Source organism: Crenobacter sp. CS_VA4 (assembly GCF_055597485.1).
In genome coordinates, this window is the sequence record NZ_JBVMAE010000006.1 from 165670 (window position 1) to 223340 (window position 57671).

Here is a 57671-nt window from a genome sequence, read left to right on the forward strand (position 1 = left end):
GCGCCGGGCCCCGCTACTCCCCCCAAGGCCGAGGTGCCGCCGCCGCCGACCGTCACCGACGACGGCACGGGTCCGGAGCCGGAAGTGCGCATCATCCAGAAGGGCAATGAGAAGTTCGAGGAATACCGCTTGAACGGCCAGCTCTACATGGTCAAGGTGACCCCGGCGGTGGGCCCGGCCTATTACCTGATCGATGAGGAAGGCAACGGCCAACTGAAACAGGTCAATCCCAACCGACGGATCATCACCCCGAAGTGGGTATTGAAGCGTTTCTGAGCGGAGTAGGCATGTCGGTTTACACCTCCGTTTCCGAGTCGGCGCTGGCCGACTGGCTGACCCACTATTCGCTCGGCGAGCTGGTCGAGCTCAAGGGCATCGCCGCCGGGGTCACCAATACCAACTACTTCGTCACCACCACGCACGGCCGTTACGTGCTGACGCTGTTCGAAGTGCTCGAGCTCAAGGAGCTGCCGTTCTACCTCGAGCTGATGAGCCACCTGGCGCGGCACGGCGTCGCCTGCCCGGCGCCGGTGGCCGACCATACCGACGCGTTCGCCTCGCTACTGGAAGGCAAGCCGGCCTGTCTGGTGTCGTGCCTGTCAGGTAGCGATGTCGCCGAGCCGACCCCGGCGCAGTGCCACGCGCTCGGCGAGATGCTGGCGCAGATGCATCTGGCTGGCGCCACCTACCGCCACAAGATGGACAACCCGCGCGGCCCGATCTGGTGGAGCAAGACCGCCGCGGCGCTGTACGACAAGATGCCGGCCAGTGATGCGGCGATGCTGCGCGAGGAAGTGCACTACCAGGACAGCCACCGCTACACCCACCTGCCGAGCGGTGTGATCCACGCGGATCTGTTCAAGGACAACGTGCTGATGGACGGCGACAAGATCGCCGGCTTCATCGACTTCTACTACGCCTGCAACGACTTCCTGCTCTACGACGTGGCGATCGCGCTGAACGACTGGGCGCGCGGCGCCGACGACGACATCGATCCGGTCCGCGCCCGCGCACTGCTCTCCGGCTATCAGTCGGTGCGCCCGTTCAACGCCGACGAGCGCAAGGCCTGGCCGGTGATGCTGCGCGCCGGCGCCTTGCGCTTCTGGGTGTCGCGGCTGCTGGACTTCCACCACCCGGCCGACGGCGAGCTGACCTTCCTCAAGGACCCGACGGTGTTCCAGCGGCTGATCGCCCACCACCGCGCGCGTCAGGACTTCTGGCTGTAAGCTCACCCGGTTCCAGCCCGCCTGCTTCGGCCAAGCTGCCCACCGGCAAGCTTGGCCGAAAAGCCGTTTTAGAGCCGCTAACAAAACTCGGCAGCGCCTCGTTTTGTTAGCGGCTCTTAGGGCGGCGGGCTCGCCCGGCCCGCCTCGCCCTCGTCGAGGAAGGCCGCCAGGCCGCGCGTCACCGCCTTCTCGCGGTGCATCACTCGGTACAACGAGCGCAGCAGCGGCGGCAACGGCGCGTCGACCTCGGTGAGCGTGCCCGCGGCCAGCAGGTCGGCCACCACCACCCGCGACAGACAGCTCACCCCCATCCCGGCCGCGACCAGGTGCTTGATCGCCTCGGAATGGCCGATCTCCAGCGCCACCGGCAAGGCACCCAGGTGCGGCAGCAGCAGCCGTTCCACCTCCTCACGGGTGCCCGAACCCGCCTCGCGCAGGATCCACGGCGCCGTCGCCAGTTCGGCCAGGCTCACCGGCCGGCCGGCCAGCGGATGGCCGGCACCGACGAACACCGTCAGCGTGTCGTCCCGCCATGGCGTCACCAACAGCTCGGGATGGCGGCACGGCCCCTCGATGAAGCCGACGTCGACGGCGAAGCTGGCCACCGCGTCGACGATGTCGCGGGTGTTCGCCACCTCCAGCTCGACCCGGGCGTCCGGGTGCGCGGCGCGAAACCGCGCCAGCCGCGCCGGCAACAGATAGTTGGCGACGGTGGTACTGGCGCCGAGCCTGAGCGACGCCGCCGCGCCGTCGAACAGCTGCTCGATGCCGTGCGCCGCGTCGAGCAGCGCGCGCGCGCGCGACAACAGCAAGCGGCCGTGTTCGTTCAGCTGCAGCCTTCGGCCGACCCGGTCGAACAGCGTCACGCCGAGACCGCTTTCCAGCGCCGCCAGCGCCTGGCTCGCCGCCGACTGGGTCAGCGCCAGCGTCTCGGCGGCTCGCGTCACCGTGCCGGCGTCGGCGACCGCGGTGAACACCGCCAGTTCGCGCAAGGTCAGCCTGATCGTCATGCCCTCTCCTCCTGCCGACCGAAAGCCGCACGCCGCAGCCGGCCCTCGATCGGCGCAATAAATCAGTTTTGCTAATTATATCTATGGATTTTATCCGTTTTTCTACTCAACAAGGAGCGCGTATCGTTCGGCCATCGCCTCAATAGATTTTTTCAGAATATGTTTATGAATACGATACACGAACGATTGCCGGGATTGGCGCTGGTGCTGGCGCTGGCCACCGCCGCGCTGTACGCCGCCGACCAGCCGCTGATGCAGCGCCTCGGCCTGTCGGCGCTGACGCTCGCCATCGTCGGCGGCATGCTGATCGGCAACACCGTCTACCCGCGCATCGCCGTCCCCAGCCACCACGGCGTGGCGTTCTCCAAGCAGACGCTGCTGCGCCTCGGCATCATCCTGTTCGGCTTCAAGCTGACCTTCCAGGACATCGCCGCGGTCGGCGTCGCCGGCATCGTGATCGACGCGCTGGTGCTGTGCAGCACCTTCGGGCTCGCCTACTGGCTCGGCCGCAAGGTATTCGGCCTGGACGAGCAGAGCGTGATCCTGATCGGCGCCGGCAGTTCGATCTGCGGCGCGGCGGCGATCCTCGCCACCGAGCCGGTGCTGAAGGCACACGCCGAGCGAGTGGCGGTGGCGGTCGCGACGGTGGTGGTGTTCGGCACGCTGGCGATGTTCGTCTACCCGCTGTTGTTCGACGCGGCGCGCCAGCTCGGCCTGATCGGCGCCAACGCCTTCGCCTTCGGCATCTTCACCGGCTCGACGGTGCACGAGGTGGCGCAGGTGGTCGCCGCCGGTCGCGCGGTCGGCGAAGAAGCCGCCACCAGCGCGGTGATCACCAAGATGATCCGGGTGATGATGCTGGCGCCGTTCCTGGTGATGCTGTCGGCATGGCTGGCGAAGAAGGACGACGCAGTACAGGGCCAGGCGCGCCGCATCACCATCCCGTGGTTCGCGCTCGGTTTCCTGGCGGTGGCAGGGATCAATTCGCTGAACCTGCTGCCGAAGCCCTTGGTTGGCACGCTGGTGAAGGCCGACAACCTGCTGCTGGCGATGGCGATGGGCGCGCTCGGCCTGACCACGCACGTGTCGGCGATCCGCCAGGCCGGCATCAAACCGTTGGCGCTGGCGGCGATCCTGTTCGTCTACCTGGTGGTCGGCGGGGCGGCGATCAACCTGGGCGTGAGCGCGTTGCTGCGCTGAACGGACGATCGATAGCCCTGCGACTTTGCTCAAGTCGCGTCACGCTTCTACGCTGGAGAATGGGCCGGCGCAGGCATGCCGGCCGGAGGAGCGCACCATGTTGCTAACTATCCGTTTCGACAATTTCCTTGGCCTCGACAGCCACCTGGGCACCGTGCTGCAACTCACCGGCAATGGCCTGACCGGCCACTGGCGCCGGCTGGAAGACGGCAGTACCCATTTCCCGCCGAGCGGCGACTACACTGGCGACGAGGCCGGTCTGTCGCTGTCCGACGCCGCCGGCATGCGCATCGGCGAGATCACCGGCCTCACGGCCGACGAGGTCGAGCAGGGCGACCACGGCGAGGCGATCTTCAACTACCCGAACTTGCCCGGCAGCGCCGACTGGCATATCGAGGGCGCCGAAAGCTGAATGTCCGTTCTGGTGCTACAGGATCGGCGCGAACAAGCGCGCCAGGCTCATCGCCACCCGCCGCCACAGCGGCAGCCGCGCGTAGCGCGACGCGTCGACCGGGTCGGCGAGCGCAAAATCCTGTTCCAGCATCGCCGCCACCTCGGCGGCGAAGCCGCGGTCGACGGTGGCGACCATCAGCTCGAAGTTGAGCCGGAACGAGCGGTTGTCGAGGTTGGCGCTGCCGACGATGGCGATCTCGTCGTCGATCAGCACCACCTTCTGGTGCAGGAAGCCGGGCCGGTAGGTGTACATCCGCACCCCGGCGCGCGCCGCCTCGTACGCGTACAGCCGCGAGGCGAGGAACACCATGCGGTGGTCCTGCCGGCTCGGGATCAGGATGCGCACCTCGACGCCGCGCAACAGCGCCAGCCGCAGCGCCGCCGACACCGCCTCGTCCGGCACGAAGTACGGGCTGGTGATCCACAGCCGGTGCTGCGCGGCGTTGATCGCCTCGACGAATAGCAGCGAGCCGGTCTCCAGCCGGTCGGCCGGGCCGCTCGGCACCACCTGGCAGAGCATAGCTCCGCCGTCGGCGCGGCGCGGCCGGCTCAGCAGCGGCAGCTTGCCGGTGGCGGAGTACCAGTCCTCGGCGAAGCTCAGCTGCAGGATCGCCGCCACCGGGCCGGCCAGCTCGATATGCGTGTCGCGCCACGGCGAGAGCGGCGGCGTCAGGCCCAGGTACTCGTTGCCGACGTTGTGGCCGCCGACGAAGGCGGTCTCGCCGTCGATCACCACCAGCTTGCGGTGGTTGCGGAAATTGACCTGGAAGCGGTTGACGAAGCGGCGCGTCACCGCGAACGGCTGCACCTCGACCCCGCCCTGCTGCAGCCGCTCGAGATACGGCCTGGGCAGCGCGTGGCAACCGATGCTGTCGTAGAGGAAATACACATGCAGCCCGGTGGCGGCGCGTTCGAGCAGCGCCTGCTGCAGCGCCTGGCCGAGCGTGTCGTCGTGGACGATGAAGAACTGCACGATCACGCTGTGGCGGGCACTGCCGATCGCGGCGAGGATCGCGGCAAACGTCGCCTCGCCGTTGATCAGCAGCCGCACCCGGTTGTGGCCGGTGGTCGGCGAACGCCCCAGCCGCGACAGCGTGCGGATGCACGGCTGCGGCGCCTCCACCGCCAGCTCGGCGGTCACCGCCTCGAGCGACGGCCAGCCGTTTCGGCCGACCTGGCGATACATCTGTTCGATCACGTAGCGGCGCGCCGTCACGTAGTCGGCGAAGCGGCGCCGGCCGAGGAACAGATACGGCAGCAGCGTGAAATACGGCATCGTCACCAGCACGACCACCCAGGCGACCGCGCCCTGCGAGGTACGCACGGTCAGCGTGGCGTGGATCGCCGCCACCACACCGGTCAGGTGCAGCAACAGCAGGATCAGGCTGTAGTCGAGCAGGCCGAGATGCATGGCACTCCATTGACGGTGAGCGGACGAACCGCGTGCTTCGATTGTATGCACAGCCGCGCGTCCAAAACAAAACCGCCCGGGCTAGCCGGGCGGTTTGCATCGCTTCAAAGGTTGGCCGAAGCGCCTAGCACGGGCAGCGGCCGTTGCCCTTGCCGAAGCGCGCTTCCTGGCAGGCGCGGAAGAACTCCTCGCGCGTCATCACCGGCGCGTCCGGGTTGAAGCGGCGGCGCCGCGCCACGTAGGCGTCGTAGTCCTTCACCCCGACCATCAGCCGGGCGGTCGCGACCGCCTGACGGATCAGCTTAAGCACGGCCACCCTCCTCGCGGTACACCGCCGGCACTTCCTTGACGGTCGGCCAGCGCACCGCCAGCGCTTGGCGCGCGACGCGCAGCGCGAACAGCGCCATCGCGATCACCACCGCCATGAACAGCGTGATCAGCACCGCGTCGACGTAGTCGTTGAAGACGATGCGCTGCATCTCGACCAGGGACTTGGCCGGGGCCAGCAGCTCGCCGTTGGCGAGCGCCGCCGAGAACTTGTGTGCGTGCGCAAGGAAGCTGATCTTCGGACTGGCTGAGAACAGCTTCTGCCAGCCGGCGGTCAGCGTCACCACCAGGATGCCCAGCGCCGGCACCAGCGTCACCCAGACGTAGCGCACCTTCTGCATCTTCACCAGCACCACGGTGGCGAGCATCAGCGCGATGCCGGCGAGCATCTGGTTGGCGATGCCGAACAGCGGCCACAGCGTGTTGATGCCGCCGAGCGGGTCGACCACGCCCTGGTAGAGGAAGTAGCCCCAGCTCGCGACGGCCAGGCCGGTGGCCAGCAGGTTGGCGATCAGCGACTCGGTATTGGCGAGCGGCTTGACGAAGGTGCCGAGCAGGTCCTGGAACATGAAGCGCAGCGCGCGGGTGCCGGCGTCGACCGCGGTCAGGATGAACAGCGCCTCGAACAGGATCGCGAAGTGGTACCAGAACGCCATCATCGCCTTGCCGCCGATCACCTGGTGCAGGATGTGCGCCATGCCGACCGCCAGCGTCGGCGCGCCGCCGGCGCGCGACAGGATGGTGGTCTCGCCGACGTCACGCGCCACCTGATTGAGCGTTTCCGGCGTCACCACGAAGCCCCAGCCGGAGATCACCGCGCTCGCTTCCTGCACGGTGTGGCCGACGATCGCGGCCGGGCTGTTCATCGCGAAGTACACGCCCGGGTCGATCACGCTGGCGGCGATCAGCGCCATGATCGCGACGAACGACTCCATCAGCATCGCGCCGTAACCGATCGGGCGGATGTGCAGCTCGTTCTCGATCATCTTCGGCGTGGTGCCCGACGCCACCAGCGAATGGAAGCCCGACACCGCGCCGCAGGCGATGGTGATGAACAGGAACGGGAACAGGCTGCCGGCGAACACCGGGCCGGAGCCGTCGATGAAGCGGGTCACCGACGGCATCGCCATGTTCGGTAGCACCACCACGATGCCGATCGCCAGGCCGACGATGGTGCCGATCTTCAGGAAGGTCGACAGGTAGTCGCGCGGCGCGAGCAGCAGCCACACCGGCAGCACCGACGCGATAAAGCCGTAGACGATCAGCGCCCAGGCGAGCGAGGTGCCCTGGAAGGTGAAGAGCGGCGCGAGCTCCGGGTTGGCGGCGACCTTGCCGCCGTAGACGATCGCCAGCATCAACAGGATGAAGCCGAACACCGACACCTCGCCGATCTTGCCCGGGCGGATGAAGCGGGTGTAGACGCCCATAAACAGCGCGATCGGGATCGTCATCGCGATCGTAAACGTGCCCCACGGGCTGCCGGCCAAGGCCTTCACCACCACCAGCGCCAGCACCGCCAGGATGATCACCATGATCATCAGCACGCCGATCGAGGTGACCAGACCCGCGATCGGGCCGAGCTCGGCGCGCACCATGTCGCCGAGCGACTTGCCGTCGCGGCGGGTCGACATGAACAGCACCATCATGTCCTGCACCGCGCCGGCGAACACCACCCCGGCGAGGATCCACAAGGTGCCCGGCAGATAGCCCATCTGCGCGGCCAGCACCGGGCCGACCAAGGGGCCGGCGCCGGCGATCGCGGCGAAGTGGTGGCCGAACAGCACGCTCCTATTGGTCGGCACGTAGTCGAGGCCGTCGTTGTGGCGCTCGGCCGGCGTCAGCCGCTTGCCGTGGAGCTCCATCACCGTGTCGGCGACGAAGCGGCTGTAGAAGCGGTAGGCGATCAGGTACACCGACACCGCGGCCACCACCAGCCACACCGCGTTGACCGTCTCGCCGCGCTGGAGCGCGAGCACGCCGAAGGCGGCGGCGCCGGCCAGGGCGACCACCAGCCAGATCAGCCAGTTCTTCACTTGACTCATGTAGATCCTCTTTACGTCATCTTTATAAGGGACAGTCAGCCATCCGGGCGGCAGGTTCGCAGCGGCCGCCGAATTTTTTATGAACGAATTGTTGCTCCGCAGATGTGTCAGAAACAAGAACCCATGCGACATATTTATAGCCCGAAGCGACGGTTTACCGGGCGCGCGTTACCATTACACGCTGGCTAGCAGGGAAATTCACCATGAACCAACAGATATTTCTGGTCGAAGACGACGAGCGCCTGGCCGAGCTGGTGTCGGCCTACCTCGGCAAGCACGGTTACAGCGTCAGCGTGCACCCGCGCGGCGACACCGCCGAAGCGGCGATCCTCGAGGCCAGGCCCGAGCTGGTGATCCTCGACGTGATGCTGCCCGGCAAGGACGGCTTCGAGGTGTGCAAGAGCCTGCGCCCGCACTATCCGGGGCGGATCCTGATGATGACCGCGCGCGACGACGAGATCGACGAGATCCTCGGCCTCGAGCTCGGCGCCGACGACTACCTGGCCAAGCCGGTCGAGCCGCGCCGCCTGCTCGCCCGGGTGCGCGCGCTGCTGCGCCGCGCCGGCGAGCACGAGGGCGGCGCCGGCGACGGCAGCAGCCTCTCCTTCGGCCGCTTCACCATCAGCCAGGCCACCCGCGAGGCGACGCTCGACCACACGCCGATCGAGCTGACCACCGCCGAGTTCGACCTGCTCTGGCTGTTGGCCAGCCAGGCGGGCCTGGTGCTGTCGCGCGACGACATCATGAACGCGCTGCGCGGCATCGGCTTCGACGGCCTGGACCGTTCGATCGACGCGCGCATCTCGCGGCTGCGCAAGAAGCTCGACGACAACCCGGACAGCCCGACCCGGATCAAGACGGTGCGCGGCAAGGGCTATCTGTTCAGCAAGAGCGACTGGGAATAAGGCGCATGTCGTTGAAGAGACCGCTGAAAAACAGCCTGCCGCAGTTGCCGTCGCTGACCTGGGTGTTCGTGCGCTACTACGTGCTGGCGTTGGCGGCGCTGGTGATCATGATCTCGGGGGTCGGCATCGTGGTCGACCGGCTCTACAGCCACATCGAGGAAGACAACGCCAAGAGCTTCATGGCCGGCACGGTGCGGCTGATCGAGAAGGACTACCTGCAGGCGCCCGAGTCCGACTGGCCGCAGGTCACGCGGCGGCTGCGCCGCAGCTTCGTCTACCCGATCGCCACCGAACCGCTCGAACGCTTCGCCGCGCAGAAGTCGGTCTACAAGGAGCTGCGCGAGCACACCACGGTGATCGATCTGAACGAGCTGGTGCTGTACAACCGGATCGGCATGAGCGACCAGGTGTTGAAGCTCGGCCCGCTGACCGAGGCGTTCGGCAACAAGCGCGCCGACCTGATCCCGGCCGAACTGCAGGCACAGATGATCAGCTGGGTGCTGACCGGGCTCGGCTTCGGCCTGTTGCTGTTCCTGTGGCTACTGCCCTTGTGGCGCGACCTGGTGGCGGTGCGCGACACCGCCAAGCAGCTCGCCGACGGCAACCTGGCGGCGCGCGCGCCGGCGGCACGCAGCCTGCTGTTCGCGCCGCTGGAGCGCGCACTGAACGGCATGGCCGAACGGATCGAGGTGCAGGTGGAGACCCGCCAGGCCTTATCGCACGCGGTCGCGCACGAGATCCGCACCCCGATCGCCCGGCTGCGCTTCGGCCTGACCATGCTCGACGAGGCCGACTCGCCGACCGAACACGCCAGCTACCGGCAGGGCCTGAACCGCGACATCGACGAGCTGGAAGAGCTGGTCAACGCCAGCCTCGCCTACGCCCGGCTCGACCGCGGCGAGGTGCAGCTGGAGAAGGAGCCGGTCGAGTTGGCCGAATGGCTGGTCGACCTGGTCCAGCTGGTCGAGCCGATCGTCCCGCCGGGGCTGACGATCGGCCTCGACGCCGCACCGTACCAGGTCGAGTTCGACCGCAAGCTGATGTACATCGCCACCCGCAACCTGCTGATCAACGCCTGCAAATACGCCAAGCGCCAGGTGAAGATCAGCCTGCAGCCGGCCGGCCGGCTCTACCGCATCGTGGTTGACGACGACGGCCCGGGCATCCCGCCCGAGGAGCGCGAGCGCATCTTCGAGCCGTTCGCCCGGCTCGACCGCAGCCGCGATCGCACCACCGGCGGCTACGGCCTGGGGCTGTCGTTCGTGCGGCTGATCGCCATCCACCACGGCGGCAAGGTGATCGTCGACGCCTCGCCGCTCGGTGGCGCCCGTTTCATCCTGCTGCTGCCGCGCCGCTAGGGGTTGCTATTAATGCCAAATGGACTATTTTAAACCGTTAACTCCATTTAGATATAGCGTGATAATTTATCGAGTTACTAAATAGCGAACGGTTACATGGTGTAACAAAATTGCCCCCTGTCCGGCATAAGCGCTCCCTATATACTGGCCCCATTTACTAACCCCGAGTGCCCGATGTCTGTCCTGCGCGATACCCCCGCCACCTTGCTGATCCACGGTCTTGGCGGCACCGCCTTCGACCTGGGCGAGGTGCCGCGCACGCTCGAGTCGCTCGGCCACACCGTCTACCTGCCGACGCTGCCCGGCCACGCCGGTGAGCCGCTCGACCTGCTGCGGGTCGGCGCGCACGACTGGCTGGCCTGCGTCACCGAGCAATACCGCGAACTGCGCAAGCGCCACGCGGTGGTGCACCTGGGCGGGCTGTGCCTGGGCGCGCTGTTGGCGCTGGAAGTGGCCAAGCGCGAACACCACCCAGACCGCCTGATCCTGATGGCGCCGACGCTGTTCCTCGACGGCTGGGGGCTGCCGAAGCTCACCTGGATGCGCCACCTGGTCTACCGGCTCGGCCGCTTGGCCGAACGGATGCACGTCCCCGAAGGCGAGCCCTACGGCATCAAGAACAGCCGGCTGCGCCGCATCGTGCGTTCGCGCTTCTCGCGCGGCGACCGCTTCCATTACCCGTTCGTGCCGCTGGCGACGATCCGCGAGGTCGACCGGCTGCGCGGCTGGGTGCGGCGCGGCCTCGACAAGGTCGCCTGCCCGACGCTGCTGGTCTACGCCCGCGAAGACGAGGTCACCAGCCCACGCTCGGCGCGCTATCTGAGCGACCGGCTCGGCGGCACGCTTGAGACACTGGCGCTGGCCGACAGCTATCACATGCTCACCGTCGACAACGAGCGCGCGCTGCTCAACCAGCGCGTGCACGCGTTCGTCGCCACCGAGGCGGAGCGTCGCTGACACGGCGTCCTCCTGCTTTTTTAGCCACGGAATCCACAGAAAAACACAGAACGAAAACCTGACAGCCGATCCCGGCCGTATGGCTATTGTTTTGTCTGGGTTTTTCCGTGGATTCTGTGCCCCCTCTCCGGCGGCGCCCACGGCCGCGCACCGCTTCCTGCCACATTCGGCCAACGTTGGCCGAAACCCGCTGAATTGATTGCCTTTTTCCGCAAACCGGCGCCGACGGCTCGCCTTTGCCAAGCGGCAGGCCTAAAATGGCAATTAACTTAGACAAGCTAACAATACCGTGGATAACGAAACCCCTAGTCTTGAGGCCGCCGCTTCCGCCTCGCTCAAGGGATTGCCGTGGATCGCCGCGATGGCGCTGTTCATGCAGACCCTCGACGCGACCATCCTGAATACCGCGCTGCCGTCGATGGCGGCCAGCCTGCAACGCTCGCCGCTGGAAATGCAGTCGGCGGTGATCAGCTACGCGCTGACCGTGGCGCTGCTGATCCCGGTCAGCGGCTGGCTGGCCGACCGCTACGGCACTCGCCGCGTATTCACCGTCGCCGTCGCGCTGTTCACCCTGGGCTCGCTCGCCTGTGCGCTGTCGCCGACACTCGGCGTGCTGGTCGCCGCTCGGGTGCTGCAGGGCATCGGCGGCGCGATGATGATGCCGGTCGCGCGCCGGGCACTGATCCGCGCCTTCCCGCGCTCCGAACTGCTCACCGTAATGAACTTCGTCACCATGCCGGGCCTGGTCGGCCCGGTGCTCGGCCCGCTGCTCGGCGGCTGGCTGGTCGAGGTGGCGAGCTGGCACTGGGTGTTCCTGATCAACCTGCCGATCGGCGTGGCCGGGATCTGCTACGCGCGCCGGGTGATGCCGGACTTCAAAGCCCGGGTCGGCCGGCTCGACATCGCCGGTTTCGCGCTGTTCGGCGGCGGCCTGGTGCTGGTGTCGCTGGGGCTGGAGCTGGCCGGTGAGGCGGCCGGCTCGCTGTGGTCGGCGCTGCTATTGGCCGGCTGCGGCCTGGCGATGCTCGGCGGCTACGTGCGCCACGCCCCGCTGACCAGCAGCCCGCTGATCGGCCTGGGGCTGTTCCGGCTGCGCACCTTCTGGATCGGCATCGCCGGCAACCTGGCGAGCCGGCTCGGCACCGGCGGCATCCCGCTGCTCTTGCCCTTGATGCTGCAGGTCGCCTTCCACCACTCCGCCGCGGTGGCCGGCTGGATGCTGGCGCCGGTGGCGCTGGCGGCGATCGCCGCCAAGTCGCGGGTGACACCGCTGATCGAACGCCTCGGCTACCGACGAATCCTGATCTACAACACCCTGGCGCTGGCCGCCGCCACCGCGCTGTTCGCGCTGGCCGGGCCCGACACCCCGCTCATGCTGCTGGTGCCGCTGTTGGCGCTGTACGGCGCGATCAACTCGGTGCAGATGACCAGCATGAACACCCTGGTGCTGGCCGACCTGAAACCGAGCGAGGTCAGCTCCGGCAACGGCATGCTGGCGGTGGCGCAGCAGTTGGCGATCAGCTTCGGCATCGCGGTCAGCGCCGCCTTGCTCAACGGCTACAAGGGCAGCAGCTGGCTGGCCGGCACCGAGCTGTCGCGCGCCTTCCAGATCACCTTCGTTACGCTCGGCGTGATCACCTCGGTGTCGACGCTGCTGTTCGTGCGGCTGAAACACGGCGACGGTAACGCGCTGACCCGCAAGGCGGTCGGCAAGACGCCGCAAGCCGCGCTGCAGCAGCACGGCTGACCCAGTTCGGCCAACCCTGACAATGCAACAGCCCCGCGACCGTGACGCCGCGGGGCTGTTGAGCGATCGACGTCGGCCGTAGCGCGGGCGTTTACGGCGTCGGCACCGCCATGCCGCGCTGGAACGCCGGCCGCGTCGACAGCGTGTCGAACCAGCGCTGCACGTGCGGAAACTCGGCGAGGCAGACGTTCTGCCACTCGTGGCGCGCCGCCCATGGGTAGAGCGCGATGTCGGCGATCGACAGCTCGTCGCCGGCGACGAAGGGATGCTGCGCCAGCGCCTGGTCGAGCACGCGGTACATGCGCTGCGCCTCCTTGTTGTAGCGCTGCTGCGCGTACGGCACCGGTTCCGGCGCGAAGCGGTTGAAGTGGTGCGCCTGGCCGAGGAACGGCCCGAAATTGCCCATCTGGAACATCAGCCACTGCATCACCCGGTAGCGCGCCGCGCCGTCCTTCGGCAGCAGCTTGCCGGTCTTCTCGGCCAGGTACACCAGGATCGCGCCCGACTCGAACACGCTGATCGGCACACCGTCCGGGCCCTCGCTATCGATCAGCGCCGGAATCTTGTTGTTCGGGCTGATCGCCAGGAACGCCGGCGTGTACTGCTCGTGCTGGCTGATGTTGACGGTCCGCACCTGGTACGCCAGATCGAGCTCCTCCAGCATGACCGAAATCTTGCGCCCGTTCGGGGTACCCCAGGTATACAACGTAATCATGCCATCTCCGGTTTGAGTAAAGCCGCCAACAATGGCGCTGGCCTAGTGGTCAAGGCCACGGCGTGGTTCTTTGTTGACGGCTACGGGTTGAATCTTCCTACTTCTATGCTAGTGCATCTGTTCGGGCTGGCGCGCACCGCCTCAAGCGCCGCGGACGCGGTAGAATGCCGGCCATCGCCCGATCTATTCACGCCGAGACATCATGAGCCTGCCCGATCCCCGCCTGGTCAAAACCTTCCTGCTCGACCTGCAAAACCGCCTCTGCACCGCGCTGGAAGGCGCCGACGGCCGGGCGCGCTTCGTCGAGGACGCCTGGAGCCGCGACAGCGGCGCCGGCGGCGGGCTGACCCGGGTGCTGACCGCCGGCCAGGTGTTCGAGCAGGCCGGCGTCAATTTCTCGCATGTGACCGGCGACGCGCTGCCGGCGTCGGCCACCGCGCACCGTCCGGAGCTGGCCGGCCGGCGCTTCGAGGCGATGGGCGTGTCGCTGGTGATCCACCCGGAAAACCCCTACATCCCGACCAGCCACGCCAATGTGCGCTTCTTCATCGCCGAGAAGGACGGCGAGGCGCCGGTGTGGTGGTTCGGCGGCGGCTTCGACCTGACCCCGTACTACGGCTTCGAGGACGACGTGGTGCACTGGCATCGCACCGCGCGCGACCTGTGCGCGCCGTTCGGCGCCGACACCTACCCGAAGTACAAGGCCTGGTGTGACGAGTACTTCCATCTGAAGCACCGCGGCGAGGCGCGCGGCGTCGGCGGACTGTTCTTCGACGACCTGAACAGCCCGGACTTCGACACCAGCTTCGCCTTCATGCAGGCGGTCGGCAACGGCTTCGTCGACGCCTACCTGCCGATCGTCGAACGCCGCAAGGCGCTGCCCTGGGGCGAGCGCGAGCGGCAGTTCCAGCTGTACCGGCGCGGCCGCTACGTCGAATTCAACCTGGTCTGGGACCGCGGCACGCTGTTCGGCCTGCAGACCGGCGGCCGTACCGAGTCGATCCTGATGTCGATGCCGCCCTTGGTGCGCTGGGAATACGGCTACCAGCCAGAGCCGGGCTCGCCCGAGGCGGCGCTGACCGAGCGTTTCCTGCCGGTGCGCGACTGGGTATAGGTCCCGTCACCTCAGGGGGTCAGTGCGGCTCGCGGCCGAGCTTGGCGAGCACCCGCGCGCCGTAGGCGTCGGCGAGCGTCACCGGCGGCAGGCCGGCGTCGGTCAGCTGGATATTGAGCAGCGCCAGCCGCTTCAGGCCGCGCTCGCGTTGTTCCGGATCGAGCCCGCCGAGTTGTTCGGCCAAGGCCTGCGCCTCGCGGCGCGCCTCCACCTCCGGCGGCAGGCAGCCGGCGCGCTTGAGTATCTGATACGCCATCCGCTGCTCGGCCGGCACCCGCGACCAGTCGTCGAGCTGCAGCGGCGCGCCGGCACCGGGCAGGTGCTCGAACTCGCCGCGCGCCTGCGCCTCGCGGATGCGTTCCTCGGCCAGACGATCGAACAGGTCCATGATCGGCTCCCGGTGGGTTGCTCTACTCAAAGTGTAATGCGCTGCTGCACACGACGGTACGGCGGCTTATACTGGCCGGCGTTGTCTTCTCGCCACTAGCCATGTCCCTGTTGCGCTACTGCCTTGCCCTGCTCCTGTGTCTGCTGACGCCGCTGGCGTTCGCCGCCGGCCAGATCCACCGTCCGCTACCGGAAAACCGCATCCCGGCAGAGGTGCGGCCGTTCGTGCCGGACGGCTACGGGGTGATCGAGCTCTTGCACAACGATCTGAACGGCAACGGCCGACTCGACTACCTGTTGGTGCTGGAACGCGACGAGGACGTGATGCCCGGCGACTTCCGCTCCGGCCAGCGGCCGCTGTTGATCCTCGAGAAGCAGAAGAACGGCTCGCTGAAGCTCACCGCGCGCAATGACCACATGGTGTACTGCTCGAGCTGCGGCGGCCTGATCGGCGACCCGTTCGTCAGCGTCTCACTCGGGCACAGCCGCTTCAGCCTGCACCAGTACGGCGGCAGCGCCTGGCGCTGGAGCACCGACTACAGCTTCGTCTGGTACGCCGGCAGCTGGCTGCTGGCGTCGGTCGACGAGACCAGCTTCCTCGCCGGCGAACCGGGACAGGCCACCTCGCACCACTACGAGTGGCCGCGCGACTTCGGCCGCATCGAACTGTCCGACTTCAACCCGGAAACCTGGCGCGGCCGCGGGCCGCATTAACGACTGGCGCCGTCCGGCCCGGCCTGCATCGCCGCCTTGAACCCCTGCATGAATTCCTTGAACGACCCGCCGGTCAGCGGCGTGAACAGCTCGCTCTTGCGTTCCTGCAGCAGTACCTCGCCAAACAGCTTCAGCCCCACCGCCAGCTGAGCGGCGGTGTCGGCGTCCCAGCGGCCGCTGGCGCGCACCCGCTCGACGATGCCGAACAGCTCGTCGTGGCTGACCGCCTCGAAACTGAACGGCACGGCGGTGTCCATTGCGCCGTCGAGCGGCTCGACGGTGATGCGGTAACGGTGACCCTTCATCGTTTTCCTTCCTGAACTGGTCCAAATAAAAACGGGGGCACAAGGCCCCCGTTTTTTGCTACGGCAACTTACAGTGCCAGCCCGGCGATCGCGTCCTTGGCGTCAGCGATGGCGCGCTTGCGGTTCTCGTCGCCCATATTGACGGTCTCGGCGCGGATGAATTCCACGTCGGTGATGCCGACAAAGCCCATCACGGTCTTCAGGTAGTCTTCCTGGAAGTCCATCAGGCGGCCCTGTTCGCTGCTGTACGAGCCGCCGCGGCTGGAGGCGATCAGCACCTTCTTGCCACCGGCGAGGCCGACCGGGCCGGTTTCGGTGTACTTGAAGGTACGGCCGGCGACGGCGATGCGATCGATCCACGCCTTCAGCTGCGACGGGATCGAGAAGTTGTACATCGGCGCGCCGATCACCACCACGTCGGCGGCGAGGAATTCGTTGATCAGCTCGTCGGTCAGCGCGCGCTCGGCACGCTGGGTGGCGTTCCAGTCCGATTCGGGCATGAAGCCGGCGCCGAGGATTTCGCCCGACAGGTGGGCGATTTGGTTAGCGGCCACGTCGCGCTGGGTGACGCGGACGTCCTGGTGACGGGCCTTGACGGCCTTGACCAGCTCGGCCGACAAGAGGCGCGATACCGAGTTGTCGCCGAGTACGCTGGAGTCGATGTGCAGCAGTTTCATGGTGTGTCCTTCTTGGTCGTTGAGCTGGCAGAGCAGCGATGAGTGCATGGTAGGGAATTGCACCAATCGCCACTAGACGGTCAAAATCGGAAACATTGTTCCACTGATAGAACACCCATGCGCGATCTCAACGACCTGTTCTACTTCGCCAAGGTGGTCGAGCACGGCGGCTTCAACGCCGCCAGCCGCGAGCTCGGCATCCCCAAGTCGCGGCTGTCGCGACGCGTCGCCGAGCTGGAGGACAAGCTCGGCGTGCGGTTGTTGCAGCGCACCACCCGGCGGCTGGCGCTGACCGAGGTCGGCAGCAGCTACTACGCACACTGTCAGGCGATGTTGGCCGAAGCCGACGCCGCCGACGAGGCGATCGCCCGGGTGCAGGCCGAGCCGCGCGGGCTGATCCGGGTCAGCTGCCCGGAGTTGCTCGCCAAGACCCTGCTCGCCCCGGTGCTTACCCGCTTCATGCAGAGCCACCCGCAGGTGCGTGTCTGGCTCGACATCACCAACCGCCGCGTCGACCTGATCGAGGAAGGCATCGACGTGGCACTCAGGGTGCGCAACCAGATCGAGGACAGCGCCAGCCTGGTGGCGCGCCGGATCGGCATCAGCACGGTGACGGTGGTCGCGAGCCCTGCGCTGCTCGCCGAATATGGCACGCCGACGAGCCCGGCCGAGCTCGCCCGCTTCCCGGCGCTGGTGATGCAGCGCCCGGACGGCCGTGGCCAATGGACCCTGATGGACGGCGATGGTCACGAGCACACGGTGATCATCGACACGCCGCGGCTGATCAGCGACGACATGGTGCTGCTGGCCGATGCGGCGATCGGCGGGATCGGCGTGGCGATGCTGCCGACGCTGGTGTGCCACGAGGCGCTGAACGACGGCCGGCTGGTGCCGCTCTTGCCGGCGTTCGAAGTGCCCGGCGGCATCCTGCACGCGGCGTTTCCGAGCCGGCGCGGCCTGGTGCCGGCGGTACGCAGCTTCATCGACTTCCTCACCGCCGAACTGGTGCCGCCCGACCACCCGAGCTATCAGCGGCTCGGCGGCCCGGCCGAGCGCGCCTGACTTCCCGCACCGGACAACAGGCCGTTCGGCCAACCTTGAGGAGCATGCAGATGCCACACTACACCACCCGGCCGATCAGCCGCGACGACTGGCCGCTGTTGGAGGCGCTGTTCGGCGCCAACGGCGCCTGCGGCGGCTGCTGGTGCCAGTTCTGGCATCTGCGCGGCAACGCCTACAAGGCGCAATGCGGCGAACCGAACCGCCGGGCGCTGGCGGCCGAGCTCGCCGACGGCCGGCTGCTCGGCTGCCTGGCATTCGCCGGCGACACGCCGGTCGGCTGGGTCAGGGTCGGCCGAAAGCGCGACTTCGCCCGGCTGAGCGCCAGTCGCAAGCTCGCCGGCCCGGACGACGCCGACGCCTGGTGCGTGCAGTGCTTCTTCGTCAAGCCAGGGATGCGCGGCCAGGGCGTCGCGCACGCGCTGCTGGCCGCCGCGATCGAGCTCGCCCGCGACCACGGTGCCACGTTCTTGGAGGGCTACCCGGTGCAGCACTCCGCCGACGGCAGGCTCGCCAACGCCTTCGCCTGGACCGGCACCACGCCGCTGTTCGCCGCCGCCGGCTTCGTCGACTGCCAGCCCGGCGAGGCCGGCAAACACCGCATGCTGCGCCGTCTCGACGCCGATTGAGTGCCGCCCTACTCCGTTCGGCCAACGTTAAAGAGACGCGTTCGCAACGTATTGTCGGACAAGGGAAACTGCTCTAACGCGCGGCCCTCTTATAGTCTGCGGGAATTAAGATGGGACAAACTATCACATCAAAGCCCGCGACAGCCGGCCCTCAAGGCCAGTAGAATACGGTTTTCGATTTTTATTCAGGCGATTAGCGAATGGCAACGATGGCGACCGAGCGCGTGTTGAGCGTCCACCACTGGAATGACACCCTGTTCAGTTTCAAGACCACCCGGGACGAATCCCTGCGTTTTGAGAACGGCCAGTTCGTGATGATCGGTCTGGAAGTGAACGGCCGCCCGCTGATGCGCGCCTATAGCATCGCCAGCCCGAACTACGAAGAACATCTGGAATTCTTCAGCATCAAGGTGCAGGACGGCCCGCTGACCTCGCGCCTGCAGCACCTGCAAGTCGGCGACAACATCCTGGTCAGCCGCAAACCGACCGGCACGCTGGTGGTGTCCGACCTGAACGAGGGCAAGCACCTCTACCTGCTGTCGACCGGCACCGGCCTCGCCCCGTTCATCAGCGTGATCCAGGACCCGGAAACCTACGAGCGTTTCGAGAAGGTCATCCTGGTGCACGGCGTGCGCAACATCAACGAGCTGGCCTACCAGGACCTGATCGAGAACCTGCTGCCGAACAACGAGTTCTTCGGCGAGATGGTGCGTGAGAAGCTGATCTACTACCCGACCGTGACCCGCGAGAAGTACAAGAACAACGGCCGCCTCACCGACCTGATGAAGAGCGGCAAGCTGTTCAAGGATATCGGCCTGCCGCCGATCAACCCGCTCGACGACCGCGCGATGCTGTGCGGCAGCCCGGCAATGCTGAAAGACACCGCCGCGATGCTCGACCACTTCGGCCTGGAAGTGTCGCCGCGCATCGGCGAGCCGGGCGACTACGTGATCGAACGCGCCTTCGTCGAGAAGTAAACGCTTCGGCCAAGGTTCGGCGAAAAGCCCCGCATTGCGGGGCTTTTTCTATTGGCCGCTTGATCGATGGACACGGTGGCCGGGAGCGGCCGCCGCCATGGATGATCCGCGAAAACCACACTGTTCCGGGCGGGCCTACCCGATAAAACAGCAATAATTCTCACTCGCTTTAAATAACAACCCGCGCGCAAAGCCGCGGCCAAACCGAACCTTTCAGTAAATCATCCTGTGTTTCATCGTCTCAATGAATAGTTAATATGAATTTTTCTTGCATATATCTTCAAAATAAAAGAAAAATTGACAATCAAATGGCATTAAATCTGCCCGTTTGATGATTTCGCTGCTCGGCACTCGCCAACACGCCGGCCAGGCACAAGCACCAACAACACCCAGGAGCCCTAGTGAAAGCCATTCTCTCCGCCAGCCTGCTCGGCCTGTGTGTCGTGACCGGCACCGCCGCGGCCGCCACCGCCTACGCGCCCTACGTCGACATGACCGCCTGGCCGACCCCGGTGATCGACCAGATCGGCGTACGCCAGGGCCTGCAACAGTTCAACCTGGCCTTCGTGGTCGCCGGCAGCAGCAGCTGCACGCCGTCGTGGGGCGGGGTGCAGAACATCGGGCCGGGGATCAGCTCCGACCTGCTCACCGCGATTTCCGGCGGCATCAGCCGCTACCGTGCCAAGGGCGGCGAGGTGGCGGTGTCGTTCGGCGGCGCCAACGGCACCCCGCTCGCGCAGGCCTGCGGCAGCGTCGGCGCTCTCACTAGCGCCTACCAGACCGTGATCGACACCTACAGCCTGAGCCACGTCGACTTCGATATCGAAGGCGCCGCCGCGGCCGACCCGACCTCGATCGAACGCCGCTCGCAGGCGATCGCGCAGTTGCAGAAGAACGCCGCCGCCAAGGGCAAGACGCTGCACGTGACGCTGACGCTGCCGGTGATGCCGTACGGCCTGACCCAGGACGGGCTGAACGTGGTCAACTCGGCGATCCGCAACAAGGTGGTGTTCGACGCGGTCAACGTGATGGCGATGGACTACGGCCAGGACACCGCCGACATGGGCGCGGCGGCGGTGCAGGCGGCCAGCTCGCTGTACACCCAGCTCGACAGCGCCTACAAGGCGGCCGGCCAGATCAAGACCAACGCGCAGCTGTGGCAACTGGTCGGGGTGACGCCGATGATCGGCGTCAACGATACCCAGAAGGAGGTGTTCACCCTCGCCAATGCCAGCCGGCTCGCCGGCTTCGCCGCCAGCAACAACCTCGGCCTGATCGGCATCTGGTCGGCCGGCCGCGACCAGGCCTGCCCCGGCGGCACCTCCAACACCGCCTCGCCGACCTGCTCCGGCGTCGTACAGAGCGCCGGCGCGTTCTCGGCCGCGTTCGCCGGCCTCAACGCCCACTGGGGTAGCGGCGTGAGCAAGGACGGCAGCTACGGCGGCGGCAGCGGTTCGGGCGGCGGCACGCCGACACCGAACGCGCCGTGGTCGGCCAGCCAGGTCTATGTTGCCGGCAACACCGTCAGCTATAACGGCGCGAGCTACCAGGCGCAGTGGTGGACGCAGGGCGACGTGCCGGGCCAGGCGTCGGTGTGGAAGCAGCTGACGGGCGGCCTCTCCACCTGGTCGGCGAGCGTCGCCTACGGCGGCGGCGCCTGCGTCAGCTACCAGGGCGCCAAGTACTGCGCCAAGTGGTGGACGCAGGGCGATGTGCCAAGCAGCGGCGGGGTGTGGGTGAAGTCCTGATCCTGGCGCTCCGGCGCTGAGCAAACAGCCCGGCCTCGGCCGGGCTGTTTGCATTCGGGCCGGCCAGGCGCATTTACCCGGCGCCGCACCGGGGCTAGCATGAGGCCGACCGCATCGGGCGACCCTCCCCGCTCTCACCGACCTCCTCTATGAAAGGCAGACCGATGACTCGCTCCCCGACCCTCGCCATCAGCTACGACGACGTGGTGGCCTCCCACCGGCGCATTGCCGGCATCGCGCACCGCACCCCGGTGCTGACCTCGTCGACCGCCGACGCGCTGACCGGCGCCGAGCTCTTGTTCAAGTGCGAGAACTTCCAGCGCATGGGGGCGTTCAAGTTTCGCGGCGCCTACAACGCCATCGCCCAGTTCAGCCCTGAACAGCGCGCCGCCGGGGTGATCGCCTACTCGTCCGGCAACCACGCGCAGGCGATCGCGCTGGCCGGGAGGCTGTTGGGGGTGCAGGCCACCATCGTGATGCCCGAGGACGCGCCGGCGATCAAGATCGCCGCCACCCGCGGCTACGGCGCCGAAGTGGTGCTGTACGACCGCTATCGCGAGGACCGCGAGGCGCTCGGCCGGCGTCTCGCCGCCGAGCGCGGCCTGACGCTGATCCCGCCGTACGACCACCCGCATGTGATGGCCGGCCAGGGCACGGTGGCCAAGGAACTGATCGAAGAGGTCGGCCCGCTCGACACGCTGGTGGTGTGTCTGGGCGGCGGCGGGCTACTGTCCGGCTGCGCGGTCGCCGCGCGGGCGCTGAACCCTGACTGCACCGTCATCGGCGTCGAGCCGGAAGCCGGCAACGACGCGCAGCAGAGCCTGCGCCGCGGCGAGATCGTCCACATCGACACGCCAAGCACCATCGCCGACGGCGCGCAGACCCAGCATCTGGGCGAGCTGACCTTCCCGGTGCTGCGCGCGCTGGTCGACGACATCGTCACCGTCAGCGACGCCGAGCTGGTCGAGACGATGCGCTTCTTCGCCGGGCGGATGAAGCTGGTGGTCGAGCCCACCGGCTGCCTCGCCGCTGCGGCGGTGCTGTCCGGCAAGCTCGACTTGCAGGGCAAGCGGGTCGGCGTCGTGGTGTCGGGTGGCAACGTCGACCTGGCGCGCTACGCCGCGCTGCTCGCGGGCGGGGTAGCGTGATCCATAAGGATAAGAGCAGCTTGGATAGTCTTGGAGAATCACGCCCCAGTAAGGGTGAATCCTTAGCGAATTCAAGTCCGCTGCAATCATCCTGCCCATCCCCTTTGCACTGCCGAGCGATCGTCAAGCGAGCAGGTTTTAAGCCGCCGCTTGTTCGAGTCCCGCGACGTTAGCGCGGGGCGAGTTCGGCGGCGCTTGGCCACTTGGCAGGCGAGAGGGAAGCCGAAGGCCAGCGCATCGGGGTCGCCTTTCTTTGCCTCCTTTCTTTGGCGAAGCAAAGAAAGGAGGTCGCCTGTCGGGCGAGACCGACAAGGCCACGCCCCAAGCACGCGTCCCCTCAATACCGTAAAGAACCATGAAAAAGCACCGCGGCCCCTATCGGGAACGCGGTGCTTTTTTATATGGCATGCCAAGGTTAGCCGAAAGCGAAGCCGCCCCCCCCCCCCCCGTTCGGCCAACCTTGGTGACCGATCTAAACTCAGTCGCGCCGCGACAGCTTCAAGGTCACGGTCAGCTCGCCCTCGTCGCTGAGCGACTGGACGTTCTGCAGCGTCATGCCCGAGGGCAAGAGCAGGCTGATGCCGTGCGGGATATTGACCTTGCTCAGCGTGCGCTCCAGCCGCTTGGCCATGCCCTGCGCCGGCAGCCGCGCCTCCTCGTCGAGAGAAAAGCCGTACGATTCGGCGGCGCTGTCGAAGGCCTGGCTGACCTGCTCGCGCGGCACGAACTTCTCCGCCATCGTGCTGACCTGGCTGGCCGACACCTCCTCCTCGCCACTGCACAGCGTCAGCAACTCGTCCTTGAAGCGCCCCTGCTCGACCGGGTCCTCGATCTCGCCGGACAGCTGCTCGACCACGCTCGCCACCATGCGGCTGCTCGACGCCGCGTCCGGCACGCGCATCGCCTTCAGGAAGTCGTCCAGCCAGAACTTGGCCTGATGGCCGAGCCGGTCGACCGCGTACACGGTCGGGCCGTTTTCCAGGATCAGCGCGCCCTTGTCGATCAGCTTGGGGTTGATGCCGGTGGCGTGACGGATGTCGATCACGTCGCCCGAATCGACCAGGGTGAGGAACTCGTCGCGGATCTCCGACTTGAACACGCCGAGGCCGCGCTGGCTGGTCTCGCCGTCGGACAGATTGCTGAACAGGATCACCAGCAGGTCGCCGGCGCTGATGTTCGGGTGCTGCGAGCGCGCGTACAGATGCTTGGCGATGCGGTGCGACACGTCGAGGAAATCCAGCTCGCCGCGGAAGAACTGCCGCGAGTAGTGGTAGATCTCGTTCAGGTTCAGCTCGGACTCGTGGAAGAACTGGTATTTCTTCTTGTCCGAGACGATGCCCTTCAGATAGCCGTCGAGCAGCAGCGCCGACACCTCGTCGTCCACCGACGAGGCGCGCTCGGACAGTTGCAGGCTCTCATCGCGCGCCGGGTTACCGACCCGGTGCACCACTAACCGTTCGACCCTGGATTCGCCTATCAACATGTTCTGTCCCTGCCCTGTGCGTTCGATGAGCCGAGATTATTCCCGCCGGGCCGCGGAAAGACAACTCGGTCGGCCAGCCCATCACAGATAGCGCTGCGCTACCCGCCGTATATCGACCGGCGCGAATCGGCCCGGATACAGCGCCTGCGCCGCCTCGTGCATCACCACCTGGCGGGCCACCGGACCGAACGACTCGATCCAGTGATCCTGCACGTACACCACCCGCCCCTGTCGCACCGCCTTCAGGTGCGGCCAGATCGGGTTGGTCTCGAACACCCGCGCGGGGCCGTAGTCGTAGACGAAGATCACCTCCGGGTCGACCTGAAGGATCGCCTCCAGGCTCATCTCGAACGCGGTGTTGTCCGGCACGTTCGGCGTCGGGTTGCCGCCCGCCACGTTGACGCCGCCCAGCGCGTTGAGGATAGAGCAGGTCATGTTCTCGTTGTAGAACGCCCACGGCGCCATCCCGGCGCCCCAGATGAACAGGTAGCGCGGCCGCTGCGCCGCCGGCATCCGGCCGGCCAGCTGAGCCAGGTCGCGGGCGAAGTCGCGGTTCAGCCGCTCGGCCGCCGCGCTGCGGCCCAGCGCCTGGCCGATCAGGGCGATGCTGTGGCCGCTGTCGCCGAAGGTCTCCAGCCGCAACGCCAGGTACGGCGCGATCTTCTCCAACCGCTCGGCGTTGGCCTCGGTGTAGCGCTGCATCGCGACGATCAGGTCCGGGCGCGCCAGCGCCAGCAGCTCCAGATTGGGCGCGGCACGTTGGCCGAGGCTCTTGGCCTGCGCCAGCCGGTCGAGCAGGTAGGCCGGGTGGCGGTTGCGCACCATGAAAGTCGCCGCCACCACCTGGGCGCCGAGCGCCAGCGCGGTGTCGGCGCCAGTGTAGGAAATCGTCGCGATGCGCTGCGGCGGGCTGTTGAAGGTGAGCGTATGGCCGCGGTCGTCCTTCAGCCGGGTCAATGCCTGCGCCGAGGCCGGCGCCAGCACGGCCAGCGCACCGAACAGGCGCAGCAGCGAGCGGCGGGAATAGCAAGGGGCCAAATCGGACGGGCTCATCATGCCTCCACCACCGCCGGCTCTGGACGCTGTAGCGCCCCCTCGAAGTGGCACACCGGCAGGCCGTCCGCGGCGCCGTCGATCAGTGCCGCCCTCACCCGGTACACCTGTCCGAGCAACTCGGGCGCGAGGATGTCGACCGGCACGCCGTCGGCGATCAGCCGGCCTTGCTGCAGCACCAGCGCGCGGTGGGAGAAACGCATCGCCTGGTTGAGGTCGTGCAAGGACATCACCAGCGTCAGGCCGAACTCGGCGTTGAGGTGCTGCAACAGCTGCATCACCTCGAGCTGATGACCCAGGTCCAGATAGGTGGTCGGCTCGTCGAGCAGCAGGATGTCGGCGCGCTGCGCCAGCGCGGTGGCGATCCAGACCCGCTGACGTTCGCCACCGGACAGCTCGAGCAGCGGGCGGTCTCGCATCGACACCAGGTCGGTCACGCGCAGCGCCCACTCGACCGCGGCCCGGTCCTCGCTCTGCTCGCCGCCCCACAGCGGGCGGTGCGGGAAGCGGCCATGCCGCACCAGATCGAGTACCGAGAGTCCCTCCGGGATGTCCTGCGTCTGCTTGAGGAAGGCGATGCGGCGGGCGAGCTGCTTGCGCGACCAGTCGCTCAGCGGCTTGCCGTCGAGCTGTACCTGGCCGGAAGCAGGCGTGAGCAAACCGGCAAGGCCGCGCAGCAGCGTGCTCTTGCCGCAGCCGTTCGGTCCGAGCAAAGTGGTGATGCGGCCGGATTCCAGCGTCAGCGACAGCGGTTCGACGATGGTGCGCGCACCATAATTCAGAGAAAGATTATTGCAGGTCAGCGACATACTCAACGCCTGGCAAGGAGGTAGAGAAAGAGCGGCGCACCGATCAACGGAGTGATCGCGCCGACCGGGATTTCCGTCGGGAGCAGCACGAGGCGGCCGGCCAGATCGGCCAGCAGGGTGACCAGCGCGCCGAGCAGCAGCGCGACCGGCGCGACCCGGGTCAGCGGCCCGCCGACCAATTGCCGCGCCAGGTGCGGCGCGATCAGGCCGACAAAGGCAACCGGCCCGGCCACGCCGACCGCGGCCGCCGCGGCAAAGCCGGCGAAGGCGAGCGCGCCCAAGCGCCACGCTTCGGCGTGCAGGCCCAGGCTGCTGGCCGCCTCGTCACCGAGCGACAAGAGCTGCACCCGCGGCAGCACCAGCGGCAGCGCGATCAGCATCAACACCATCCACGGCAGCACCAGCAGCACGTGCGGCCATTCGCGCCCGTACAGGTTGCCAGCCAGCCAGGTCAGCACCACCTCGATGCGGCTCGAGCCCCAGCCAGCCAGGATGGTCATCGCGCAGGCGTACAGCGTTGCGCCGACCGCCACGCCCATCAGGATCAGCCGTGCCGGCGCGGTGCCGCGGCGCCAAGCCAGGCCGTACACGGCGAACACGCTGAGAATGCCGCCCAGCTGCGCCACCAACGGCATCAGCGTCGGGCTGAAGGCGAGCAGCCGGCTGCTATCGGTACTGCCGGCGAATACGCCGACCAACAACCACAGCATCACCGCCAGCGTCGCCCCGGACGAGATGCCGAGGATGCCCGGCTCGGCCAAGGGGTTGCGCAAGGCGCCCTGCAGCACCAGGCCGCTGGCGGCGAAGTGCAGGCCGATCAGCAAGGCCAGCACGATGCGCGGCAGGCGCATCTCCCACACCACCATCGCGATGCCGGGCTGGCTGTCGCGATGCAGCAGCGCGTTCCACAGCACGCCGAACGGCAACTCGGCCGCCCCCAGCCACAGGCTGGCGACGACGGTCAGCGCGATCAGACCCACCAGCAGCGCCACGATGCCCAGCACCCGGCGTGACGTGAGCTGCGCCGTCACGGCGACGTTGTTGATGACGGCGCTCATGCCCGACCTCCCTGGCCATCGCGGCGTATCAGCGCGATCAACAGCGGCGTGGCGCACAGCGCGGTCAGGAAGCCGACCGGCAGCTCGCGCGGGGCGGCGACGGTACGCGCCAGCAGGTCCGCCGCCGTGACCAGCAAGGCCCCGCCGAGCGCCGCCGCCGGCAGCAGCACCCGCTGATCCCGGCCCAGCCACAACCGCATCAGGTGCGGCACGCACAGGCCGACGAAACCGACCGGGCCGGCGATCGCGACCACCGCGGCAGCCAGACCGACCGCCAGCGCGCCGAGGATCAGCCGCCAGCGCAGCAGGTCGAGCCCGACCGCCTCGGCCGCCTCGTCACCGAGCGCCATCACGTTGAGGATCGGGGCAAACAGCATGGCCAGCCCCAGCCCGACCACCAGCCACGGCAGCACCAGGTCGACCTGCTGCCAGCCGATGCCGGCCAATCCGCCGGCCAGCCAGTAGAAGATCGGCCCGGCCTGCGGGCCGGCCGACATCAAGAGGCTGATGGTGCCGGCGCTGCCGAGCGCGGCGACCGACAGCCCCGCCAGCGCCAGCCGCACCGGCGAGAGCTGGCCGCGCCACGCCAACGCGGTCGACAGCGCCGCACTAAACAAGCCGCCGGCGATCGCCAGGGCCGGGTGCCAGACGGCCGGAATCGCCGGGAACAGCAGGATCGCCGCCACCACCGCCAGCGCCGCGCCGCTGACCACCCCGGTCAGCGTCGGGTCGGCCAGCGGGTTGCGGATAATCGCCTGCATCAGCACGCCGGAGGCGGCCAGCGCCGCGCCGACCAAGGCGCCGGCGATGAAACGGGGCAGCCGCAGCTCGCCGACCAGCAGCGAGGCGGTGCGGCTGTCGGCCGACGGCGTCAGCAAGGCGTCCAGCGCCGCCCGCGGCGACAAGGCCAGCGTACCGTGGCACAGCGCCGCCAGGCCGATCGCAAGGAGAATGCCGCTGAGCACGGCAAACGTCGCCGTGTAGCGCACGCCGGCCGTCGACGCTCTGGATTGAGTGGATGGGGTCATCGTCAGGCTCCGGAAAGCGTTGGAGTGGCCAGGTAGTCCAGCCGCCGCTCGAAGGTGCGCAGCAGCAGCAGCGCGGTGGTCGCCAGGCCACAGAGCAGCCCGAGCCAGATGCCGCGGATGCCGTAGCCGAGCACCGGCCCGGCAAGGTAGGCGCACGGCAGCCCCACCAGCCAGTAGCCGACCAGCGAGATGCGGAACGAGCTGTTCACGTCCCCCGCCCCGCGCAGGATGCCGACGCCGACGTTCTGCGCGCAGTCAAACACCTGCAGCAGCGCCGCGATCGCCAAGAGCCCCACCGCCAGCTCGTACGCCCGGGTATTGGCGGCCACCCGTGCGTCGAGAAACGGCGCCAGCACCCAGCCGGGCGAGGCCAGATACGGAATCGCCACCAGTAGCATCGCGGCGACGCCGAGGCCGAGGCCGGTATAGCCGAGCCGACGCGCGCCGCCGAAATCCTGCTGCGCGCAGGCGTGACTGATGCTGATCGACGTGGCGTGCGACAGCCCGACCGAGATCATGAACACGATGTAGATCACCTGGTTGGCCACGGTCTGCGCGGCCAGGGCGTCGGCGCCGAGCGTGCCGATCAAGAGCGTCAGCACGGTGAAGAAGGCCGCCTCCGAACCGTAGGTGGCGGCGATCGGCAGCCCCATCTTCCAGGTGCTCAAGAGCGCCTCGGTGTCGGCACGCCAGATCGCCAGGCTCATATGACGGGCCAGCTCGGCCCGGCCGAGTACCACCGTCAGAAACATCAGGAAGGACAGCAGGTAGACCAGGCTGGTCGCGCAGGCGATGCCGATCAGGCCGAGCTTGGGCAGGCCGAAGCGGCCGAACATCAGCCCGTAGTTCAGCGCCAGGTTCAGCCCGATCGACACCAGCGTGATCGCCAGCAAGGGACCGGGCTTGCGCAGGCCCACCGTGTACTGGCGGATGGACTGGAACCACAGGCACGGCAGCATGCCCGGCGCGGCGGCGAGCAGGTAGGCACTGGTCTGCCGCGCCACCGCCGGATCCTGCCCCAGCCAGAGCAGCGGACGCTCCACCAGCAGCATCAGGCCGGCGAACAGCAGACCGGCCAGCGTGGCGAGGGCGAAGCTGGCACAGACCAGCCGGCGAATCCGCTCGCCGTCGTTCTGGCCGTTGGCGTAGGCGACCAGGTTGCCGGTCGACGTCACCAGCCCGGCGCCCATCGTGCGCAGCTGGTTGAACAGGGTGATGGCGAGACCGCCGGCGGCGATCTCGTGGGGGCCGAGCAGCCCCATCATCGCGATATCGGTGCTGGTCAGCGCCACCTGCGCCAGCTGCGTCAGGATCAGCGGCGCTGCCAGTACCCCGATATGCCGGGCATCGCTAAAGAGTCGTTCGGTTGGATTCATGGTGTGGGCAGGACGAACTGCCATGCACGATTGCAACGTTGGCCGAACCGGCCGTCACAGTGGCGAGAAACCGTCCCATCCCTAATGGGATAGAACGGTTGGTATGGCGCACTGCGGCGAGCCGGAACGGCTTACAGATCGATCTGCGCCGACAACGACACCGTGCGCGGTGCCCCCTCCCAAACGCTGCCGTAATTGGCTGCGGCCCAGTAGCGTTTGTCGGTCAGATTCTGCACGCCCAGGCGGAAGGTCGTGGCGGTGCCGCCGATAGCGGTGACGTAGCGTGCGCCCACGTCGAAGCGGGTATAGCTCGGCAGGTCGACGGTATTGGTATTGTCGAGAGGACGGGAGCCGACGTAGTAGACGCCGCCGTTGACGCTCAGCCCGCGCACGGCCGGAATCGCGTAGTCGAGGAAGGCGTTGGCCTGTTCGCGCGGCACGTTGGCCGGGCGCTTGCCGGCGGTGGCGGCATCGCCGGTATCGAGCAATTCGGCGTTAAGCCAGGCGGCACCGGCAACCAGCGACAGATTGCTGGTCAGCTGGCCGTTGGCGATCAGTTCCACGCCGGTATGCCGCTGCGTGCCGCCCTGGCCATACACGTTGTGGCTATTGGTGAACTCCAGCGTCTTATCGATGCGGAACAGCGCCGACGACACCATCAGGCTCGGCGTGACCGCCATCTTGACGCCCACCTCGTTCTGCTTGCTCTTGATCGGCTTCTGCCATTCGCCGGCATTGACCGTGTTATACGGCGCGACCCCGCCTTGCTCGAAGCCTTCCGAATAGCTGTAGTAGGTGGAGAGATTCGGCAGCGGTTTGTAGACCAGGCCGTACGACGGCATCGTCACATTCTGCTGGTATTCGCTGGCCGCCTTGCCCACCGGCATGCTGTCCTGGCGATAACGGATACGCCGAGCGCCGAGCATTACCTCCCATTGCTTGCCGATTTCGATCAGATCGCTGACGAACACGCTGGGCTCGTAGTTCTTGGTCAGGTTCTTGGGCTTATCGACGATAATGGCCGGCTCGGGCGAATACACCGGCCGGAAGATATTGCCCACGGTGATCGGCAGCACGGTGAAGCCGCCATCACGCGATTCGGCGTTGCGAGTGGAGATGCCGGTGACCAGATTGTGCGTCAGCGGACCGGTGGCGAACTTGCCGGTAAAGAACGAGTTGGTCGACAGTACCTTGAAGCTTTGTCCCCGCGACAGAAAGATGTCGCCGCTGAGGATGTCGCCGTTGGGTGCGACAGTATAGATATCCGGGAACGCGGCATCACGGTCGTTGACCGACTGGGTGACCTGGGTGGTGAACGACCAGTTGTCGTTGAACTGGTAGTCGAAGCGACCACCCAGGTTATAGGTGCGGGTCTCGTACTGCAGCCACGGCTGCCCCAACAGCGTACGCGGGTTGATCAGCGGCGGCAGGCTGCCGTCGCTTTGCGGGCCGATCAGCGGCTGTGCCGCCAGCTTCTTGTTCTGGTAGTCGAAATCGAGCCGCAGCAAGGCCTGCGGCGATAGCTTCCAGTCGAGCGCCCCACCGACGAAGCCGCGCGACAGATCGCCGTTGTGGTGGAAATCGCCGACCTTCTCCCCGGCCGCCATGAAACGGGCACCGACGGTTTCCGCCTCGTTGAGCGGGCCACCGGTATCGACACCGAGGTAGTAGCCGTCGTAGCTGCGCACCTCGGCCTTGACGCTGGCAAAGCGCTCGGCGGTCGGGCGCTTGAGAATGTAGTTGACGCTGCCGCCCGGCGGATTTGCCCCGTACAGGAAGCCAGACGGCCCCTTCAGCACGTCGATGCGCTCGACGTTCTCCAGCGGCACGTCCATAAAGGGACTCAGCGGCATGCCGTCGCGGCGCATCGCATTGGTCCAGCCGAGCTGGAAGCCGCGGATGCTGATGTTGTCGAACGCCCCGCCCACCGCAGAATTCTGCACCGACGGGTCGTTCTTCAGCACGTCGAGGACCGTGTGCGCGTCCTGGTTCTGGATCAGTTTTTCCGAATAGGACTGGATCGACAACGGTACATCCAGCCCTTTCTTCATCCCCAGGGCGCCGACGTTGACGTCCTGCACCTGGTACAGCGGGGCGCGGCTGCCCTCGACCGTGACGGAAACAAGCTGCGTTTCAGTTTGTTCTCCCGCCAGGGCAGCGGCAGAGATGGGCATGCTCAGGATGGGGGCCAGCAACAGCGGCAAGGTCTTCATGTACAGCATCTCGTCTAATTTGTGTGTGGCGAGCGCATACCACTCCGGGCTTGGCACTCAGTGCCAAGCCGAATCGATGTGCTTTGGGGAGGGTATGACTCGGGTCTTTTTTTGGAGCACGAATAGTAACTATTACCATTCGTGTTTTCAACGAGAATTTATTTCATTTACCGATTAAATATTGCACCCAGATGAACTCTTGCCTCACCGCCGCAACCTCACGGTCTCCTGCGAAATACAAGGAGCGCTAACAGGCCGGCGAGATAAGGAAAAGACCCGGTACGGCCCTAGTCTGCCGCCACGGACAGCTTGCCGCTTTGGAGGACTTGTCGTTGAACTTGCCATTGAACAGCAGCGTGCCGGGTCGGCAGGCACAGCGCGGATGGCAAGGCGACAGTTTGAAGGTGAACGGTAGCGATTCCTGACACCAAATCAGCGCCCTTTCGCCCGTTCAATTAGGTGGTGTTCCACACCAGGAGGATTGGCGTACCTTGAAAGTGTGTAGTCCCGGTCGGTCTGTGCTGTCCACTGCTCTGGACTGCGCCAGCCAAATCGCCATTCATTGAGGGCACGGCGGCCAGAACCTCACCGAAGTTCCAGAGCACTCGCAAGTGGCCTACTTGCCCACTGTAGCCGGCCGGTTCCGCTCCATCGTTCATGCGCATCGGCGAACTCGCCAGCGGCAATCGCGGAGAGCGTCGACAGGTCGAGCGCCAGGCTGAAGCCGGCATCTCTTCGGCCAGATGCTACGATTTGCCCGCCCGGCGCAACCGATCAGCTCGCGGCATAGCCACTGCTTCGGCAGCCCGGTGCCACCGCCGACCGTGCCGATCACCACGCTCGGCAGCAGGTCACCGGCGCTTGATCGATCCAGCGGTAACCCTGACCGCCCGCTGGGATCAGGGGTAATCCTGTGGCGCTAACCGGCATTTCCTTCATAGCCCCGACTGCTTGGAGGATGTTCAACAGCCGCGCGCATGACGTTTTCCAGGCTCTGCCTTTCATGGTCTTCGCTAAACAAGGGCTGCCGCGCCCGGCATTGCCGCAGCAGCCGGCGATAGAAGTCTGCATCGTGTTCGGCCAGCCATAGCCGGGCAGCCAGCGCCTGTTCGTCGCCAACCGGGTAATACCCGGCATAGTCCGGCCCCAGCATCCCGATATTGCCGGAAACGGCAGACGCCACCACCGGTACGCCGGCCATCACGGCTTCGGCCACCACATTGGCGCCGCCTTCCATCCGCGAGCTGATGACCATCAAGTGGCTGCGCGCCAGGTATTGCCGCACCTTCCAGTGTGGTACGTCGCCCACCCAGCGATAGCGGGCCTCATCCTGCATCAGCCTGGCCGCCTGGTCCGCCATTTCCGCGCTGAGCGCCTGCCCCATCTGAGTCACGCGGATTTGCGACTGGCGCGGCAGGTGAGGCAGCGCCAGCGCCGTGCGGAACGGGTCTTTCTCTTCGCGCAAATGGCCGATGACGCACACCTCGAAAAAACGCCGGCTTGACGAAGCTTGCGCCAGTGGCTGGGCGGACTGATAGACGACCATCGTCTTATGCCTGAGCGCGGCATCCAGCTCCTCCACTCCCTGCTGTTGCAGCAGCACCAGTCTGGTCGCGAGTTGTAGCGACGCTTGGGCGGTGGGGTCGCAGCGGATATCCCGGTACAGGTCGGTGCCGGTCAACACCACCACTAACGGCTTGTGCGGATACTGCGCCGCAAAGCGGGCCGCCGAGGCATGACTCTTGCGCGCGTGCAGTGCCAGCATCACGTCGGCTTCGCGGCCGCCCCATTCCTGTTCGAGTGTGACGCGATGGCCGGCTTGCCGCAGCAAACGGGCCCAGCGCGTGGCGGTGTTGCGGTTACCGCTGTGCGAACCGGGACGAGCCGGCGTGATGAGGGCGATGTTCATGGGCCAAGCGCCTTATACTCGGTCATGTCGGGTTTCTTGTTCACGTTTCGGCGGGCCGGCTGCGCAATGCAACCGACCCGGCCGGCTTAGGAAACGGGTACCGCTATGGCTAGCAGCTCATCCGGTGAAATCGGTCTTGCCACAATGTTGCGCGATGCCCGCCGGCATACCTGCGCCTTGTTGCAGTGTCTGGACGGCCAGCAATGGCTCGGCCCCTACTACCCTATCGTCAACCCGCCGCTGTGGGAATTCGGCCATATCGCCTGGTTTCAGGAGTACTGGTGCCTGCGGCGCTTGCCAGACGGCCGGTTTTTGCCTTCGATGCTCGAGTACGCCGACGCATGGTACGACTCGTCGCAGGTGGCGCATGCCAGCCGTTGGCGGCTGCCCTTGCCTTCGGTCGAGGCCACGCATGCCTATGCCGAGCAGGTGTTGACGCAGGTGCTCGAGCGGCTTGAGCGCGAGCCTGACCAGCCGGAGCTTGGCTATTTCGCCCAACTGGCCCTGTTCCACGAAGACATGCACGGCGAAGCGTTTCACTATTCCTGGCAGACCCACGGCTACCCATCGCCCGCGTTGGCGATAAACCAGGACCCGCCGCCGGCCGGAGCCTTGCCCGGCGACGTCGAACTGGCGGGCGGGCGCTTCCTGCTCGGCGCCAGGCCGGACCAGGGTTTCGTGTTCGACAACGAAAAGTGGCAACACGAGGTCGTGATCGAACCGTTCACCATCGCCCGCGCGCCGGTCACCAACCGCGAATATCTCGCCTTCGTCGAAGACGGCGGCTATCGCCGCCGCGAATGCTGGAGCGATATCGGCTGGAACTGGCGCGAACAGGCCCAGGCACAGGCACCAGGCCACTGGCGGCAGTGTGCAGGTCGTTGGATGGCGCGCCGCTTCGACCAATGGAGCGAGCTCGCGCCCGATCAGCCGGTGCTGCATGTCAATTGGCACGAGGCGCAAGCCTTCTGCCGCTGGCGTGGCCGCCGCTTGCCGACCGAGGCGGAATGGGAATACGCAGCGGCACAAGGCGCCCCCGGCGAAAAACGCTGTTATCCGTGGGGCACGGCCGCCCCGGAGCCGTCGCGCGCAAACCTGGACGGCCGCGCCGCTTGGTGTGTCGACGTCGCCGCCTGTGCGGAAGGCGATAGCCTTAGCGGCTGCAGGCAAATGATCGGCAATATCTGGGAGTGGACGGCATCGCCGTTTCATCCCTACCCTGGTTTTAGCGCCGATCCCTACGCGGATTATTCGCAGCCCTGGTTCGATACCCACTACGTACTGCGCGGCGGCAGCTTCGCCACCCGCTCCCGATTGATCCGCAACGTGTACCGCAATTTCTACCTGCCCGAGCGACGCGATATCTTTGCCGGGTTCCGCACTTGCGCGCTGGCGCCGGGCTGATCCGGTTGCCCCCGCTCGCCGCCGCTTCGGCCATGCCGGCCGATGGATTGGCGCTACTTGCATAGGTTGCGAGGAACGCGCGCGCGCGGAATCATCAGAGGAGCACCGTCCTGCGTGGGCGGAAAACGGGCTTCGCTGCCATACAGCTCTTGCAACAAGCGCTCGGTCACGCACGCCACCGGCAGGTCGAAAGCGATGCGCCCGGCTTTAAGACCGATGATGCGTGGAAACCAATGCAGTGCGAGGTCGACCGCGTGCAGGCTGGCCACCAGCGTCACGTTGCGCGCGGTGGCTTCATTGTTCAACTCAGCGATCACCTGGTTCGCCAGCATCGGATCGAGCGCCGACACCGGCTCGTCGGCCAGGATCAATTCAGCCCGCTGGTATAGCGTGCGGGCGATGGCAACACGCTGCAATTGCCCGCCGGACAACCGATCGCAACGCTCGAACAATTTGTCCGCCATATCTAGCCGTTGCAACTGCGTTTGCGCGCCGGGGATATCGACCGGGTAAAGTAAGGACAGGCAAGACTTCCAGGCGGGCCAGTGCCCCAGCTGGCCAGCCAGCACGGCGCTCACCACCCGTTGGCGCGGCGGCAATGGAGGCGCTTGATAGATCAAGCCAATGTTGCTGCGCAGCCTCTTCAAGGCGGCGCGGTCTATGCTCCAAGGCTCCTGCTCCAATACCCGCACACGACCGGCACCGGGCCGCAGCACCGTGCCGATCACATGCAGCAGCGTGCTCTTCCCGGCGCCGGAAGGCCCGATAACCGCCACTCTTTCGCCATGCGCCAAGGCAAAGCTGACATCCGATAGCGTCGTGCCCGTGCCCGCGCGGATCACCTCGACTGCGTCTACGACAACGCTCACTTCGGTCACCTCGCTGTGGTGGGGCTCCACTCGCTGTCGCTAGCGCCGAACGGGGAGAGGGCTGGGAGGGACAAGCGGAAACAGTGTTGGCGAGACAGCTCTGGCCTGTTGTTCTGCCGCTTTAAGCCCGGTCAACCCCGCTACTGCGGCAGCATAGTCGCTCATGGCGACGAATACGAGCCGGTTTCTGAAATGCCCCCATAGGGGTGTTGCCCCTCCGTCTCGCATCCCGATGTGTCATGGAAAAAAACGTGCGTTACGCCCGACGGCAGTTGCCTCCGAGCGCAGGAAGGATGGCTTACTCCGCCCCAGTCGCCACCCTATTCTCGACTTCGTCGCCGTCCTCTTCCGCCTCCTCGCCGAGGAAGCCGCCGCTCTGGTGCGCCCACAAGCGGGCGTACAGCCCGCCCTTCGCGAGCAGGCTGCGATGGTCGCCCTCCTCGACGATGCGGCCCTTGTCGAGCACGATCAGCCGATCCATCGCCGCAATCGTCGACAGCCGGTGCGCGATCGCGACCACGGTCTTGCCCTCCATCAGCCGGTACAGGCTGGCCTGGATCGCCGCCTCCACCTCCGAGTCGAGCGCGCTGGTCGCCTCGTCGAGCAGCAGGATAGGCGCATCCTTCAGCATCACCCGCGCGATCGCGATGCGCTGGCGCTGCCCGCCGGACAGCTTCACGCCGCGCTCGCCGACGTGCGCGTCGTAGCCGGTGCGGCCCTTCGGGTCGGACAGGGTCTGAATGAACTCGTCCGCCTCGGCGCGGCGCGCGGCCGCGATCATCTCAGCGTCGCTCGCGTCGGGCCGGCCGTACAGGATGTTGTCACGCACCGAGCGGTGCAGCAGCGAGGTGTCCTGCGTCACCATGCCGATCTGCTCGCGCAGGCTGTCCTGCGTCACCCGCGCGATGTCCTGACCGTCGATCAGGATGCGGCCCTGCTCGACATCGTAGAAGCGCAGCAGCAGGTTGACGATGGTCGACTTGCCGGCGCCGGAACGCCCGACCAGGCCGATCTTCTCGCCCGGGCGGATCTGCAGCGACAGCGCGTCGATCACCGGCCGCACGCCGCCATAGCCGAAGCTGACTTCGTCGAAGCGGATCTCGCCGCGGCTGACCGCGAGCGGCTGCGCGTCGGCGTCGTCGGTCACCGTCAGATGGCGCGACAGCGTGTTGATGCCGTCCTGCACGGTGCCGATATGCTCGAACAGCGACGCCATCTCCCACATGATCCAGTGCGAGATGCCGTTCAGGCGCAGCGCCATCGCGGTCGCCGCCGCCACCGCGCCGACGCCGACCTGGCCCTCGCTCCACAGCCACAGCGTCGCGCCGGCGGTGCCGGCGATCAAGAGCATGCTCAGCACGTGGTTGACGATCTCGAAACCGCTGACCAGGCGCATCTGCGCATGAGTGGTCTTCATGAAGTCCTGCATCGCCGAGCGGGCGAAGCCGGCCTCGCGCTGCGCGTGCGAGAACAGCTTCACCGTGGCGATATTGGTGTACGCGTCGGTGATCCGGCCGGTCATCAGCGAACGCGCGTCGGCCTGCGCGGTCGCGACCTTGCCGAGGCGCGGCACGAAGTAATAGAGCGCCGCCACGTACAACACCAGCCAGCCGATGAAGGGCGCGAGCAGCCAGACGTCGAAACTGCCGACCACCGCGACCATGGTGACGAAGTAGATCACCACGAACACCAGGATGTCGGTGACGATCATCACCGTGTCGCGCACCGCCAGCGCGGTCTGCATCACCTTGGCGGCGATGCGGCCGGCGAACTCGTCCTGGTAGAAGCTCATGCTCTGGCGCAGCATGTGGCGGTGGAAGTTCCAGCGCAGCCGCATCGGGAAGTTGCCGGCCAGGGTCTGGTGCTTGAACATCGTCTGCAGCGCGATCAAGAGCGGGCTCGCCAAGAGGATGCCGGCCAACAGCAGCAGGCTGCCGCGCTCGCTGACCCACAGGCGGCTCGGCTCGACGTGGCTCAGCCAGTCGACCACGCGGCCGAGCATGGAGAATAGCAAGGCCTCGAACGCGCCGATCAGCGCGGTACACAAGGTCATCGCCGCGATATACGGGCGCAGGCCGCGGGTACACGCCCAGACGAAGGCGAAGAAGCCCTTCGGCGGCGGCGCGGGGGGGCTATCCGGATAGGGGTGAATCAGTTTTTCGAATAAACCAAACAAGCGGGAACTCCCTCAAACTGGAACGCAAGGCGGCTTTTGTATAGTGCCACAAAGCGCCGACGCGGCCCCGGATCGCCACTCAACATTTATGCCAAAAAACTAAAAACACGATATTAAATAACCCAATAGCGAGCATCACCCCTCCCCATCCCAAAGCCGGGACAGAGCATTTGACCGAGTACTACGGCAACAGCATACTTCGGCAGGTCAGCTTCGGCCTCATGGCATCCTGCCAAGCCTTCTTGACCTCAGCGACCTATCACCCAAACAGCACTACGCACCAACCCCATCAGGAATTCCCACTCATGAAACACTGGAGTATCCGCCAACGGATTCTGGGTAGCTTTGCGGCCATTCTGGCCTTGATGACGTTGATGGCGGGAATCGGCCACGTACAGCTTGGCGCGATTGAAACGGCCAAATTCAGCATGCAGCGTGACGCCCTGCCGGGGCTTTATTACAGCACGATGATCCGGGCGGCGATGTTCGAAGAACATATGCTGATACAGCAGCTGACGGAGGTCGACAGCACCGAGCAGGAACGCCAGGCCGACCTGGCCAAGCTGCAGAGCAATGTGCTGCGCTTGAACGGGTTCATCAAGGGCTACGACAACACGATCTTCCGCGCCGACGACCGCGCGCGATTCGAAGCCTTCAAAGCAGTGCTCTCCCAGTACGCTCAGGCGCAGCAGGCCCTGCTGGCTCTCGACCCGATCAAGCAACGCCGCGAGGCCCACCAGCTGTTTGCCAAGACACTGGCACCGGAATGGGAGAAAAATCACTCGCGCATCAACACCTTCGTCGAGGACAACCGGGCCTTTGCCGACGTCAGTGCCGAGCACATCAGCAGCGCGGTGGACACCGCCAAGACCAGCATGCTGATCACCCTGCTGATCGCCGCCGCCGCCGCCGTGGTCTGTGGTTATTTCCTGTTGCGCGCCATCACCCTGCCGCTGCGGGACGTGCAAGAGGCACTGAATTCGATGCGCTCCGGTGACCTGACCAGACGCCTGAAAATGGGCCGCCGCGATGAGTTCGGCGTGCTGGAGTCCGGTTTCAACCAGATGGCCGACGAACTGACCAGCCTGGTCGGGCAATCGCAGAAATCGGCGCTGCAGGTCACCACCTCCATTACCGAGATTGCCGCGACTTCGAAGCAGCAACAGGCGACCGCCACCGAAACCGCCAGCACCACGGCCGAGATCGGCGCCACCTCGCAGGAGATCCTGGCCACCTCGCAGGAGCTGATGCGCACCATGGGCGAGGTCACCACGGTGTCGGAGCAGGCGGCCGACCTGGCGGGCAACGGCCAGGCCAGCCTGATCCGCATGGAAAGCACCATGCAGAACGTGATGGAGGCAGCCGGTTCGGTCAACGCCAAGCTCGGCATCCTCAGCGAGAAAGCCGGCAAGATCAATCAGATCGTCACCACCATCACCAAGGTAGCGGACCAGACCAATCTGCTCTCGCTCAATGCCGCCATCGAGGCCGAAAAGGCCGGGGAATACGGCCGGGGCTTCTCGGTGGTCGCGACCGAAGTGCGCCGGCTGGCCGACCAGACCGCCGTCGCCACCTACGATATCGAACTGATGGTCAGGGAGATGCTCTCCGCCGTGTCCGCCGGCGTGATGGGGATGGACAAGTTTTCCGAAGAGGTACGCCGTGGCATGACCGAGGTGCAGCTCGCCAGCGGCCAGCTCACTCTGATCATCCAGCAGGTGCAGGCGATGACACCGGGCTTCCAGCAGGTCCACGAGGGGATGCAGGCGCAGACCATCGGCGCCGAGCAAATCAAGCAGGCACTGCTGCAGCTGAGTGAGGCCACCCGGCAAACCGTCGACTCGCTCCGCCAGTCGAGCCAGTCCATCGACGAACTGAATCTCGTCTCCAACGGGCTACGTCATGGCGTATCGCGCTTCAAGGTGCAGGCGTAAGCCGGCCATGACCACCACTTCGCCAGACCCGCAGGCCTAGCCATGCTATTCCTCCTGTTTCAGCTGGAGCCGGACTACTACGCGCTGGAAACCCGCGAGATTGCCGAGGTGCTGCCGCTGTGCCGCCTCAAGCAGCTCCCCGGCACACCAGCGTGGGTGGCGGGCCTGCTCGACTATCACGGCCAACCGGTCCCGATCATCGACCTGTGCGCTCTGGCGCTGGGTCGGCCGGCCCGGGACCGGCTCAGTACCCGCATGGTGCTGGTTCACTACCCCGACAGTGACGGGGGCCGTCAGCTGCTCGGGCTGATCGTCGAGAAAGCCACCGAATTCCTGCGCGGCGACCTGGCCGACTTCAGCGCAACAGGGGTCAAGACGCCCGCTGCGCCCTATCTGGGCCCGGTGCTGCGGGAGGCGCGCGGACTGATCCAACGCGTCGACGTGGCGGCCTTGCTGCCAGCTTCCGTGCGCGACCTGCTGTACTGCGAAGCCCGATGAGTACGAACGCCATCGACCGGTTCGCGGCCTTGCTGAAACAGCATATCGGCCTAGACGCGGCTTCCATCGGCCTGTCGGCGATCGAACGCGCGGTGGCGGAACGGATCAAGCGCTGCGCGGCATGCGATGCCGATGATTACTGGCTCCGGCTGCACGCCTCGCCGACGGAACTGCAGCGGCTGGTGGAGGCGGTAGTGGTGCCCGAGACCTGGTTCTTCCGCGACGCCGAGGCCTTCAAGGCCGCCGCACGTTACGCTTCGGCCTTGCTGGCCGCGGACCCGCTGCGACCGCCCTTGCGCTTGTTGAGCCTGCCCTGCTCAAGCGGTGAGGAGCCCTACTCGCTGGCCATGGCACTGCTGGATGCCCAGATCCCGGCGGAGCGCTTCCACATCGATGCGGTGGACATCAGTAGCCGCGCCATCGATCTGGCACGACGCGGCGTCTACGAACGCAATTCGTTCCGTGGCAACGAGCTCGGTTTTCGCGAGCGGCATTTCGCGGTGCACCCGCACGGCTATAGCGTCTCCGACGCGGTACGCCGCCAGGTCCGCTTTCGCCAGGGCAATCTGTTTGCGGCCGAGCTGCTGATGGGCGAGGCGCCCGGCTCTTACGACATCGTGTTCTGTCGCAACGTGCTGATCTACTTTGACCGCAGCACGCAACAACACGCCGTCTCGGTGCTCGATCACTGGTTGGCCGAAGCCGGCCTGTTGCTGGTCGGTCCGGCCGAAGCGGCATTGCTGATGCGCCAGCATTTCCAGTCGGCGGGTCTTCCGCTGGCGTCGGCATTCAGAAAAGCAGGCAAGCACGTCGCGGTACCGGCGCCAGCATGGCCCGCCGCCGCCCCGCCAGTACAACGGGCCGGTCAGCCCCGGCCGGCGCCGGCCTGGACGAGCGCCAGGACGACGCCCCGGGCAACTCCACCGGCCCCGGCCGCGCAGCCGCGAGCCCCGGCTGGGGAGGCCCCGCTGGTTCAGGCGAGGCAGGCGGCCGACCAGGGGAAGTTCGCCGAGGCCCTCGCCTGCTGCGAGCAGCACATCCAGAGGCATGGTCCCACTGCCGCCGCCTTTTACCTGATGGCGCTGGTCGCCGATGCCAGTGGCCAGCCGGATGCCGCCCAGGCTTACTACCGGAAAACGCTCTATCTGGAGCCCAACCACCAGGAAGGGCTGTTACACCTCGCCTCGTTGCTGACCCTGACCGGCGACACGGCCGGGGCACAGCGCTTGTACGAGCGTGCACAACGCAGCAGGGAATCGCATAGTGAGTGACTGGACTGAGCCTCGCCAAGACCCCATCGACCCGTCCGTACCGGCCATCGATGACTGCTGGAACCGTATCGGCATTCACGGCACGGCCTCCTGCCCGTTGCTGCCGCAGCACATCCATTGCCGAAACTGTACGGTCTACAGCCAGGCCGCCACCACGATACTGGACCGGTTTTCCACCCGCGACCTGCCGCAGTGGAGCGATGACCGGGACGAGGCCGACCGGCAGGGACAGGGCCCCAGCCGCTCCCTCGTCATCTTCCGCCATGGCGACGAGTGGCTGGGCTTGCCCACCGCTGTCTTCAGCGAGATCGCCGAAGTGCGGCCGATCCATACCCTCCCCCATCGCAAACACCCGCACGTGTTGCTGGGGCTGACCAATGTGCGGGGGCGGCTGGTCCCGTGTTTCGCGCTGGCGGGGATTCTGGGACACCCGCCTCGGCCCGAGGGAGCGCTGCAAACGGGCGAGCCGTCCCGCCGACGCGTGCTGGTGATCAATCATGAAAACCATCTGGCCGCCCTGCCCGTGGATGAGATCCACGGTGTCGAACGGGTCGCGGACGCGGCTTGGCAAGCGCCGCCGGCGACGCTGGCCCGCGGGGAAACGGGCCATACCCATGCCGTTGCCAGCTGGCGCGACCGAACCATCGCTCTGCTGGATGTGCCCCGGCTCTTTCACTCACTCAACCAGAGTCTTTCCTGATGGCCGAGGATTTCAGTCAGGTATCACTGCTAGACCTGTTCCAGCTGGAGCTGGGCACGCAGGGCAAGGTCCTGAACGAGGGGCTGATCGCCCTGGAACGCCAGCCCGATGCCGCCGACCAGCTCGAGGCGTGCATGCGCGCGGCCCACTCGATCAAGGGCGCCGCCCGCATCGTCGGGCTGCAGGCCGGCGTCGACGTGGCCCACGGCATGGAAGACTGTTTCGTGGCCGCCCAGCACGGCCGCCTGCGGTTGGGCGCGGCGGAGATCGACACCCTGCTGGGCGGGGTAGACCTGTTGGCTCGCACCGCCCTGCCGGCACCGGCCGCGCCCGGCCAAGAGGAAATTGACGCGTTCCTGACGACCCTGGGCGGGCTCGCCCAAACGGCGTCGCCCCATCGCCCGGAACGCGCACCGCCCAGTCCGCCACCGGCGCCCTCGCCGGTCTGGCAAGAAAAAGCCGCCACACCGTCCCGCCCACCCGCCGTCGGCGAGTTGGCCGGTGCCCCCGCGGCTGAACCCCGCCTGTCCGACCGTGGCGATCGGGTGCTGCGGGTGACGGCCGCGAATCTGGACCGGCTGCTCAGCCTGTCCGGCGAGGCCCTGACCGCCTCGCATGGCCTGCAACCCCTCGCGAACGCCTTGCTGCGACTGAAACGCCAGCAGGCGGAACTGCAGCAAGCCCTCGAGATCCTGCAGGCAGAATTCATCGATCAGGCGCCGAGCGAACGTGCCCGGTTCGCCCTGAGCGATAGCGTACGGATCGCCAGCGGCTGCCAGGACATGTTGGCCGAACAACTGGCCGAACTGGAGCAGCTCGACCGCCGTTCGGCCAACCTGGCCAGCCAGCTCTACGACGAAGCACGCGCCTGCCGGATGCGCCCGTTTGCGGACGGCACCGGCGCTTACCCGCGGCTGCTGCGCGACCTGGGCCGGACGCTCGGCAAATCGGTCCGGCTGCAGCTGGTCGGTGCCGGCACGCAAGTCGACCGGGACATTCTGGAACAGCTCGATGCACCGCTGGGCCACCTGCTGCGCAATGCGCTGGATCACGGCATCGAAACCCCGGCAGAGCGCCTGGCGGCCGGCAAGCCCGCCGAAGGGGTCTGCACGCTGGAGGCCCGCCATCAGGCCGGCATGCTGCAGATTATCGTCAGCGACGATGGCCGCGGGATCGACCTTAACGGGGTACGGGAAAAGGTCGTCGCGCGCCGGCTCGCCAGCCGCGAAACCGCCGCCCGGCTGAGCCAGAGCGAGTTGCTCGACTTCCTGCTCTTGCCGGGGTTCAGCCTGCGCGAGACGGTCACCGACATTTCCGGGCGCGGCGTCGGGCTGGACGTGGTCCACGAGATGGTCCGGCAGGTGCAGGGCTCCATCCGGATTTTCACCGAACCGGGCCGCGGCACCCGCTTTCAGCTGCAATTGCCGATCACGCTGTCGACGGTCCGCAGCCTGCTGGTCGAGATTGGCGCCGAGGCGTACGCCTTCCCGCTGGCTCAGGTAGACCGAACCCTGACCCTGCCCACCGCCGAGATCGAACGGCTGGAGGGCAAGAGCCACATGCTGCTGGACGGCCAGCCACTCAGCCTGATCAACGCCAGCCAGATTCTGGGGGTGCCGGATGCCGGAGTGGCCCGCGCGGAGCTGGCGGTGCTGGTGATCAGCAATCCGCAGGACCGCTATGGCCTGATCGTCGACCGTTTCCTCGGGGAACGCTTGCTGGTGGTGCAACCGCTGGATGTGCGCTTGGGCAAGATCAAGGACATCAGTGCCGGCGCGCTGCTCGACGACGGCAGCCCGGTGCTGATTGTCGACGTCGACGACCTGCTGCGCTCGGTGGAGCGTCTGGTCAATGCCGGCCAGCTCGATGCGCCGACCTCGCCCACCGGTGACACGGAGGCAAAACGCCACAGCCAGCGGGTGCTGGTGGTCGACGACTCGCTGACCGTCCGCGAGCTGGAGCGCAAGCTGCTGCTCAGTCGGGGTTACCAGGTGGTGGTGGCGGTGGACGGCATGGACGGCTGGAATGCCTTGCGTGCCGAGGCCTTCGACCTGGTGATTACCGATATCGACATGCCGCGGCTGGACGGCATCGAACTGGTGTCGCGGATCAGGCAGAATCCGGCGCTGGCGGCCCTGCCGGTGATGATCGTCTCGTACAAGGACCGCGAGGAAGACCGGATGCGCGGCCTGAACGCCGGAGCGGACTATTACCTGGCCAAGGGCAGTTTTCACGACGAGACACTGCTGCAGGCGGTACGGGATCTGATCGGGGAGGCCGTGTCTTGAATATCGGCATCGTCAATGACTCACCCATCGCCGTCGAGGCGCTACGCAGGGCGATCTCGCTGCGCCCCGAGTACCGGGTGAGCTGGGTCGCCCAGGATGGCCAGCAGGCCATCGAGATGTGCGCCTGGCAAACCCCCGAGCTGATCCTGATGGACCTGGTCATGCCCAAGGTCAACGGCGTCGACGCCATCCGGCAGATCATGCGCCGCACCCCCTGCGCCATTCTGGTGGTCACCGCCGATGCCGTTGAGAACGCCCAAGGCGTCTACGAGGCGATCGGGCTCGGCGCGCTGGACGCGGTCGACACCCCGGCCCTGGGAGTCGGCGACCCGCTCAAGAGCGCCACCCCGCTGCTGAACAAGATTGACGCGATTCAACGCCGCCTGAACGAGCACACGCTGTTCCTGGCGACGCCCGCCACCGACAGTCGACCGCCCGTCCTGCCGGCCTCTCACCGGCTGGTCGCCATCGGTGCCTCGGCCGGCGGTCCGGCCGCCCTGGCAACGCTGCTGCAGGGCTTGCCGCCCGATTTCCCGGCCACCGTGGTCATCGTGCAGCATATCGATGCCTCGTTCGCCGGCGGCATGGCCCAGTGGCTGGGGAAGCAGTGCGCCCTGCCCGTCCGGCTGGCCAGCGAGAACGACCGCTTGCTGCCCGGCATCGTGCTGCTGGCGGGGGGCAATCTGCACTTGCGGATTACCGAGCAGGCCCGGCTCGGTTATACCCCCGATCCGCGCGATCATCTTTACCGGCCGTCCATCGATATCTTTTTCCAGAGCCTGGCTCGCCACTGGCAAGACGATGCGATCGCTATCCTGCTGACCGGGATGGGCAATGATGGCGCCGCCGGGCTGAAAACCCTGCGCGACAAGGGCTACCGCACCATCGCTCAAGACCAGCGCACCAGCGCCGTCTACGGGATGCCCAAGGCCGCGGCGGCACTGGGAGCCGCCGTAGACATCCTCCCCATCGACGCCATCGCCCCCGCCTTGATTACTGCATGTCGCTGACAAAGAACATCCCCATGGAAGAACCGCGTTTTACCTTGCCCGAGTCTGCGCACAGCGCGTGGCAGCCGCTCCCCGCCAGCGACCAGATCATGGTCTTGCTGGTCGACGATCAGGTCATGGTCGGCGAGGCCGTCCGCCGCATGCTCGCCAGCGAAGCCAACATCGACTACCACTACTGTGCCAACCCGGACGAAGCGCTCAGGGTGGCGGAAACTACCCGGCCCACAGTGATCCTGCAGGATCTGGTCATGCCCGGGGTGGACGGCCTGACGCTGGTACGGCAGTACCGAGCGACGCCCGCCACCCGGGATACGCCGGTCATCGTGCTGTCGACCAAGGAAGAACCCGCGATCAAAAGCGCCGCCTTCGCTCAAGGTGCCAATGACTACCTGGTCAAACTGCCCGATTCGATCGAACTGATCGCGCGCCTCCGCTACCACTCCCGCTCCTACCTCAACCTGTTGCAGCGGGACGAGGCGTACCGGGCCTTGCGGGAGAGCCAGCAAAAGCTGCTCGAAGCCAATCTCGAGTTGCAGAGACTGACCAACTCCGACGGTCTGACCGGGCTGGCGAACCGCCGCTATTTCGACGAATACCTCAACGCCGAATGGCAGCGCGCACGCCGCCAGCAGATCCAGTTCTCGGTGCTGATGATCGATGTCGACAACTTCAAACACTACAACGACACCTATGGTCACGTCGCCGGCGACGCCGTCCTGAAGCGGGTCGCCGAAACGATCCGGACCGCCGCCGGGCGGCCGAGTGACCTGGCTGCCCGCTTTGGCGGCGAAGAGTTCGTCATGCTGCTGCCCTTCACGCCCCCCGGCGGCGCCCTGCTGTTGGCCGAAAAGGCCCGGCGTGCGGTCGAAGCCCTGGCCATCCCCTGTGCGCCGAGCGCCATCGGCCAGGTGGTCACCATCAGTATCGGCGGGGCGACGCTGATCCCGGAGCGGGATGACGCGGCGCTCAAGCTGATCGACGCCGCCGACCGCGCGCTGTACCAGGCCAAACGGCTGGGCAAGAACCGGGTGGTGATCAACAGCTAGCCTTGCCGCTTCCGGCCCGAGCCAATCAACGCTGCGGCGCCGGAGCAACAGCACCCCGCCTTTGGGCGCAGCGCTGCAACGGCAGTCAGCACTTTCCGCTATACTCGCGCGCCTTCGAAAGCTAAACCGGTGGGGATGAACAATGATGAGCAATGCGTGCGGCGTGGACTTCGGCACGTCCAACTCGACCGTCGGCTGGCATCGCCCCGGCCAGCCTGCCCTGCTGGCGCTGGAAGACGGCAAGGTCACGCTGCCGTCGGTGGTGTTCTTCAACGCCGACGAGGACTCGGTGGCGGTCGGCCGGGCCGCCTTGGCCGAATACCTGGAAGGCTACGAGGGCCGGCTGATGCGCTCGCTCAAGAGCATCCTCGGCACCGGCCTGATGGACGGCCAGACCGAGGTGCAGGGCCGCAATCTGCGCTTTCTCGACCTGTTGACGATGTTCATCGAGAGCCTGAAGGGCCGCGCCGAGCAGCAGGCCGGCCGCGACTTTAAGCAGGCGGTGTTCGGCCGACCGGTGTTCTTCGTCGACGACGACCCGAAGGCCGACCGGCTGGCGCAGGACACCCTGGCCAACATCGCCCGCCGCGTCGGTTTCAGCGAGGTCGAGTTCCAGTTCGAGCCGATCGCCGCGGCGTTCGACTATGAGAGCCGCATCCAGCGCGAAGAGCTGGTGCTGGTGGTCGACATCGGCGGTGGCACGTCCGACTTCACGCTGATTCGCCTATCGCCGGAGCGCGCCGGCCGGCTCGACCGCCGCGATGACATTCTCGCCAACTGCGGCGTGCACATCGGCGGTACCGACTTCGACAAGCAACTGAGCCTCGCCGCGGTGATGCCGCTGTTGGGGATGAAGAGCCGGCTCAAGAGTGGCGCGGAAATGCCGGCCGGCCCCTACTTCAACCTGGCCACCTGGCACACCATCAACTTCGCCTACACCCGCCAGGCACTGTCGAGCCTGCAGGGCGTGTACGCCGAGGCCTTGGAGCGCGACAAGCTCGACCGCTTATTCAAGCTGATCGCCAAGCGCGCCGGCCACTGGCTGGCGATCCAGGTCGAGGCTGCCAAGATCGCGCTGTCGTCGGCCGATGAGGTGCCGCTGGAGCTGGACCAGATCGAGGCCGGCCTGCAGCACGACATCAGCCGCACCGAGTTCGACCGGTCGATTGCCGGCCAGATCGACAACATCGAGACCACGGTCGCCCGGCTGCTGCAGGATGCCGGCGTCGCCGCCGAGCAGGTCGACACGGTGTTCTTCACCGGCGGCGCCAGCGGCGTGCCGCTCTTGCGCCAGCGCATCGCCGCGCTGCTGCCAGGCGCCCGGGCGGTCGAGGGCGACCTGTACGGCAGCATCGGCAGCGGCCTGGCGCTGGATGCAGCGCGGCGCTTCGCCTGAAGTTGGCCGAAGCCCATTAGGCGAAGGTCGCTACCATCCCCTCGATCGCCAGCGCCACCTCCTGCCCCGGCGTCGGGCTGCTGTGCCCGGGCACGCGCGCCGTCAGCTCGGACGGGGCGTCCGCCATGCGCAGCCGCACACAGGCATCGTGGCCGTAGAAGGTCACGTCGAGCACCTGAGCGCGCGCCGCGGTGCTGGCGCTCGATAGCGGCAGCAGCCGAATCTGCTCGGGGCGCAGCAGCACATGCACCGAGCCTTGCGGCATGCCGGCCATCAGCGTAAGCCGGCCCAGGGCGCACTGCACCTGACCATTGCCGGCCACCCCCGGCAGCAGCACCGCGTCGCCGACGAAGCGGGCCAGTTCGGCATTGGCCGGCTGGCGGTACAGCGTTTCCGGAGTGGCTACCTGCAACAGCCGTCCCTCCCACAGCACCGCCACCTGGTGGCCCATCGCCAGCGCCTCGGACTGGTCGTGGGTGACCAAGAGCGTGGTCGCCCCGGCGGCGGCGAGAGCGTCGGCCACCGCCTGACGGGTTTCCACCCGCAGCGCGGCGTCCAGCGCCGAGAACGGCTCGTCCAGCAGCACCAGTGCCGGCGACGGTGCCAGCGCGCGCGCCAGCGCCACGCGCTGCTGCTGGCCGCCCGACAGCTGTTGCGGCGCGCGGTCGGCAAAGCTGGCCGGCAGACCGACCATGTCCAGGAGTTCGGCCACGCGGTGACGGGTGCGGCGCAGGTAGCGCGGCAAGCCGAACACGATGTTCTCGGCCACCGACAGATGCGGGAACAGCGCGCCCTCCTGCGCCACGTAGCCGATCCGGCGTTGTTCCGGCGGCAGGTGCAGGTCGCGGCGGCTGACCACCTGCTGATTCAGCGTGATCGTGCCGCCGTCGGCGCGTTCGAAGCCGCATAACAGCCGCAACAGCGTGGTCTTGCCGCTGCCGGACGGGCCGAGGATGGCGACCAGGCTGGCGGCGGGAACCGTCAGATTGATGTCTTGCAGCACCGGGTGCGCGCCGAAGTACTTGCAGAGACCTTGGATGTGGAGTTCGGCCATGGGAGTGCCTATCAGAAGGTGTTGTCCATGACGGCAGACTTGCCGAACAGGGACATCAACAGCCAGGTGGAACACAGCGAAATCGCCACCAGGATCGCCGCGTACGGGGCGGCGGCAGCGAAGGCCAGCGCCGCGGTGTCGGCCCAGACCTGGGTGGCCAGGGTCTCGGTGCCGATCGGCGACAGCAGCAAGGTGGCGGTCAGCTCGGTCACCACCGAGATGAACACCATGCTGGCGGCGGCGCCGAGGCCGGGGCCGGCCAAGGGCAGCACCACCCGCCACAGGGCCTGCCACCAGTTGAGACCGAGCGAGCGCGCCATTTCCTCCAGCCTGACCTCGGCCTGCAGCAGCGCCGAGCGCACGCTGACCAGCGCCAGCGGCAAGAACAGGATGGCGTAGGCCAGCACCAGCATCAGCGCGCTCTGGTACAGCGGCCTGACCAGCTGGATCGCCAGCGAGACCAGCGCCAGCGCGATGACAATGCCGGGCACGCCCTGCGCCAGGTAGACGATGCGCTCGAGCAGCGTGGCGAGGCGGCCTGGGTAGCGTGCCAGCAGATAGCCCAGCGGCAGCGCCAGCACGGTGGTCAGCGCCGCGCCGGAGAGCCCGAGGCCGACCGAGGCGAGGGTGGCGTCGAGCAACAGCGCGGGCGACACCTCGGCCGGCGTCACCGCCGCCTCGCCGTGCTGCAGCATCCAGTAGGCGATGGTGCCCAGCGGCACCAGCAGCGTGACCACGGTCAGGCCGGCGAAGCCGGCCAGGACCGGCAGCTTGCGCCAGCCCAGCGGGTGCCGGCTCGGCGCGCGCCGCGCGCCGCGGTCGAGCCGGCCGTAGCGCGCGTTGCCGCGCACCCGGAATTCCAGCACCAGACACACCAGGCACAGCAGCATCAGCACGCTGGCGAGCATGGCCGCCCCGGCGCCGTCGAAGCTGGCGCGGTATTCGGCGTAGATTTCGGTGGTGAAGGTGTGAAAACGCAAGAGCGCAAACGCGCCGAATTCGGCCAACGTTCCCAGCGCCACCAGCAGCATGCCGCCGAGCAGCGCCGGCTTGAGCTGCGGCAGCACCACCCGGCGGAAACAGGCCCACGGTTCGAGGCCGAGCGCGCGCGCCGTCTCCTCCAGCGCCGGGTCCATGCCGCGCAGCGCAGCGGCCACCGGCAGGTAGACCAGTGGGTAGTAGGCGGTGGTCACCACCAGCAGCGCGCCGTAGAAGTCCTGCAGCGACTGGCTGAGCGAGACCCAGGCGTAGCTGGTGATGAAGGGCGGGATCGCCAGCGGGACGGCGGCGAGCACCGCCCACAGCCGCCGCCCCGGCAGCTCGGTGCGCTCGATGAACCAGGCGGCGGCGGTGCCGATCAGCGCACAGCTCAGCGTGGCCGAGACCACGATCAGCAGGGTGTTGAGCGCGAGCTCGGCGATGATCGGCCGCCACAGCAAGGCCAGCGCGTTGTCGAGACCGTAGTGCAGCGCCTGCCACAGCGTGGCCGCCAGCGGCAGCAGCACCAAGAGCGCCACGCACAGCGCGGCGCCGAGCAATCCGGAGGGCGCCCGCCGGCGCAGGCTGAGGCGGGCGGGCGCCGTCGACACGGAGGTGTCGGACATTACAGCAGTCCGGCCTGACGCAGCAGGCGCGCCGCCTGGCTGTCGTCACCCAGCTTCTGCATGTCCAGCGCCGGCGGCGTCAGCTGGTTGAACGGCTTGAGCAGCGGCGACGGCGCAACACCCGCCAGCAGCGGGTATTCGTAGGTGATGTTGCTCTTGGCGAACAGCTGCTGGGCGCGCTCGCTCACCAGGTAGGCGAGGAATTTCTGCGCCGCGTCGGCGTTGTGGGTGGTCTTCAGCACCGCCGCGCCGGACACGTTGATCAGTGCACCGACGTCGCCGTGACCGAAGTGATAGAGCGCGCTGTGCATGCCCTTGGCGCCCAGCTCGGTCTGCAGACGGGCCCAGTAGTAGTTGTTGATGATGCCGGTGGCGGCCGCGCCGCGGTTCACCGCGGCGACCACGCCTTCGTTGTCGTCGAAGACCTGGGCGTTTTCATGCAGCCCCTTCAACCATTGCAGCGTGGCGGCCTCGCCCTTCAGCGCCAGCACGGCGCTGACCAGCGGCAGAAAGTCGCCGTCGGACGGGGCGATCGCCAGCTTGCCCTTCCAGGTCGGCTTGGCCAGATCGAGCAGCGAGGCCGGCATCTGCGCGGCCGGGATCAGCTTGGTGTTGTAGACCAGCACGTTTTCGCGGGCCATCACGCCGACCCACTCGCCCTTGGGCGAGCTGTAGCGCGCCGGAATCGCCGCCAAGGTGGTCGGCGCCACCTTGCCGAACAGGCCCTTGCCCTCCAGCAGCATCAGCTCCGGCGAGTTGGAGGTGAGGTAGACGTCGGCCGGCGAGGACTTGCCTTCGGCCAACAGCTGCGCCGCCAGCTCCGGGCCTTCACCCGAGCGCACGCGCACGCTGATCCCGCTCTGCTTCTCGAAGTCGCTGGTCAGCAGCTTGACCGTCTGCGGGTGCTGCGCGCTGTACAGCGTCAGCGACGCCGCGTCGGCCACGCCGGCCAGCGAGAAACCTGCCACCACCAGCGCGGCAGCCAGGCCGGCACGGCGCGGCATTGCCGCCTTGAAAAAATTGAAAGACATCATTGCTCCAGTAACGTTGTCGGCGGCCAGCGCCGCCGGGTGCAAGCCGCCTGCGGGTGGCAGGCGACGTGGATTAACGAGTTACAGTCAGAACCGCGCCGCTCAGGCGCCCAACCCCTCGAATAGCGTCGCGCCGATGAACGAGCCCTCCCTGGCCCCGGGCGGGCAGGCGAACACGGCGCTCGCCACGTGGGTGGTGAATTGGTTCAGCATGTCCTGCATGGCCAGCGACTGGTTGATCTTGATGAAGCCGGTGCGCGGGTCGCGCTGGTAGGCGATGAAAAACAGCCCGGCATCATACTCCACCCCCTGCCGCCATGGCGGCCAGCGTTCGGCGTAGAAGTTGGCGCCGTCGTTGTACGAATACGGCCGGCGCAGGATCTGGGCGCCGCCATTGTGCGCCACGGAAGACAGGCGCGCGTGCGCGGTCGCCGGGATCACCGGGTTGCCGTCCTTGTCGGTCGCGGCGAGGTCGAGCGGGTCGAACTCGTGAGTCTTGCCCAGCGGCGCGCCGCTGGCCTTGTAACGCCCCACCACCTCCTGCTGGAAACCCAGCTCGGTGCGGTCCCAGTGCTCCAGCGAAATCCGGATCCGGCGTACCACCACGTAGGAGCCGTTCTTCATCCAGCCGCCCTCGTCACCCACCCAGACATGCTGGTCCATCAGCGCCGGGTTTTTGGTCGACGGGTTGTTGGTGCCGTCCTTGAAGCCCATCAGGTTGCGCGGGGTGCCGCCGCCGGGGGCGCCGCTGGCAAAGCCTGCCTGCGCCCACTTCAGCGTGGCGACGCCCTCGGCCAGCGCCGCCAGCTGCCGCACCGCGTGGAACGCCACCAGGGGGTCGTCGGCGCACGCCTGCACCGACAGATCGCCGCCGCTCTTCTCCGGCACCAGCTGGTCGCCGTTGAAACGAGGCAGGTCGACCAGCGCGGCCGGGCGGCGCGCCGCCAGGCTGTAACGGTCCACGCCGTCGCGCACGAACAGCCCCGGGCCGAAGCCGAAGGTGATGGTCAGCCGCGCCGGCGCCAGCCCGACCGCCTCGCCCGAATCGAGCGGCGCTGCGTCGCCGGCGTTGGCGAGCGGACGCGCGGTCTCGCCGCGGCTCATGCGGTTGGCCGCGTCGGTCCAGCGCTTCAACAGCGCGATCAGCTCGGCGCGCTTGGTGGTGTCCAGGTCGAACGCGGCAAAGTAGCTATGGCTTTGCTGCGGGGTCAGGATGCCGCCCTGGTGGACGCCGTAGAACGGCTCCACCGGGCTCTTGCCGGCATGCGCCGGCTTCTTCAGCAGCTCGGCCGCGACGACGCTGCCGCTGATCCCGAACGCGCCGGCGGCCACGGCCAGCCCGCCGGTCGCGCTCAGAAAGCTGCGCCGCGACAGGTTTTTCGGTTGGTCGGAGGACGCACTCATTTGGCCAGCACCAGGGTGTTCATGTCGTCCTGCACATAGTAGAAACCGTCGCCGGCCGGGGTCATTGCGATGCCGAACAGGTCACCGTTGCCCGGCGGGGTCTGGGCCTTGTTGTTGTCGATCCACTGCGCCGCCAGCTGCGTGCCGGTCGCCGGATCGATTTCCACCACCTTGCCGTTGGAGCCGTTGGTCACCAAGAGATGGCCATTGGGCGTGGAGGTCATCGCCAGCGGGCGCAGCAGCAGGCCGTCGTGGGTGAGGGTTCGGCCAACCCCGGCGCTGGTGGTGCGGGTGGTGGCGTCCCAGATCTCGCTGACGCGGTTGCCCAGCGCGTCGGACACGTAGAGCTTGTCGTCCTTGCCGTAGGCGAGACCGGTCGGGCCGATCAGGAACACGCCCTTGTCGGCCTGCTCGCCGAAGCCGCCGGCCACCACGGTCTGGCTCTTGATCACCGGCGGCTTGCCGTCCGGGATCGCCAGCTCGAGCCGCAGCACGGTGGACTGGTTCACCACCGGCGGCTTGCCCTTGGCGCTGCCCACACCGAAGCCGGCGTTGCTGACAAACAGCGTGGCGGTGCTGCCGTTGTCGATCACCGCCATATTGCCCCACGGGTCGTTGATGTTCGGGCCGGCCCAGACATCGGCCACCTTGCCCTGCGAGTCGAGCACGATCAGGCAGCCGGCGCCCTTAGTGTCGGTGGTGCCATCGTTGCTGGGCGTGCTGCCGACGATCACCCAGCCGCTCTTGAGCATGGTCATCGCGGTGCTCAGCCCTACCCCGCCCGGGCACTGCGGCAGCTCGTGGGGCAGCTGGGCAAACAGCGACAGCTTCTTGCTGTCCGGGTTGTAGTCGACGATGGTGGTGCCGACGCCCTGCAGGTTAGTGGCGTTGTTGAAGTTGTCGATCAGCACGTCGCCCTGCTGGATCTTGCCGGCGGAGACCGGTGCCACCGCGATCGCGTACGGGTTCTGGTCGCCGTTGTCCGGCACCGTGGTGGTCAGCGTGACGTGCTTGTGGATGGTCGCCAGGAAGCCTGGGGCGTCGTCCGCCCAGGTCGGGTGGCTGGCCAGCGCGAACAGCCCGGCCAGCAGCACGCGTCGGGCGGCCCGGCCGCGGCCGGTGTGGGGTGAGCTAAAACGCTGCATCGGCGTTTCTCCTGTGTCTATCTTGTAGAGTAGTGAATGATTGGAATAAGAACTATTTATATGTAGCTCGTCTGGCCGGCCAGCTTCGCTGGCTCAGAAAGTCACCGTCGTGCGCAGCCCGAGCACCCAGATATTGGCGATCTTCTGCGTCTGCGTCGGGTCGCTCGGGTTGAGCACACCGGCACCGGGGTTGAGCGTGTACTGCACGTCGCCCTGCAGTTGCCACCACGGCGTCAGCTGGTACTGGTAGGTGGCTTCGACGATGGTCTCGCTGTTGCGCACCGGGTTGCCGCTGTCGGCATCGAACCCCCGCGCGTGGTTGCCGACCTTGACGTAGCCGAGGCCCAGGCCGACGGTATCGTTGTCGCGGCCTTCGAACGGCGCGGTCAGCGTCACGCCGGCGTTGGCGCTGAAGCTGACCTGGTTGCGGTCGCCCGGCGCGCCCATCACCCGGGCGAACACGTTGAGGGTCTTGGAGCTGTCTTCGCTGGGCCGCCACACCATCTGGTCGGCCACCGCATAGACGCTGTAGTTGCCCTTGTGCTGCTGGGGGTTGCCGCTCGTGGCCGGATCGGCCAGCGACAGGCCGCCGTCGTCGAAGCGTTGGTCGCCGAACTTCTCGTTGTTGTACCAGACGCCGATCTTGTACATGCCCTGCAGGCCGCCCGAGCTCTTGGCGGTCTCCACCTGGCCGAGCGCCGGCTGGTTGACGCCATATTGCAGTTCGGCGATGAACAGCGCGCCGTTGTGCAGGTTGAAGTTGGTGCCGTGCGCGTTCTGCTTTTGCGGATCGCCATTGGGGTCGAACGTACCGTTCTTGGCGGCCGGGTTGCCGTCGTACACGCCGCCGAGGAAGGTGAGCGAGTCGTTCAGATGGGCACGCAAGCGCACGCCCAGCGCCGACAGCGGATAGGCCGGACCGCCCGCCGGCATGTCGATCGAGGGAACCGCCGGCCAGCCGAACATGGTGTTGACGAAGGTGCCGGCGTACTGGCTAACCATGAATTCCTGGTCGATGCTCTGCTGGCCGATCTTCACGTCCATGCGGTCGTCGAGGAGTTTCTGCTCGTACCACAGCTCCCACAGACGGGTGCCGGTATCGGCCTCGATGCCGCTGGCAGTCTGCAGGCTGCCCAGGTTGCTGGTGCTCAGGTTGCGGCCCTGGATGTTAAGCACGCTGGCGTTGAAGTTGCCCCCCTGCCAGCCCCAGGCCTTCTGGGTATCCAGCCCCAGCGTGAGCGTGGTCAGCCCGTCGTAGGCCGAGCCCTTATTGATGCCGCCCTTGACGTTGCCGAGCTCTTCGCTGACCTCGGTCAGCCCAATCGTGATGCCGTGGCGCCCCAGCGCGGTGCGCAGGCCGCCCATATCGCCGAGCAGGGTCTGGCGGGTCCAGAATCCCGTCCATGGACCGGTGGCCTCGGCCTTGATCGCCTGGTCGGCCTCCGGCAGCTCGGCCGGATTAACGTCGTCGGCGGCGCTGGCAGCAGGGTCGGCCACAGCGGTGGCGGCCGCGGCCGGAGCCGCCCATTGCCAGGCGGCCAGGCAGGCCAGCAACAAGGCGGGTCTCAACTGCGGACCGCGGGTATGGTTGTTTTGTCTGGACGACATGAAGCACTTCCCCTTTGTTATGAGACGGCATCCCCAAAGAGCCGATCTTGCTGTCAGTTTCTGTTTCAGAGTTTCAATCAATAACGAGCGTGATTCTCATTCGTTGACAGGAATGAGTCGTGTTCATGAAAAATTCTTCGCCCGTCTCACGCGCCATTCACCCCACGAGTTCGAGTGCGCTGGGTACAGAGAAAGCAGAACGGTCCGACTGCCGTGCGCTCGAGTCGGCACAGGACAAGGTCGGGTCTGTCTAGCTCGGCGAGTGGCGAACGGCCGCGCCGGCGCAGGCCAGTGCTGTCCGATCGGCAGGGGTCACGTAGGCGATGAAGGCCGGACGGACGGCGCGGTGGCCGCCCAGGGGATGGAGACAGGAGTCTGGAAAGGGGGGATGCCGGGCAGCGAGAGGACCTCGACCCGCCGATCAGCGGATGAAAGGGATGAAGGCAAGGCGACGACCCGACGATCGCCGCCGCCCCCGGACATCGGTGCAGCACATCGAGTGAGCGCCGCGAGACGCTTTGCGATAAGGGGCCACGGCTCGCCGCCGAGTCGCGCCCCTGCCGCTCAACGTTGGCCGAACAGGGCCTCCGCCTCGCCGAAGCCGTAGAAGCTGCGGCCGATCGCGCTCCACTCCCCCGCGTCGCGCACCTCGCGGGCGATGTCGCGCAACGCGCCGAGCGTCGCCAGCATCGCCGTCGAACCGAGGCTGACCCGCTTCGCCCCGGCCGCGAACAAGACGTCGGCGCGCGGCGCACCGGGCAAGGCCATCAGGCTGATCGGCCCGTCGACCCGCCCGACCAGCCGCTCGACCACGGCCGGGTCGACCAGCACCGGCACGAACACCATGTCTGCGCCGGCGCGCAGATACGCGTTGGCGCGCTCGACCGTCATCGCCAGCCGCTCGTCGACATCGTTGCCGAGCCCGAGCAGGAAGGTGTCGGTGCGCGCATTGATGAACAGCGGCACGCCGCGCCGCTCGGCCGTCTCCCGCGCCGCGGCGAGCCGGGCCTGATGCTCGGCCAAGCCGAACAGCGGCGTCGCCGTCAGGCCGTGGCTGTTGTCCTCCAGATTCACGCCGGCGGCGCCGACATCGATCACCGCGTCGACGGTCGCAGCGATGTCGTGCACGCTGGCCCCGTAGCCCGCTTCGATATCGGCGGTCACCGGCACCGCCAGGCGCGGACGATCCGTGCCACCTCGGCTATCATCGCCGCGCGGCCGATCCGCTCGGCGGTCTGGTAGCCGCGGGCGTAGGCGATGCCGTCGCTGGTGGTGCCGATGGCAGGAAAGCCGGCCTCCTCGAAGATGCGCGCGCTGACGGCGTCCCAGGCGTTCGGCAGCAACAGCCCGCCGGCCAAGTTGAGTTCGCGAAAACGGGTGACGTGGTCGTTCGTGTGCATGACCCTCTCCAGGGTAGCGGTATCGCCCGTCACGCCGGTCGGCGGCGGGGTGTTCGAATACGGGGGGCCATCAAGATCGCGCTCTGGCGAACGCCTGCGCTTCATGCGCCAGCAGCCAGCGCTTGCGCTCGATGCCGCCGCCGTAGCCGGTCAGCGCACCGTTCGCGCCGACCACGCGGTGGCAGGGCACGACGATCCCGACCGGGTTGGCGCCGTTCGCCGCCCCCACCGCCCGCACCGCGGCCGGTGTGCCGATCCGGGCGGCGAGCTCGCCATAGCTCAGCGTGCTGCCGGCCGGGATCGTCGTCAGCGCCGCCCAGACCCGGCGCTGAAAGGCCGTGCCGGCGGTCGCCCAGGCGATCGAACCGAGGGCAAGCAGCTCGCCGGCAAAGTACGCGTCCAGCGCACGGCGAATGGCCTCTGGGGCACGACCCGGCTCGGGAAGCAGCGACGGGTAGTGCAGGCGCAGCAGCCGGTGCATTCTCGGTGCGTAGTCGACGTAATCGAGCGCCTGCAAGCGGCCACATTCATCGGTGATCAGCAGCGTCTCGCCGAGCGGTGTGTCGATCTGGTCGATGAACAAATGCCCCGGTCGCGCCTCATCCATACGGCTCTCCAACGGTTGGTCTTGATCGTCCCCACGGATGTCGCGGCGGGAAGCGTGGGACGTAGTGTGAGCCCGGACATCGCAGGTCGGCTCGCGGTTTTCGGACGTCGACAGCGAGGAATTGGCGATTGTCGTTTTTCTGCGTCGCCCCTAATGCGCGAGGTACGGCTCGAACACCACGCCCGCGG

At 67.0% G+C, this 57671-nt stretch carries 49 protein-coding genes and 1 pseudogene (1 of these 50 running past the window's edge); 24 read left to right on the forward strand and 26 right to left on the reverse strand.

The features are described from left to right. Both ACZ2IA_RS07960 and ACZ2IA_RS07965 read left to right on the forward strand, forming a co-directional pair. Positions 1–276: the 3' portion of a DUF2782 domain-containing protein gene (locus ACZ2IA_RS07960; RefSeq protein ID WP_470292035.1), read on the forward strand. Its footprint begins 66 nt before the window's first position; only the last 276 of its 342 coding nucleotides appear in the window; its start codon lies beyond the left edge, outside the window; the stop codon is at positions 274–276. An 11-nt stretch (positions 277–287) separates the two neighbouring features. After that, entirely contained in the window at positions 288–1226 is a 939-nt protein-coding gene (locus tag ACZ2IA_RS07965) for a homoserine kinase (RefSeq protein ID WP_470292036.1), read from the forward strand. 116 nt (positions 1227–1342) lie between these two features. Here the strand turns inward: ACZ2IA_RS07965 and ACZ2IA_RS07970 are convergent, their stop codons facing one another. After that, positions 1343–2236, reverse strand: a complete 894-nt coding sequence (locus ACZ2IA_RS07970; RefSeq protein WP_470292037.1) for a LysR family transcriptional regulator — start codon at positions 2234–2236, stop codon at positions 1343–1345. Positions 2237–2401: 165 nt separating this feature from the next. Here ACZ2IA_RS07970 and ACZ2IA_RS07975 point away from each other — a divergent pair, with 165 nt between their 5' ends. Continuing rightward, positions 2402–3436 (forward strand): YeiH family protein, encoded by a 1035-nt coding sequence (locus tag ACZ2IA_RS07975; protein WP_470292038.1) that lies wholly within the window; start codon positions 2402–2404, stop codon positions 3434–3436. A gap of 97 nt (positions 3437–3533) precedes the next feature. Continuing rightward, entirely contained in the window at positions 3534–3848 is a 315-nt protein-coding gene (locus tag ACZ2IA_RS07980; RefSeq protein WP_470292039.1) for a hypothetical protein, read from the forward strand. A 15-nt stretch (positions 3849–3863) separates the two neighbouring features. On the opposite strand, the gene cls is transcribed toward ACZ2IA_RS07980, so the two are convergent. The 3 genes from cls to ACZ2IA_RS07995 all read right to left on the reverse strand — a co-directional run bounded on the left by cls (position 3864) and on the right by ACZ2IA_RS07995 (position 7669). Continuing rightward, entirely contained in the window at positions 3864–5300 is a 1437-nt protein-coding gene (cls, locus tag ACZ2IA_RS07985; RefSeq protein WP_470292040.1) for a cardiolipin synthase, read from the reverse strand. A gap of 124 nt (positions 5301–5424) precedes the next feature. After that, a complete protein-coding gene (locus ACZ2IA_RS07990) occupies positions 5425–5610 on the reverse strand; it encodes a YbdD/YjiX family protein (RefSeq protein WP_470292041.1) in 186 nt (61 codons plus the stop codon). Next, entirely contained in the window at positions 5603–7669 is a 2067-nt protein-coding gene (locus ACZ2IA_RS07995) for a carbon starvation CstA family protein (RefSeq protein WP_470292042.1), read from the reverse strand. The genes ACZ2IA_RS07990 and ACZ2IA_RS07995 overlap by 8 nt, the downstream gene beginning before the upstream one ends. Before the next feature lie 203 nt (positions 7670–7872). On the opposite strand from ACZ2IA_RS07995, the gene ACZ2IA_RS08000 reads away from it, so the two are divergent. The 4 genes from ACZ2IA_RS08000 (at position 7873) to ACZ2IA_RS08015 (ending at position 12636) form a co-directional block, all read left to right on the forward strand. Then, positions 7873–8574: a response regulator gene (locus ACZ2IA_RS08000; protein WP_470292043.1), complete on the forward strand. Its 702-nt coding sequence runs from the start codon at positions 7873–7875 to the stop codon at positions 8572–8574. A gap of 5 nt (positions 8575–8579) precedes the next feature. After that, positions 8580–9932 (forward strand): ATP-binding protein, encoded by a 1353-nt coding sequence (locus tag ACZ2IA_RS08005; RefSeq protein ID WP_470292044.1) that lies wholly within the window; start codon positions 8580–8582, stop codon positions 9930–9932. A gap of 174 nt (positions 9933–10106) precedes the next feature. Further along, entirely contained in the window at positions 10107–10889 is a 783-nt protein-coding gene (locus tag ACZ2IA_RS08010; RefSeq protein WP_470292045.1) for an alpha/beta hydrolase, read from the forward strand. Positions 10890–11178: 289 nt separating this feature from the next. Continuing rightward, positions 11179–12636, forward strand: coding sequence for an MFS transporter (locus tag ACZ2IA_RS08015; RefSeq protein WP_470292046.1), 1458 nt, complete (start codon positions 11179–11181; stop codon positions 12634–12636). A gap of 91 nt (positions 12637–12727) precedes the next feature. Here the strand turns inward: ACZ2IA_RS08015 and ACZ2IA_RS08020 are convergent, their stop codons facing one another. Continuing rightward, positions 12728–13351 (reverse strand): glutathione S-transferase family protein, encoded by a 624-nt coding sequence (locus ACZ2IA_RS08020; RefSeq protein WP_470292047.1) that lies wholly within the window; start codon positions 13349–13351, stop codon positions 12728–12730. Between the two features lie 202 nt (positions 13352–13553). Here ACZ2IA_RS08020 and hemF point away from each other — a divergent pair, with 202 nt between their 5' ends. Continuing rightward, on the forward strand, positions 13554–14465 hold the full coding sequence (gene hemF / locus ACZ2IA_RS08025) for an oxygen-dependent coproporphyrinogen oxidase (protein ID WP_470292048.1): 912 nt from the start codon (positions 13554–13556) through the stop codon (positions 14463–14465). 19 nt (positions 14466–14484) lie between these two features. Here hemF and ACZ2IA_RS08030 read toward each other — a convergent pair whose 3' ends face one another. Then, positions 14485–14853, reverse strand: a complete 369-nt coding sequence (locus ACZ2IA_RS08030) for a DnaJ family domain-containing protein (protein ID WP_470292049.1) — start codon at positions 14851–14853, stop codon at positions 14485–14487. A 101-nt stretch (positions 14854–14954) separates the two neighbouring features. Here ACZ2IA_RS08030 and ACZ2IA_RS08035 point away from each other — a divergent pair, with 101 nt between their 5' ends. Next, a complete protein-coding gene (locus tag ACZ2IA_RS08035) occupies positions 14955–15566 on the forward strand; it encodes a hypothetical protein (protein WP_470292050.1) in 612 nt (203 codons plus the stop codon). On the opposite strand, the gene ACZ2IA_RS08040 is transcribed toward ACZ2IA_RS08035, so the two are convergent. Together ACZ2IA_RS08040 and ACZ2IA_RS08045 are read right to left on the reverse strand one after the other, a co-directional pair. After that, positions 15563–15871 (reverse strand): DUF3861 domain-containing protein, encoded by a 309-nt coding sequence (locus ACZ2IA_RS08040; protein ID WP_470292051.1) that lies wholly within the window; start codon positions 15869–15871, stop codon positions 15563–15565. The two genes, ACZ2IA_RS08035 and ACZ2IA_RS08040, sit on opposite strands and share 4 nt — an antisense overlap. Before the next feature lie 68 nt (positions 15872–15939). Next, positions 15940–16548 (reverse strand): FMN-dependent NADH-azoreductase, encoded by a 609-nt coding sequence (locus tag ACZ2IA_RS08045; RefSeq protein ID WP_470292052.1) that lies wholly within the window; start codon positions 16546–16548, stop codon positions 15940–15942. A gap of 117 nt (positions 16549–16665) precedes the next feature. Here ACZ2IA_RS08045 and ACZ2IA_RS08050 point away from each other — a divergent pair, with 117 nt between their 5' ends. The 5 genes from ACZ2IA_RS08050 to ACZ2IA_RS08070 all read left to right on the forward strand — a co-directional run bounded on the left by ACZ2IA_RS08050 (position 16666) and on the right by ACZ2IA_RS08070 (position 22109). Next, on the forward strand, positions 16666–17610 hold the full coding sequence (locus tag ACZ2IA_RS08050) for a LysR substrate-binding domain-containing protein (protein ID WP_470292053.1): 945 nt from the start codon (positions 16666–16668) through the stop codon (positions 17608–17610). Positions 17611–17660: 50 nt separating this feature from the next. Then, positions 17661–18236 (forward strand): GNAT family N-acetyltransferase, encoded by a 576-nt coding sequence (locus tag ACZ2IA_RS08055; protein ID WP_470292054.1) that lies wholly within the window; start codon positions 17661–17663, stop codon positions 18234–18236. Between the two features lie 200 nt (positions 18237–18436). Continuing rightward, positions 18437–19213, forward strand: coding sequence for a ferredoxin--NADP reductase (locus ACZ2IA_RS08060; protein WP_470292055.1), 777 nt, complete (start codon positions 18437–18439; stop codon positions 19211–19213). A 401-nt stretch (positions 19214–19614) separates the two neighbouring features. Next, complete coding sequence (locus ACZ2IA_RS08065; RefSeq protein WP_470292056.1) at positions 19615–20961, forward strand: chitinase; 1347 nt, start codon at positions 19615–19617, stop codon at positions 20959–20961. Positions 20962–21125: 164 nt separating this feature from the next. Next, positions 21126–22109, forward strand: coding sequence for a threo-3-hydroxy-L-aspartate ammonia-lyase (locus tag ACZ2IA_RS08070; RefSeq protein WP_470292057.1), 984 nt, complete (start codon positions 21126–21128; stop codon positions 22107–22109). A 478-nt stretch (positions 22110–22587) separates the two neighbouring features. On the opposite strand, the gene ACZ2IA_RS08075 is transcribed toward ACZ2IA_RS08070, so the two are convergent. The 8 genes from ACZ2IA_RS08075 to senB all read right to left on the reverse strand — a co-directional run bounded on the left by ACZ2IA_RS08075 (position 22588) and on the right by senB (position 33038). After that, positions 22588–23592, reverse strand: a complete 1005-nt coding sequence (locus tag ACZ2IA_RS08075) for a nucleoid-associated protein (protein WP_470292058.1) — start codon at positions 23590–23592, stop codon at positions 22588–22590. 81 nt (positions 23593–23673) lie between these two features. Next, complete coding sequence (locus tag ACZ2IA_RS08080) at positions 23674–24645, reverse strand: ABC transporter substrate-binding protein (RefSeq protein WP_470292059.1); 972 nt, start codon at positions 24643–24645, stop codon at positions 23674–23676. Continuing rightward, entirely contained in the window at positions 24645–25454 is an 810-nt protein-coding gene (locus ACZ2IA_RS08085; RefSeq protein WP_470292060.1) for an ABC transporter ATP-binding protein, read from the reverse strand. The genes ACZ2IA_RS08080 and ACZ2IA_RS08085 overlap by 1 nt, the downstream gene beginning before the upstream one ends. Before the next feature lie 2 nt (positions 25455–25456). Next, complete coding sequence (locus tag ACZ2IA_RS08090; RefSeq protein WP_470292061.1) at positions 25457–26512, reverse strand: FecCD family ABC transporter permease; 1056 nt, start codon at positions 26510–26512, stop codon at positions 25457–25459. Continuing rightward, a complete protein-coding gene (locus tag ACZ2IA_RS08095; RefSeq protein WP_470292062.1) occupies positions 26509–27540 on the reverse strand; it encodes a FecCD family ABC transporter permease in 1032 nt (343 codons plus the stop codon). Before ACZ2IA_RS08095 ends, ACZ2IA_RS08090 begins: the two co-directional genes overlap by 4 nt. Before the next feature lie 2 nt (positions 27541–27542). Then, positions 27543–28916, reverse strand: coding sequence for an MATE family efflux transporter (locus tag ACZ2IA_RS08100; RefSeq protein WP_470292063.1), 1374 nt, complete (start codon positions 28914–28916; stop codon positions 27543–27545). A gap of 131 nt (positions 28917–29047) precedes the next feature. Next, entirely contained in the window at positions 29048–31129 is a 2082-nt protein-coding gene (locus ACZ2IA_RS08105; RefSeq protein WP_470292064.1) for a TonB-dependent siderophore receptor, read from the reverse strand. 919 nt (positions 31130–32048) lie between these two features. Beyond that, positions 32049–33038, reverse strand: a complete 990-nt coding sequence (senB, locus tag ACZ2IA_RS08110) for a selenoneine biosynthesis selenosugar synthase SenB (RefSeq protein ID WP_470292065.1) — start codon at positions 33036–33038, stop codon at positions 32049–32051. Between the two features lie 144 nt (positions 33039–33182). On the opposite strand from senB, the gene senA reads away from it, so the two are divergent. Next, entirely contained in the window at positions 33183–34442 is a 1260-nt protein-coding gene (gene senA, locus ACZ2IA_RS08115) for a selenoneine synthase SenA (RefSeq protein ID WP_470292066.1), read from the forward strand. Positions 34443–34495: 53 nt separating this feature from the next. Here the strand turns inward: senA and ACZ2IA_RS08120 are convergent, their stop codons facing one another. After that, the gene (locus ACZ2IA_RS08120) at positions 34496–35311 is read right to left on the reverse strand and encodes a phosphonate ABC transporter ATP-binding protein (RefSeq protein WP_470292067.1); all 816 of its coding nucleotides are present in this window, start codon (positions 35309–35311) and stop codon (positions 34496–34498) included. Between the two features lie 298 nt (positions 35312–35609). Continuing rightward, the gene (locus tag ACZ2IA_RS08125) at positions 35610–37487 is read right to left on the reverse strand and encodes an ABC transporter ATP-binding protein (protein WP_470292068.1); all 1878 of its coding nucleotides are present in this window, start codon (positions 37485–37487) and stop codon (positions 35610–35612) included. A gap of 305 nt (positions 37488–37792) precedes the next feature. Between ACZ2IA_RS08125 and ACZ2IA_RS08130 the strand changes: the two genes are divergently transcribed. From ACZ2IA_RS08130 to ACZ2IA_RS08165, 8 genes are all read left to right on the forward strand, one after another. After that, complete coding sequence (locus tag ACZ2IA_RS08130; protein ID WP_470292069.1) at positions 37793–39421, forward strand: methyl-accepting chemotaxis protein; 1629 nt, start codon at positions 37793–37795, stop codon at positions 39419–39421. 42 nt (positions 39422–39463) lie between these two features. Further along, positions 39464–39919, forward strand: a complete 456-nt coding sequence (locus tag ACZ2IA_RS08135; RefSeq protein ID WP_470292070.1) for a chemotaxis protein CheW — start codon at positions 39464–39466, stop codon at positions 39917–39919. Continuing rightward, positions 39916–41190 carry a CheR family methyltransferase gene (locus ACZ2IA_RS08140; RefSeq protein ID WP_470292071.1) on the forward strand — a complete coding sequence of 425 codons (1275 nt, stop codon included), beginning with the start codon at positions 39916–39918 and terminating at the stop codon, positions 41188–41190. The genes ACZ2IA_RS08135 and ACZ2IA_RS08140 overlap by 4 nt, the downstream gene beginning before the upstream one ends. After that, positions 41183–41890 (forward strand): chemotaxis protein CheW, encoded by a 708-nt coding sequence (locus ACZ2IA_RS08145; protein ID WP_470292072.1) that lies wholly within the window; start codon positions 41183–41185, stop codon positions 41888–41890. The genes ACZ2IA_RS08140 and ACZ2IA_RS08145 overlap by 8 nt, the downstream gene beginning before the upstream one ends. Continuing rightward, complete coding sequence (locus tag ACZ2IA_RS08150; protein ID WP_470292073.1) at positions 41890–44178, forward strand: hybrid sensor histidine kinase/response regulator; 2289 nt, start codon at positions 41890–41892, stop codon at positions 44176–44178. Before ACZ2IA_RS08145 ends, ACZ2IA_RS08150 begins: the two co-directional genes overlap by 1 nt. Next, on the forward strand, positions 44175–45188 hold the full coding sequence (locus tag ACZ2IA_RS08155; RefSeq protein WP_470292074.1) for a chemotaxis response regulator protein-glutamate methylesterase: 1014 nt from the start codon (positions 44175–44177) through the stop codon (positions 45186–45188). Before ACZ2IA_RS08150 ends, ACZ2IA_RS08155 begins: the two co-directional genes overlap by 4 nt. Beyond that, positions 45179–46234 (forward strand): diguanylate cyclase, encoded by a 1056-nt coding sequence (locus ACZ2IA_RS08160; RefSeq protein WP_470292075.1) that lies wholly within the window; start codon positions 45179–45181, stop codon positions 46232–46234. Before ACZ2IA_RS08155 ends, ACZ2IA_RS08160 begins: the two co-directional genes overlap by 10 nt. 142 nt (positions 46235–46376) lie before the next feature. After that, the gene (locus ACZ2IA_RS08165; RefSeq protein ID WP_470292076.1) at positions 46377–47630 is read left to right on the forward strand and encodes an Hsp70 family protein; all 1254 of its coding nucleotides are present in this window, start codon (positions 46377–46379) and stop codon (positions 47628–47630) included. Between the two features lie 16 nt (positions 47631–47646). Here ACZ2IA_RS08165 and ACZ2IA_RS08170 read toward each other — a convergent pair whose 3' ends face one another. The 8 genes and pseudogenes from ACZ2IA_RS08170 to ACZ2IA_RS08205 form a co-directional block, all read right to left on the reverse strand. Beyond that, on the reverse strand, positions 47647–48684 hold the full coding sequence (locus ACZ2IA_RS08170) for an ABC transporter ATP-binding protein (protein WP_470292077.1): 1038 nt from the start codon (positions 48682–48684) through the stop codon (positions 47647–47649). 11 nt (positions 48685–48695) lie between these two features. After that, complete coding sequence (locus tag ACZ2IA_RS08175) at positions 48696–50288, reverse strand: ABC transporter permease (RefSeq protein ID WP_470292078.1); 1593 nt, start codon at positions 50286–50288, stop codon at positions 48696–48698. After that, positions 50288–51319: an iron ABC transporter substrate-binding protein gene (locus tag ACZ2IA_RS08180; protein ID WP_470292079.1), complete on the reverse strand. Its 1032-nt coding sequence runs from the start codon at positions 51317–51319 to the stop codon at positions 50288–50290. Before ACZ2IA_RS08180 ends, ACZ2IA_RS08175 begins: the two co-directional genes overlap by 1 nt. A 102-nt stretch (positions 51320–51421) precedes the next feature. After that, positions 51422–52723, reverse strand: a complete 1302-nt coding sequence (efeB, locus tag ACZ2IA_RS08185) for an iron uptake transporter deferrochelatase/peroxidase subunit (protein ID WP_470292080.1) — start codon at positions 52721–52723, stop codon at positions 51422–51424. Next, entirely contained in the window at positions 52720–53868 is a 1149-nt protein-coding gene (locus ACZ2IA_RS08190; protein ID WP_470292081.1) for an NHL repeat-containing protein, read from the reverse strand. Before ACZ2IA_RS08190 ends, efeB begins: the two co-directional genes overlap by 4 nt. A gap of 93 nt (positions 53869–53961) precedes the next feature. Continuing rightward, a complete protein-coding gene (locus ACZ2IA_RS08195; RefSeq protein WP_470292082.1) occupies positions 53962–55476 on the reverse strand; it encodes a carbohydrate porin in 1515 nt (504 codons plus the stop codon). Positions 55477–56040: 564 nt separating this feature from the next. Beyond that, positions 56041–56981 (reverse strand): annotated as a pseudogene (locus ACZ2IA_RS08200) (isocitrate lyase/PEP mutase family protein). Then, positions 56947–57483 (reverse strand): methylated-DNA--[protein]-cysteine S-methyltransferase, encoded by a 537-nt coding sequence (locus ACZ2IA_RS08205; RefSeq protein ID WP_470292083.1) that lies wholly within the window; start codon positions 57481–57483, stop codon positions 56947–56949. Before ACZ2IA_RS08205 ends, ACZ2IA_RS08200 begins: the two are co-directional and overlap by 35 nt. Between the last annotated feature and the right edge of the window lie 188 nt (positions 57484–57671).

Bases quoted from the DNA above. Each gene is read 5' to 3' on its own strand.
- ACZ2IA_RS07965 (WP_470292036.1), top strand. From the start codon at position 288: ATGTCGGTTTACACCTCCGTTTCCGAGTCGGCGCTGGCCGACTGGCTG.
- ACZ2IA_RS08030 (WP_470292049.1), bottom strand. From the start codon at position 14,853: ATGGACCTGTTCGATCGTCTGGCCGAGGAACGCATCCGCGAGGCGCAG.
- ACZ2IA_RS07975 (WP_470292038.1), top strand. From the start codon at position 2,402: ATGAATACGATACACGAACGATTGCCGGGATTGGCGCTGGTGCTGGCG.
- ACZ2IA_RS07980 (WP_470292039.1), top strand. From the start codon at position 3,534: ATGTTGCTAACTATCCGTTTCGACAATTTCCTTGGCCTCGACAGCCAC.
- ACZ2IA_RS07995 (WP_470292042.1), bottom strand. From the start codon at position 7,669: ATGAGTCAAGTGAAGAACTGGCTGATCTGGCTGGTGGTCGCCCTGGCC.
- ACZ2IA_RS08175 (WP_470292078.1), bottom strand. From the start codon at position 50,288: ATGTCCGACACCTCCGTGTCGACGGCGCCCGCCCGCCTCAGCCTGCGC.
- cls (WP_470292040.1), bottom strand. From the start codon at position 5,300: ATGCATCTCGGCCTGCTCGACTACAGCCTGATCCTGCTGTTGCTGCAC.
- ACZ2IA_RS08140 (WP_470292071.1), top strand. From the start codon at position 39,916: ATGAGTACGAACGCCATCGACCGGTTCGCGGCCTTGCTGAAACAGCAT.
- ACZ2IA_RS08090 (WP_470292061.1), bottom strand. From the start codon at position 26,512: ATGAGCGCCGTCATCAACAACGTCGCCGTGACGGCGCAGCTCACGTCA.
- senA (WP_470292066.1), top strand. From the start codon at position 33,183: ATGTTGCGCGATGCCCGCCGGCATACCTGCGCCTTGTTGCAGTGTCTG.
- ACZ2IA_RS08165 (WP_470292076.1), top strand. From the start codon at position 46,377: ATGATGAGCAATGCGTGCGGCGTGGACTTCGGCACGTCCAACTCGACC.
- efeB (WP_470292080.1), bottom strand. From the start codon at position 52,723: ATGAGTGCGTCCTCCGACCAACCGAAAAACCTGTCGCGGCGCAGCTTT.
- ACZ2IA_RS07970 (WP_470292037.1), bottom strand. From the start codon at position 2,236: ATGACGATCAGGCTGACCTTGCGCGAACTGGCGGTGTTCACCGCGGTC.
- ACZ2IA_RS08045 (WP_470292052.1), bottom strand. From the start codon at position 16,548: ATGAAACTGCTGCACATCGACTCCAGCGTACTCGGCGACAACTCGGTA.
- ACZ2IA_RS08105 (WP_470292064.1), bottom strand. From the start codon at position 31,129: ATGAAGACCTTGCCGCTGTTGCTGGCCCCCATCCTGAGCATGCCCATC.
- ACZ2IA_RS08005 (WP_470292044.1), top strand. From the start codon at position 8,580: ATGTCGTTGAAGAGACCGCTGAAAAACAGCCTGCCGCAGTTGCCGTCG.
- ACZ2IA_RS08035 (WP_470292050.1), top strand. From the start codon at position 14,955: ATGTCCCTGTTGCGCTACTGCCTTGCCCTGCTCCTGTGTCTGCTGACG.
- ACZ2IA_RS08160 (WP_470292075.1), top strand. From the start codon at position 45,179: ATGTCGCTGACAAAGAACATCCCCATGGAAGAACCGCGTTTTACCTTG.
- ACZ2IA_RS08080 (WP_470292059.1), bottom strand. From the start codon at position 24,645: ATGAGCCCGTCCGATTTGGCCCCTTGCTATTCCCGCCGCTCGCTGCTG.
- ACZ2IA_RS08195 (WP_470292082.1), bottom strand. From the start codon at position 55,476: ATGTCGTCCAGACAAAACAACCATACCCGCGGTCCGCAGTTGAGACCC.
- ACZ2IA_RS08170 (WP_470292077.1), bottom strand. From the start codon at position 48,684: ATGGCCGAACTCCACATCCAAGGTCTCTGCAAGTACTTCGGCGCGCAC.
- ACZ2IA_RS08100 (WP_470292063.1), bottom strand. From the start codon at position 28,916: ATGAATCCAACCGAACGACTCTTTAGCGATGCCCGGCATATCGGGGTA.
- ACZ2IA_RS08055 (WP_470292054.1), top strand. From the start codon at position 17,661: ATGCCACACTACACCACCCGGCCGATCAGCCGCGACGACTGGCCGCTG.
- ACZ2IA_RS08135 (WP_470292070.1), top strand. From the start codon at position 39,464: ATGCTATTCCTCCTGTTTCAGCTGGAGCCGGACTACTACGCGCTGGAA.
- ACZ2IA_RS08060 (WP_470292055.1), top strand. From the start codon at position 18,437: ATGGCAACGATGGCGACCGAGCGCGTGTTGAGCGTCCACCACTGGAAT.
- ACZ2IA_RS08205 (WP_470292083.1), bottom strand. From the start codon at position 57,483: ATGGATGAGGCGCGACCGGGGCATTTGTTCATCGACCAGATCGACACA.
- senB (WP_470292065.1), bottom strand. From the start codon at position 33,038: ATGAACATCGCCCTCATCACGCCGGCTCGTCCCGGTTCGCACAGCGGT.
- ACZ2IA_RS08085 (WP_470292060.1), bottom strand. From the start codon at position 25,454: ATGTCGCTGACCTGCAATAATCTTTCTCTGAATTATGGTGCGCGCACC.
- hemF (WP_470292048.1), top strand. From the start codon at position 13,554: ATGAGCCTGCCCGATCCCCGCCTGGTCAAAACCTTCCTGCTCGACCTG.
- ACZ2IA_RS08010 (WP_470292045.1), top strand. From the start codon at position 10,107: ATGTCTGTCCTGCGCGATACCCCCGCCACCTTGCTGATCCACGGTCTT.
- ACZ2IA_RS08075 (WP_470292058.1), bottom strand. From the start codon at position 23,592: ATGTTGATAGGCGAATCCAGGGTCGAACGGTTAGTGGTGCACCGGGTC.
- ACZ2IA_RS08190 (WP_470292081.1), bottom strand. From the start codon at position 53,868: ATGCAGCGTTTTAGCTCACCCCACACCGGCCGCGGCCGGGCCGCCCGA.
- ACZ2IA_RS08150 (WP_470292073.1), top strand. From the start codon at position 41,890: ATGGCCGAGGATTTCAGTCAGGTATCACTGCTAGACCTGTTCCAGCTG.
- ACZ2IA_RS08020 (WP_470292047.1), bottom strand. From the start codon at position 13,351: ATGATTACGTTGTATACCTGGGGTACCCCGAACGGGCGCAAGATTTCG.
- ACZ2IA_RS08050 (WP_470292053.1), top strand. From the start codon at position 16,666: ATGCGCGATCTCAACGACCTGTTCTACTTCGCCAAGGTGGTCGAGCAC.
- ACZ2IA_RS08095 (WP_470292062.1), bottom strand. From the start codon at position 27,540: ATGACCCCATCCACTCAATCCAGAGCGTCGACGGCCGGCGTGCGCTAC.
- ACZ2IA_RS08180 (WP_470292079.1), bottom strand. From the start codon at position 51,319: ATGTCTTTCAATTTTTTCAAGGCGGCAATGCCGCGCCGTGCCGGCCTG.
- ACZ2IA_RS08000 (WP_470292043.1), top strand. From the start codon at position 7,873: ATGAACCAACAGATATTTCTGGTCGAAGACGACGAGCGCCTGGCCGAG.
- ACZ2IA_RS08130 (WP_470292069.1), top strand. From the start codon at position 37,793: ATGAAACACTGGAGTATCCGCCAACGGATTCTGGGTAGCTTTGCGGCC.
- ACZ2IA_RS08040 (WP_470292051.1), bottom strand. From the start codon at position 15,871: ATGAAGGGTCACCGTTACCGCATCACCGTCGAGCCGCTCGACGGCGCA.
- ACZ2IA_RS08070 (WP_470292057.1), top strand. From the start codon at position 21,126: ATGACTCGCTCCCCGACCCTCGCCATCAGCTACGACGACGTGGTGGCC.